39 protein-coding genes and 4 tRNA genes are annotated in these 48,022 nt (G+C 32.4%); 28 read left to right on the top strand and 15 right to left on the bottom strand.

The window, feature by feature from the left end; all coding sequences use genetic code 11:
• The first annotated feature begins 522 nt into the window (after positions 1–522).
• From GBO31_RS17780 to GBO31_RS17760, 5 genes are all read left to right on the top strand, one after another.
• The gene (locus GBO31_RS17780; RefSeq protein ID WP_219009809.1) at positions 523–744 is read left to right on the top strand and encodes a hypothetical protein; all 222 of its coding nucleotides are present in this window, start codon (positions 523–525) and stop codon (positions 742–744) included.
• 333 nt (positions 745–1,077) lie between these two features.
• Positions 1,078–3,066: a tetratricopeptide repeat-containing sensor histidine kinase gene (locus GBO31_RS17775; RefSeq protein WP_219009808.1), complete on the top strand. Its 1,989-nt coding sequence runs from the start codon at positions 1,078–1,080 to the stop codon at positions 3,064–3,066.
• A gap of 146 nt (positions 3,067–3,212) precedes the next feature.
• The gene (locus tag GBO31_RS17770; RefSeq protein ID WP_219009807.1) at positions 3,213–5,201 is read left to right on the top strand and encodes a tetratricopeptide repeat-containing sensor histidine kinase; all 1,989 of its coding nucleotides are present in this window, start codon (positions 3,213–3,215) and stop codon (positions 5,199–5,201) included.
• 10 nt (positions 5,202–5,211) lie between these two features.
• The gene (locus tag GBO31_RS17765; protein ID WP_219009806.1) at positions 5,212–5,874 is read left to right on the top strand and encodes a hypothetical protein; all 663 of its coding nucleotides are present in this window, start codon (positions 5,212–5,214) and stop codon (positions 5,872–5,874) included.
• A gap of 67 nt (positions 5,875–5,941) precedes the next feature.
• Positions 5,942–6,823, top strand: coding sequence for an aldose 1-epimerase family protein (locus GBO31_RS17760; RefSeq protein WP_246615912.1), 882 nt, complete (start codon positions 5,942–5,944; stop codon positions 6,821–6,823).
• Between the two features lie 19 nt (positions 6,824–6,842).
• Here GBO31_RS17760 and GBO31_RS17755 read toward each other — a convergent pair whose 3' ends face one another.
• From GBO31_RS17755 to GBO31_RS17745, 3 genes are all read right to left on the bottom strand, one after another.
• Entirely contained in the window at positions 6,843–7,271 is a 429-nt protein-coding gene (locus GBO31_RS17755) for a hypothetical protein (protein WP_219009805.1), read from the bottom strand.
• A 163-nt stretch (positions 7,272–7,434) separates the two neighbouring features.
• Positions 7,435–8,079, bottom strand: a complete 645-nt coding sequence (locus GBO31_RS17750) for an ARPP-1 family domain-containing protein (protein WP_219009804.1) — start codon at positions 8,077–8,079, stop codon at positions 7,435–7,437.
• Positions 8,058–8,564 (bottom strand): ARPP-1 family domain-containing protein, encoded by a 507-nt coding sequence (locus tag GBO31_RS17745; protein WP_219009802.1) that lies wholly within the window; start codon positions 8,562–8,564, stop codon positions 8,058–8,060. The genes GBO31_RS17750 and GBO31_RS17745 overlap by 22 nt, the downstream gene beginning before the upstream one ends.
• Before the next feature lie 198 nt (positions 8,565–8,762).
• Between GBO31_RS17745 and GBO31_RS17740 the strand changes: the two genes are divergently transcribed.
• The 13 genes from GBO31_RS17740 (at position 8,763) to GBO31_RS17680 (ending at position 25,084) form a co-directional block, all read left to right on the top strand.
• On the top strand, positions 8,763–9,452 hold the full coding sequence (locus tag GBO31_RS17740) for a DUF2064 domain-containing protein (protein WP_219009801.1): 690 nt from the start codon (positions 8,763–8,765) through the stop codon (positions 9,450–9,452).
• 202 nt (positions 9,453–9,654) lie between these two features.
• Entirely contained in the window at positions 9,655–12,789 is a 3,135-nt protein-coding gene (locus GBO31_RS17735) for a carboxypeptidase regulatory-like domain-containing protein (RefSeq protein ID WP_219009800.1), read from the top strand.
• A gap of 1,016 nt (positions 12,790–13,805) precedes the next feature.
• A complete protein-coding gene (locus GBO31_RS17730) occupies positions 13,806–14,495 on the top strand; it encodes a hypothetical protein (protein WP_219009798.1) in 690 nt (229 codons plus the stop codon).
• Positions 14,480–15,871, top strand: a complete 1,392-nt coding sequence (locus GBO31_RS17725) for an RtcB family protein (RefSeq protein WP_219009796.1) — start codon at positions 14,480–14,482, stop codon at positions 15,869–15,871. Before GBO31_RS17730 ends, GBO31_RS17725 begins: the two co-directional genes overlap by 16 nt.
• Positions 15,872–16,012: 141 nt before the next feature.
• Positions 16,013–16,708, top strand: coding sequence for a peptide chain release factor H (gene prfH, locus GBO31_RS17720; RefSeq protein ID WP_219009794.1), 696 nt, complete (start codon positions 16,013–16,015; stop codon positions 16,706–16,708).
• 4 nt (positions 16,709–16,712) lie between these two features.
• Positions 16,713–17,273: a tetratricopeptide repeat protein gene (locus tag GBO31_RS17715; protein WP_219009792.1), complete on the top strand. Its 561-nt coding sequence runs from the start codon at positions 16,713–16,715 to the stop codon at positions 17,271–17,273.
• A gap of 45 nt (positions 17,274–17,318) precedes the next feature.
• Entirely contained in the window at positions 17,319–17,954 is a 636-nt protein-coding gene (locus GBO31_RS17710; RefSeq protein ID WP_246615911.1) for a hypothetical protein, read from the top strand.
• 53 nt (positions 17,955–18,007) lie between these two features.
• Positions 18,008–18,964 carry a C45 family autoproteolytic acyltransferase/hydolase gene (locus tag GBO31_RS17705; protein WP_219009810.1) on the top strand — a complete coding sequence of 319 codons (957 nt, stop codon included), beginning with the start codon at positions 18,008–18,010 and terminating at the stop codon, positions 18,962–18,964.
• 76 nt (positions 18,965–19,040) lie between these two features.
• Positions 19,041–19,592 carry a 3'-5' exonuclease gene (locus GBO31_RS17700; RefSeq protein WP_219009790.1) on the top strand — a complete coding sequence of 184 codons (552 nt, stop codon included), beginning with the start codon at positions 19,041–19,043 and terminating at the stop codon, positions 19,590–19,592.
• A 681-nt stretch (positions 19,593–20,273) separates the two neighbouring features.
• The gene (locus tag GBO31_RS17695; RefSeq protein WP_219009788.1) at positions 20,274–21,020 is read left to right on the top strand and encodes a DUF547 domain-containing protein; all 747 of its coding nucleotides are present in this window, start codon (positions 20,274–20,276) and stop codon (positions 21,018–21,020) included.
• A gap of 200 nt (positions 21,021–21,220) precedes the next feature.
• Positions 21,221–22,126, top strand: coding sequence for a hypothetical protein (locus tag GBO31_RS17690; RefSeq protein ID WP_219009787.1), 906 nt, complete (start codon positions 21,221–21,223; stop codon positions 22,124–22,126).
• A gap of 42 nt (positions 22,127–22,168) precedes the next feature.
• The gene (locus GBO31_RS17685) at positions 22,169–23,554 is read left to right on the top strand and encodes a cytochrome-c peroxidase (protein ID WP_219009785.1); all 1,386 of its coding nucleotides are present in this window, start codon (positions 22,169–22,171) and stop codon (positions 23,552–23,554) included.
• Between the two features lie 138 nt (positions 23,555–23,692).
• Entirely contained in the window at positions 23,693–25,084 is a 1,392-nt protein-coding gene (locus tag GBO31_RS17680; protein ID WP_219009784.1) for a cytochrome-c peroxidase, read from the top strand.
• A gap of 163 nt (positions 25,085–25,247) precedes the next feature.
• On the opposite strand, the gene GBO31_RS17675 is transcribed toward GBO31_RS17680, so the two are convergent.
• Complete coding sequence (locus tag GBO31_RS17675; protein ID WP_219009781.1) at positions 25,248–26,537, bottom strand: T9SS type A sorting domain-containing protein; 1,290 nt, start codon at positions 26,535–26,537, stop codon at positions 25,248–25,250.
• 167 nt (positions 26,538–26,704) lie between these two features.
• Here GBO31_RS17675 and GBO31_RS17670 point away from each other — a divergent pair, with 167 nt between their 5' ends.
• The 3 genes from GBO31_RS17670 to GBO31_RS17660 are packed head-to-tail and all read left to right on the top strand — an operon-like array spanning position 26,705 to position 30,332.
• Positions 26,705–27,589, top strand: coding sequence for a methyltransferase domain-containing protein (locus GBO31_RS17670; protein WP_219009779.1), 885 nt, complete (start codon positions 26,705–26,707; stop codon positions 27,587–27,589).
• A 30-nt stretch (positions 27,590–27,619) separates the two neighbouring features.
• Positions 27,620–29,002 (top strand): hypothetical protein, encoded by a 1,383-nt coding sequence (locus GBO31_RS17665; protein WP_219009778.1) that lies wholly within the window; start codon positions 27,620–27,622, stop codon positions 29,000–29,002.
• Between the two features lie 25 nt (positions 29,003–29,027).
• Positions 29,028–30,332 carry a hypothetical protein gene (locus GBO31_RS17660; protein WP_219009777.1) on the top strand — a complete coding sequence of 435 codons (1,305 nt, stop codon included), beginning with the start codon at positions 29,028–29,030 and terminating at the stop codon, positions 30,330–30,332.
• On the opposite strand, the gene GBO31_RS17655 is transcribed toward GBO31_RS17660, so the two are convergent.
• Genes GBO31_RS17655 through GBO31_RS17635 form a run of 5 tightly spaced genes read right to left on the bottom strand, consistent with a single transcriptional unit; the run spans position 30,324 to position 36,866 of the window.
• Positions 30,324–31,232, bottom strand: a complete 909-nt coding sequence (locus tag GBO31_RS17655) for a 2OG-Fe dioxygenase family protein (protein ID WP_219009776.1) — start codon at positions 31,230–31,232, stop codon at positions 30,324–30,326. The genes GBO31_RS17660 and GBO31_RS17655 overlap by 9 nt on opposite strands.
• Positions 31,229–33,946 (bottom strand): DEAD/DEAH box helicase, encoded by a 2,718-nt coding sequence (locus tag GBO31_RS17650; protein ID WP_219009775.1) that lies wholly within the window; start codon positions 33,944–33,946, stop codon positions 31,229–31,231. The genes GBO31_RS17655 and GBO31_RS17650 overlap by 4 nt, the downstream gene beginning before the upstream one ends.
• A gap of 16 nt (positions 33,947–33,962) precedes the next feature.
• Positions 33,963–34,424 (bottom strand): hypothetical protein, encoded by a 462-nt coding sequence (locus GBO31_RS17645; RefSeq protein ID WP_219009774.1) that lies wholly within the window; start codon positions 34,422–34,424, stop codon positions 33,963–33,965.
• Complete coding sequence (locus tag GBO31_RS17640) at positions 34,411–36,312, bottom strand: AAA family ATPase (RefSeq protein WP_219009768.1); 1,902 nt, start codon at positions 36,310–36,312, stop codon at positions 34,411–34,413. The genes GBO31_RS17645 and GBO31_RS17640 overlap by 14 nt, the downstream gene beginning before the upstream one ends.
• Before the next feature lie 26 nt (positions 36,313–36,338).
• On the bottom strand, positions 36,339–36,866 hold the full coding sequence (locus tag GBO31_RS17635) for a hypothetical protein (protein WP_219009766.1): 528 nt from the start codon (positions 36,864–36,866) through the stop codon (positions 36,339–36,341).
• A gap of 177 nt (positions 36,867–37,043) precedes the next feature.
• Here GBO31_RS17635 and GBO31_RS17630 point away from each other — a divergent pair, with 177 nt between their 5' ends.
• Complete coding sequence (locus tag GBO31_RS17630; RefSeq protein ID WP_219009764.1) at positions 37,044–37,220, top strand: hypothetical protein; 177 nt, start codon at positions 37,044–37,046, stop codon at positions 37,218–37,220.
• Positions 37,221–37,339: 119 nt separating this feature from the next.
• Here the strand turns inward: GBO31_RS17630 and GBO31_RS17625 are convergent, their stop codons facing one another.
• The 6 genes from GBO31_RS17625 to GBO31_RS17600 all read right to left on the bottom strand — a co-directional run bounded on the left by GBO31_RS17625 (position 37,340) and on the right by GBO31_RS17600 (position 43,014).
• Entirely contained in the window at positions 37,340–38,149 is an 810-nt protein-coding gene (locus tag GBO31_RS17625) for an ABC transporter ATP-binding protein (protein WP_219009763.1), read from the bottom strand.
• Between the two features lies 1 nt (position 38,150).
• Positions 38,151–39,119, bottom strand: coding sequence for an ABC transporter permease (locus tag GBO31_RS17620; RefSeq protein WP_219009761.1), 969 nt, complete (start codon positions 39,117–39,119; stop codon positions 38,151–38,153).
• Positions 39,119–40,669 (bottom strand): phosphate ABC transporter substrate-binding/OmpA family protein, encoded by a 1,551-nt coding sequence (locus tag GBO31_RS17615; protein ID WP_219009759.1) that lies wholly within the window; start codon positions 40,667–40,669, stop codon positions 39,119–39,121. Before GBO31_RS17615 ends, GBO31_RS17620 begins: the two co-directional genes overlap by 1 nt.
• A 21-nt stretch (positions 40,670–40,690) precedes the next feature.
• Complete coding sequence (locus tag GBO31_RS17610) at positions 40,691–41,704, bottom strand: PspA/IM30 family protein (RefSeq protein ID WP_219009758.1); 1,014 nt, start codon at positions 41,702–41,704, stop codon at positions 40,691–40,693.
• Entirely contained in the window at positions 41,705–42,382 is a 678-nt protein-coding gene (locus GBO31_RS17605) for a hypothetical protein (RefSeq protein ID WP_219009757.1), read from the bottom strand.
• Between the two features lie 128 nt (positions 42,383–42,510).
• Complete coding sequence (locus GBO31_RS17600) at positions 42,511–43,014, bottom strand: hypothetical protein (RefSeq protein ID WP_219009754.1); 504 nt, start codon at positions 43,012–43,014, stop codon at positions 42,511–42,513.
• A gap of 314 nt (positions 43,015–43,328) precedes the next feature.
• Here GBO31_RS17600 and GBO31_RS17595 point away from each other — a divergent pair, with 314 nt between their 5' ends.
• The 6 genes from GBO31_RS17595 (at position 43,329) to GBO31_RS17570 (ending at position 47,963) form a co-directional block, all read left to right on the top strand.
• The gene (locus tag GBO31_RS17595; protein WP_219009753.1) at positions 43,329–44,510 is read left to right on the top strand and encodes a helix-turn-helix domain-containing protein; all 1,182 of its coding nucleotides are present in this window, start codon (positions 43,329–43,331) and stop codon (positions 44,508–44,510) included.
• Between the two features lie 75 nt (positions 44,511–44,585).
• Positions 44,586–46,694: a serine hydrolase domain-containing protein gene (locus GBO31_RS17590; protein WP_219009752.1), complete on the top strand. Its 2,109-nt coding sequence runs from the start codon at positions 44,586–44,588 to the stop codon at positions 46,692–46,694.
• An 863-nt stretch (positions 46,695–47,557) separates the two neighbouring features.
• Positions 47,558–47,630, top strand: a tRNA-Lys gene (locus GBO31_RS17585).
• Between the two features lie 6 nt (positions 47,631–47,636).
• Positions 47,637–47,723: transfer RNA gene (locus GBO31_RS17580), tRNA-Ser, on the top strand.
• 87 nt (positions 47,724–47,810) lie between these two features.
• A tRNA-Asn gene (locus tag GBO31_RS17575) sits at positions 47,811–47,882 on the top strand.
• A 5-nt stretch (positions 47,883–47,887) separates the two neighbouring features.
• Positions 47,888–47,963 (top strand) — tRNA-Cys (locus tag GBO31_RS17570).
• Positions 47,964–48,022: the final 59 nt, after the last annotated feature.

Here is a 48,022-nt window from a genome sequence, read left to right as displayed (position 1 = left end):
AGAAACCAGATGGATGAATTCGGATTAGGGCAAGTAATCGATGAGGTAATGCCATATGGATGTATCATGGCTGGAGATTTCCAGATCAATGCTCCATGGAGAAAGAAAAGAAGAAGGAAACAAGGGAAAAATAAGTAACATATTTTGAGCCTTAACATCCTTTGATTAATATAAGGACATTGTAACTAGAATCAATTTATAAAAGATGGGTATGCTTTTGTAAAACACACCCAAGAATTTCTAGCTTGCGTAAAATGCGCAAGCTGAAATACTATCCCTCTCTAGAGGGAAATTTAAAGTATAAATCAAGAAAGAATATTTTTAGTATTCCCCTCTTGAGAGGGGTTAGGGGTGTGTAATAAAGTAGAATCAAAAATAACCCTAAAGATTAATTATAAAAATAAGCTAGTCAAGCACCTGATAAAGCTTTTAATAATTGTCTAAAATTGGCAAAATCCATACAAAAATGGCAAAAAGAAAAGGAACACTGTATTAAGTTTTTAATTTTTAAACTTAATACAAATGAAATCTTATGAAAATAAGAAGTTCTACAATTTCAAAGAGCGTCACAAAAGAAAAAAAAGAAACCGAAACATGACAAGGTGGTGGAAATTAGGAAGTGATTACACCAAAGAAAAAAGACGAGAGTATCGAACCAAATGTAAAGTCATTTTACGCAAAAAATTAAATGATGAATTGGTTGAATTTCCATTATACAAAAAAACAATGTGGTGGGATGCTTAATTAAAAAATAGTTTATAACGGCCTATCAAAAGCTTGTTGTAAAATTTGAAGTGAAAATACCGTAAAATTTTAGACTGTCTGAGCGTAGCGAGTTTCTAAAATTTAGGTGTTAAGCAATAAATTTAAACAAGCTTTTGTAGGCCTAGACTTTTTTGTTTCTTTTTTTGGCATTGAAAAAAAGAAAAAGGACATACTATGAAAACCTACCAATCCATCTCCTACTCTCCCTTCAGAAGTAAAAGAGTAAAAAGTCTCCCTTTGAAGGGAGATTTAGAGGGATGTTTTACACTCCATATATTTTTAGTATTTTAAAATTTACAATCCGAACAATCTATGGTTTTTGACACCAAAAAAATAACAGGTATTCTTATACTCTTCATTTGCCAAGTATTTAGCAGTTGCGATCAGGAAGAAGCCGTTGTATCAGAATCTATAGATCCCATTGAAAAATATATCCAGCAAGCTGAAGACAAAACCAAAACCAAAGAGGAACGAAAAAAATATCTGGATTCTGCTTATGCTTTTTATAGTACTTTGGAAGACAACAAATACAAAAGAGAAAAAATTAATGATCTTTCAAATGCTTTTTATAATTTAAAAGAATTTGAAATTTCTAAAGACTTGGATAAAGAAATGCTAAAGCTATCCAAACAAATAAATGATTCTTTGGGACTAGCAGAATCTTATTCGAGCCTTGGAATGCATTTTAGAAAAAAGTTGAACTTGGATAGTGCTTATTATTATTTCTATCAAGCTAATAAACTATACTTCTCTTTTGATGTAAATAGTAATTTTGAACCAAAAATGTATTTCTATGATCATGGAAAAGTTTTAATAGATCTTTCCAAATTAGCTAGAAAAGTAAAGGATTATAACCAAAGTGAGGAATTGGCTTCTCAGGCGATTGAGAGATTTAAAGTATCAGGTAATTTATCATATATACCTTTATCATATAATAGTCTAGGAATCTCTTCAAAAGATTTAGGACGTTATAAGGAAGCCATATCTTATTATAAAAAAACAATTGAATATGCAAAAAACACTAAAAAAGAGATATTTTATCTTTCTCAATCAAATAACAATATAGGAACAGTTTATAAATCACAAAAGAAATATGATTTAGCTGTAATACATTACCTTAAAGGGTTATCTTTTACTAACTTTTTATCTAAAAACCCTAAACATGAAGCAAGATTACTAGATAATTTAGGATATGTAAAATTTCTCGCTAATAAGGATAATGATAGTTCATTATTCCTATTTAAGAAAGCGTATCGAATAAGAGACAGTGTTAACGACATTTATGGTCTATCCACAAGTTTTCTGCATCTATCAGAATATTATCAATCACAAGGAAATCAAGATCTAGCCAGAATATTTGCTAAAAAATCAAAGGAAAATGCTATAAATGATCGAGATAATGATGATCTCCTTCAAGCCTATAGATTATTAGCTGAAATATCTCATTCAAATGAAGGACAACAATATGCTATGAAGTATATTCATCTTAATGATAGCCTTACCCAAAGAGATAATCAATACAAAAATCAATTTGCTCGTATACGATATGAGAGTGATACATTACAAAAAGAAAATGAACAAAAAAGTAAAGAAATACAACAAGTACAAGATCAAAATACCATCTATCTTTTAGGGATTGTATTATTATGTACGCTCATTGGATTCGTCATCTATTTTGCGATACAACGCAACAAATATCTAAAACAGCAAAGTAAAATGATACAGTTTCAAACGGCTTATGAAACAGAAACCCGTATCGCCAAACGATTACATGATGAGTTGGGTAATGATATTTTTCAGGTTATGACGCAATATCAAAACACACCAAACTATAACCCGCAACTACTAGAGAAACTCAATAAAAGCTATACCAAAGCACGTGATATTTCCAGAGAAAATAGCGATTTCGAAATCGATGAAACTTTTGAAGAAGAACTGAGAAATATGCTTCAAAATTATACCAATAAAAGTATGTTATTGATTCAAAGAGGTGTAGATACCATTTCATGGGAGCATACAGATAGTACTATAAAAATAGCAACCTATAGAGTCTTACAAGAATTAATGACCAATATGCAAAAACATAGCCAAGCAGACCGTGTAGCCGTTGTATTTACTAAGGAGAACAAAAACATACATATTAACTATTCAGACAACGGAATTGGCATGGATACTACTCAATTCATCTCTAAAAATGGGCTTCGCAATACTCAAAAACGTATAGAAGCTATTGGCGGAACTATTACTTTTGATACAGAAAAAAATACAGGTTTTAAAGCAAGGATTGCAATTCCTGTTTGAGAAAGCTACTATGAATACCTACCAATTCATCTCCAACTCTCACTTAACAGAGAGGAGCAAAAAGTCTCCCTTTGAAGGGAGATTTAGAGGAATGTTTTACACTCCATATATTTTTAGTATTTTAAAATTTACAATCCGAACAATCTATGGTTTTTGACACCAAAAAAATAACAGGTATTCTTATACTCTTCATTTGCCAAGTATTTAGCAGTTGCGATCAGGAAGAAGCCGTTGTATCAGAATCCATAGATCCCATTGAAAAATATATCCAGCAAGCTGAAGACAAAACCAAAACCAAAGAGGAACGAAAAAAATATTTAGATTCTGCCTATACCGTTTACAATACTTTAGAAGACAATAGATATAAAAGAAAAAAAATCAGTGAAATATCTGCATMTTATAGTAGTTTACGAGATTATGAGAATGCTGAATTTGCCAATACAAAAATGCTTGAATTGTCTAATAAAATTGGTGATTCTACTGGAATAGCTAAATCTTATAACAATTTAGGATCCTATAGAAGGGTAAGTAGAAAATATGACAGCGCATACTTTTTTTTCAATAAAGCTGAAAAAATTTATAGCTCTTTTAAAAAAGGAAGTCAATTTGGAAATCCTGAATCTGCTTTTAATCACGGCTTGGCTCTAATAGAACTTGCCAAATTATCCAGAAAAGTAAACGACTATAACCAAAGTGAAGCATTGACTATACAAGCCATCGAAAGATTTAAAATATCTGGTAACTTATCTTATATCCCCGTATCCTATAATAGTTTAGGAATAGCTTCAAAAGAACAAGGACGTTATGAAGAAGCGATATCCTATTATAAAATGGCAAGTGAATATGCAAAAGACACAAAAAGAGATACATTATACAAACTCATTTTTTGTATTAATGGAGGTTTTGCTTATCAAAAAATGAAAAATTACTTAAAAGCAGAAGAACTTTACATAGAGGGATTAAAATATGAAGATTTTTTAAAACAAAACCCACTAAGATTACCTAGGCTATTAGATCATTTAGGTCATGTTAAATTTTTGACAAATAAGGAAAATGACAGTGTATTATATTTATTTAATAAAGCTTATCGAATTAGAGATAGTTTAAATGATTTGATTGGTTTAATAGACTCGCACATAAATTTTGCAGAATACTACCAATTCAACGGTAACACTTCATTATCCATTGAACATGCAAAAAAAGCTAAAAAAATGTCTTCTGACATTAATAGTAATTCGGAACTTCTTCAATCCTATAAACTATTAGCTGAAATATCTCATTCAAATGAAGGACAACAATATGCTATGAAGTATATTCATCTTAATGATAGCCTTATCCAAAGAGATAATCAATACAAAAATCAATTTGCTCGTATACGATATGAGAGTGATACATTACAAAAAGAAAATGAACAAAAAAGTAAAGAGATACAACAAGTACAAGATCAAAATACCATCTATCTTTTAGGGATTGTATTATTATGTACGCTCATTGGATTTGTTATCTATTTTGCGATACAACGCAACAAATACCTTAAGCAGCAGAGTAAAATGATACAGTTTCAAACGGCTTATGAAACTGAAACACGTATCGCCAAACGATTACATGATGAGTTGGGTAATGATATTTTTCAGGTAATGACGCAATATCAAAACACACCAAACTATAACCCGCAACTACTAGAAAAACTCAATAAAAGTTATACCAAAGCACGTGATATTTCCAGAGAAAATAGCGATTTTGAAATCGATGAAACTTTTGAAGAAGAACTGAGAAATATGCTTCAAAACTATACGAATAAAAATATGCTACTGGTTCAAAAAGGTGTAGATACCATTTCATGGGAGCATACAGACAGTACTATAAAAATAGCAACTTATAGAGTCTTACAGGAGTTAATGACCAATATGCAAAAGCATAGCCAAGCAGACCGTGTAGCAGTTGTATTTGCTAAGGAGAATAAAAACATACACATTAACTATTCAGACAACGGAATCGGCATGGATACTACTCAATTCATCTCCAAAAATGGGCTTCGCAATACTCAAAAACGTATAGAAGCAATTGGGGGAACTATTACTTTTGATACCGAAAAAAATAAAGGTTTTAAAGCAAGGATTGTAATTCCTGTTTGAGAAAGTTACTATGAACATCAACCAATCCATCCAAAACAGCATACCGTTCCTTTCAGAATCCTGGAAAGAAAAGCATGCTGCTTTTTTAGAAGAAGAACATTTACAGGTTTTCGCAAATACAATTAAGAAGTACTACCAATTTGGAGTTCCTAACACATTACCTCTACCTCATTTTGAAGAAGAAACCACTCCTTCTCTATCTAAAGCATACGAAAACTTTAAAAAAATACTCTCTGAAAAAGACCCAACTCCACAAGATTGGGCTACAACCATAGAAAACACTCCTTTCGAGTATCTTTTATTACTGATTGGTCAACGATGTACTTCAGCTACATTGCAGAATTCAGCAGCAATTCCACCATTAAAAGAGACGCTCCTAAATAGTTGTTTTGCTCCTTTTAATCATCAAATCTGTATGGCTACAAGAGCTTGGGAAAAACATATCGGAAGATCCGAAGATAATTTCTGGGGAACTATGAAAGGAAATCCAGCTCAAAAAGAAGAACAAGTAAAACAACGAATTCTGGAGATCATAGAAAATAAAACCTGGTGGAATATCTTTTATCATTATCAACACGAATATGTATATGAAATCCGTGTTCCTAGTGGTCATGGCATCCGATGGAATGCCAAAGGAACACAACTCATTGGATTCTTAGAACCTTTTTTATAGACTAGCAATTTAAGAAGTTGGTTTACTTACCTTTGCAAAAAACCGTATACCAGCTTAAAACTATTCTATGATTTTTACCATTGAAAATGACCAACTAACCGTAACTATCAATTCAGTAGGAGCAGAACTCTCCAGTATCATTACTAAAAAAGATAATAAGGAATATTTATGGCAAGGAGATCCAACTATTTGGGCGAGCCAAGCTCCTGTATTGTTCCCAATTGTAGGCGGATTAAAAAATGGAACGTATCGATATCAAGATCAACAATATAGGTTGCCGAAACATGGTTTTATTAGATATAATGATGCCATAAAAGGAACTCAAAACTCAGCTTCAAAAGCGTCTTTTACACTATCCTCATCAGAAGATACTTTAGAAAAATATCCTTTTCAATTTCAATTTACAATTAGTTATAAACTTGTAGATCATCAATTGATTGTTTCGCATACCGTAGAAAATCATGATACAAAAACTATGTACTTTTCTATTGGTGGTCATCCAGCATTTAATTGTCCTATAGATCCTTTAGAAAACTATGAGGATTACTATATAGAATTGGAACGATCCAAGAATATGGATTGCTTTGTGCTTACCTCTGATGGATTGATAAGCGATGAAACAATATCCGTAATGAAAGACCGTAAAATCTGGCTTACTGATACACTCTTTGATAATGACGCTCTTATTTTTAAGGATATTCAAGCAAACAAAGCTACACTTATTCATAAAGAAAAAGGCGCTATAATATCCATGGATTTCAAAGACTTTCCAGATCTTGGCATTTGGGCAAAACCCAAAGCTCACTATGTATGTATCGAACCTTGGTTAGGATACGCTGATGTAATCTCCACAACGCAAAATATTACCGAGAAAGAAGGAATACAACAATTAGAAAAAGAACAAATACATTCTAGTCAATATACGATCACTATGATGAATGCTGGATAAACCAAAAATGGTTTACAGACTAATAATCGTAGGGAATACTCTGATTAGAATTGGTAATATTGAGGATCACCTGATTCCCTTCCACTTGTAGATTAGAAATATCAAAATCTAATTCTTGAGTTATAAAAGCCAGACATGCTTCTTCATTTCTTAAGGATAATCTTAGGTTTCTTTGTGGTGGATCAGATTCCATTACAGTACCAGAGTCAATTAAATTAAGTTGCCAGGTATCTCCATCACAACCGGAAGCACCAAAGTTGATTTTCAAACAATTATCTGTTATGGTTAAACTACTAATGGTAACCGCATCTGAAGGTCCGTCTGCAAATTCGGAAGCACTGATCAAGGTTATCAAATCACAGTTAGTAGGAGTTACATTGTTATCATCATCATTTGAACAACTCAAAATTGTAATTACAGTTAGTAATAGAAGTAAGATACGTTGCATGAGTAAAGATTTATGTTTTTCTATAGATGAAATTGTATCCAAATGGTTGCGGAAAATTAAGCAAAAGTTTTAAAGCAACCATCATTATACATTAATTTCAAACCAGTTTTATCAAATAGAACACCACACTCAAATACTCATATACTAACTATTTTTTCAAATCTTAACGATTCCTTTGCTGTATTCTTCTATAAGGAAGATTTTCATTATTGTCAGAAGTTTTTGTTTTTTCGTTTTTCATATAACTTTTGTGAACCCAGCTTTTCTTATCCACATCTTCGGTAGTAAAAACAATATTTCCTTTGTTATTTTCAACCGTTCTGAAATTCGTTGCTTTATTGATATTTTTAACGACTTCTTTATTTTCAGTTGTAACGGCATCCATAAAGGTTTGTACATCTACTATAGTACAAGATTCATGATCAATATCCTTTTGTTCGCTAATAGCTTCAACAATAACCGATTCTAATATTTTATCCCACAAACTTTTAAAAAGCTGTTGATTATTATAAATCTCTACTCCATAAACTTCTCCATTAATTGCATATGCATACCCAATGGCATTTTCTGTTTTGATTAAATCCTTAAGCGTATGGTAATATTCTTTTTTTGCACTTTCTAATTCATCACTCTCTAAAGCTAATTGCAAGCTTGTATTAGATGCATTATCGGTTACATTTATCGTTTTTCCATTTTTTTTGGAAAGATTATCGTTTAAACGATTTTGCTGTTCTGATACTTTTCCCCAAACCTTACTCTGATTTTTTTCGTGTCTTGCTGCCAACTTTAATTCTCTCGATGATAGCATTTTGAGTTAGAAGCAAAAGAAGAAAGCGTTTCGTTACCACGTTGTCTCCATCTCCCTTGTTCCACACAAAAACTTTGTAATGCTACATTTTTAGCTTTTGGAGGAATAATGACATCATAACTAATGGTTCTATCCTGTTTTCCTCCTTTTACAATATCTCCAGAATGAATAAATACATAATCATCACTATTATTATCTAATAGCAATTGATTTACATTTCCTGTTTCTTTTACTGTCACTTCTTTTTTCTCCATTGCTTCAGACAATGTCTTATAGATATCACCAGATATTTTTTCATTGCCTGTGATCATAAATAGTGTAAGATTCTCAATAGCTATTCCTTCGTTAATTTTAATTCCATCTATGATTTGATTATCACTTGGATCATTGATTGCGTTTTGGTTTTTTGAATCTTTTACATTTTTGAAACCAAATAATAGGATGCTAATACTAAAAACAGATAAAATAATTGAGTATGCTTTCATGAGTGTTTTTATTCAAAAGTATTTGCTAAGAGGTTAATCTTCAATACAAATCGAGTGATACTCTCTTTTTATTTAGGGAATCGTTTATATGGTTGAGGGAACTTACGAAAGACATACAAAAAATAATTCACCTTCTTTTGTAAGCTTTATTTCTTTATCTTGACTAAGTATGCCAACTAATATCTTAAAACACTTTTTTTGATTTATAAGAAAAGAAATATTGCCGTTCTGATTTTTGCACTTTCGCAAGAAGAAGAAATGAAGAGAAAGCCTTTTCTGGCAAACAAATCAATTCAAACAGATCTTACCTCACAAACCATTGCTGTAGTTAAGAAAACAGGATTAGATTATTTCCTTTACAACGAAAATCAACAATTCGGAACTAGTTTTGGAGAACGCTTTTCAAATGCAATTGAAGAAATTTATAAAAAAGGATATGATGCGGTAATTACATTGGGAAATGACACTCCTAATCTTAGCAAAACCCATCTTCTAAAAGCGATTGAAATATTAGAGAATGGACAATCTGCAATCGGTCCTTCCTTTGATGGAGGTTTCTACCTTTTAGGAATTCATAAAGAATCCTTTGATAAAACAGAATTTACCAAGCTTTCCTGGAATACCTCTGAAGTAAGAAAGGATTTATACAGTTATTTGGATTCCAAAAACAAATCCTTTTGTCAACTAGATTTTTTATATGATCTTGACCACTTTTCGGATGTTTTTAATGTATACAAAACGCTACCATTCTTATTAAAAGAATTACGAAGCATACTACAAAGTTTACTTCAAAAAGAAGAAAAAGTAATTCGTATAATACAACTTCTCGTATCCTCAATAATTTTAGGAGTACATTATAACAAAGGCTCTCCTTATCTCATCAAATAGTACATAAAGGATACAATCCTATATCAAGTACGCTTCTTCATATTCAGTTAAAAACCAATCATATTTCCCTAAGATCAATATGATGTACAAGTACGTTTAGATTCTTTTTAGATGGCTGATACATATATATTCTTTAGAGACAAATATCAAGCTCAAGTATATTTTCATGTACGGAATGAGCTATAAAACAATACATAAGCGAATGAAATTCTTTTTTAAAGTTCTTTTTATTAGTATCATATCAAATACGGTTGTTTCTCAGGAAACTACAGGAACACTTCAAGGTACACTTACTGATGCTAAAAATAATCCTATACCTTTTGCAACAGTGCAATGTATTGATGTTGCTACCAATTACAAATACGGAACTATTTCTGAAGAAAATGGCTTTTACAATATTACCAACCTATCACCTTCCAATACCTATCGTATACAAATCTCATTTGTAGGGTTTCAAACCATTGTGGAAGAAAATGTTACGATTCAACTGGGAAACACAACCATCAAAAATTTTGTAATGTCAGAAGATAGTGTATCCTTAGAAACCGTCGTCATCACAGGTTCTTCTAAAAATCAAAAAAATGGTAATGAAACCCTATTAGGAAAAAGAGAACTTAGAACAACTCCCACTATCAATAGAAGTATTCAGGATCTTACCAAAAACCTAACGGAAAATAATCTAAATTCCTTTGGTGGTGCCAGTAATCGTTTCAACAATCTTAATATCGATGGTATCGCCAACAATGATGTTATTGGGTTTCAAGAACCGGCAAGTGGCGCTGCAGGATCCTCTGCCAACGGAACTCCAGGAAGTCTCTCCAGAACTCAACCCATCGGATTGGGTGCAGTTAAAGAATTATCGGTAAAACTTGCACCATTTGATGTGAGCATTGGAAATTTTAGTGGTGCCAGTATCAATTTGGTCACTAAAAATGGAACCAACACTACCAAAGCAGAAGTCTATGGATATGCGAACAATCAAATTCTATTAGGTAATTACGCAGATGGAATCAAACAGGAAAGTTCCAATTTTTATGATCTACAGTTTGGTGGTGGAATTGGCGGTCCTATTCTAAAAGATAAATTATTCTATTATGTAAATGTAGAACAAGCGCTTTCTGATAATCCAGTATTAAATGCTCCTGGAAGTGCTACTTCTAATATATCTTCTGAAGATGTAGAATTGATTGCAGATCGCTTAATCTCTACCTATAATTATGATCCTGGTTCTTTTACAGATGCTTCTATTAAAACTGCAAGTACCAAAATATTTGCTCGATTAGATTATAATATATCTGATCAGCATAAACTTACCTTACGTAATAATTATGTAAACAGTTTTGCGGATAATTTAGAATGGAGTACCTCCATATTCAATTTTGGAAACCAAGGCTATCGACATAATAGTATTGCTAATAGCTTAGCCTTAGAATTGAAATCAAATTTCAACAATGGAGTTACAAATCAATTGACATTAGGATATAATACAGTAAAGGAAGACCGAGATTTTGATGGTCGTGTATTTCCTCATATACAAATAGCCTCTAACTCTAGTAATCGCATATTTGCTGGTACATATCGAGAAGCTTCTGTATACAATACTGATTTTTCTACCTTGCAATTAGCTGATAAAATATCCTATACTTCACAAAAACATACCATTACAGCTGGTGGATTGGCTCAATTTCATGATGTGAATTACGGGTTTTTATCGGCATGGAACGGACGTTGGGAATACCGATCTGTACAGGATTTTCTAGATGATCGCCCAAGTCGCGTGCGAGGTGTGTATAATATCAATAATAATGATTTTGATTTTGTTACCAGTAGACCATCTGCAACTGTATCTGTCATAGAAACTGCATTATACATACAAGATCAGTTTAGAATTAACAATCGGTTTTCTGTTACTGCTGGTATTCGACTCGATGCTCAGTTTTTGCCGAGTGATTTACCAATCAGCCAGGAAGTGCTTAATACCCCAGAATTTAGTCAGTTTGATAATAAAATCTCTAATGCGCCGCAATTTAATCCAAGAATAGGATTCAATTATACATTAGATGCTGACAACAACTACAAATTACGTGGAGGTACTGGATTATTTTCTGGTAGGATTCCATATTTATGGTTTGCATATGTAGAATATATTTCAGGAACAGAGTATTTTAATATTGATGTACGCCCAACAGATCCAACTCCTCTTACAGAAAACTTAGCTGATTTACGCAGTGTACAACCAAATCTTACTGAAATTAATCTTATTGATAATGATTTTACACTACCTAGAGAATGGAAAACAAACCTAGCATTTGAAGCAAGATTACCTCATCAATGGACATTGAACTTAGAAGGAACTTATACTGAAACATTAAATGGATTATTTTTTCAATCTATTAATAGAAGAAATGAACTTGGAAATTTTTCAGGTGCTGACAATCGTCCTTATTTTTTACAAACAGGAGAGGATATAAAAATCAATCCGAATTTCACCAATGTATTTTTATTAACCAATACAGATAAAGGCTATCGCTATAATATTACCGCAAACATTACTAAAACTATAGGAAATTATAGAGGAACTGTGGGATATTCTTATGGAAAAAGTAAAGATGTCTCCAGTACCGTAAGAAGTTCTCCTGCAGCTAATTTTGAATGGAATCAAGCCATTTTTGGGAATGATCCTGCTATTTCTTTTTCAAACTTCGATTTAAGACATAAAATTATTTCTACACATTCTTATGAAGTGAATTTTGGAGAAACAAACTCTTTGGGCGTTTCATTTTTGTATAATGGCCGATCCGGAAGCCCATACTCTTTTGTATATCAAGGAGATCCTAATCGAGATGGTTCTTCTAGAAATGATTTGGTATATGTACCTAGAGATCAATCCGAAATACAGTTAGTAGATATTGTAGATAATAATGGTATCGTGACGAGCACAGCAAATGAACAATGGCAACGATTAAACAATTACATCGAAAATAATTCTTACTTAAGAAGCAGAAGAGGTAATTATGTAGAAAGAAATGGTGCCAAAACTCCTTGGAATCATGAATTGGATATGAAATTGCAATATGGTAAAAAGCTAAAAAACGGACATACGATCTCGTTATCACTAGATATGCTGAATGTATTAAATTTTATCAATCGAGATTGGGGTCGCTTAGTATTTGTTCCTAATGTGGTAAATTCGAGTTTTAGCCTGCTCAACTTTGTGGGAATTGAAAATGAACAACCACAATATCAATTTAATGTAGATCCAGATGAGCAACCTTGGAATATAGATTTACAAAATTCTCGATGGAGAGCTCAAATAGGACTTACTTATGGCTTCTAAAACAACATAGCTAAATTAATATAAAATGGCCTAAAAGATTTTGGAGATCAAAAGCAAAGTTCGAGGCAAAAATTTGAAGCATAGCAGTAGCTACGATGATGATTTTTAACGAAGAAATTTGTTTTTTAGTTCAAAAGACTTCTGTTATTGTATGTTGATTTAGCTATACATCTTATTGAGAATTAAAATGAATTAGTGCTCAAATTTGGATTTCTTTCTAAAATAATCCCATATTTGCAGCTGAATCAAGAACCAAAAAAACAAGTTTAAATATCTATGAATCCATTTTCAACACATAAAAAAGGACGCTGTAAAGCCGTTTTCGAATCGAAAGCATAGATAAAAACTAGAATAATCATATTTCTAAAGAGCGTCCAAAACAAATTGGACGCTTTTTTTATGTTTTTTATTCTAAAAAAATTGCAATCAAATACAAAGTTATTTGAACGATAGTAAAAAGATTTTCAGCCGGTTACATATTTGTCGAAAGACAGACAGGATTCCTTTTGCTTAAAAACAAATATAAACAACTGAAAATCAGTAAATTAAATTAAAAAATTATTTGCGTAATTAAAAAATAGATTTCATATTTGCACCGCAATAAAGCAATAACAATTAATAACCGAAGTACTATGACCTTTAGATACATATATACAGATGCACTAGGAGAACAAGGTTCTTTTACGCATACGCTTCGGGACTTCTATAACTCATAAACTGCTTACAACAGTTTCTTATAAAGTCCGAAGCCAATAAAAGTTTCGGACCTTTTATTTTCAAAGAATCACCAATCCCTTAGATTTTCTAATCTGGTACTGTATTTAGTTTTTCTAAATACGAACAGGTGTGGAAGTATTATTGAAATACCTATGAAATGTTCCGAACATAAAACATCAGGAATCAATTTTTAAAAATAATTCACATGAAATTTTATAACCAAAACAGTTAGGATTTCAGGTATCAGAAGATAAGCTGGAATCATTCGTAAAACTATTACAAACGAAACAATATGTTTAATGAGACCGGCACATATCAAAGGCCAAAGACAAAAAGAAGTTCGCAACATCCAAAGAAGACAACGTAAAATTTGGGTAGCAAAACGAAATCTTGGATATATAGCACTAGAGAAACCTATTCGGCATGGGTGGTTCAAAGAATCAGTCATTACCAAACAGGTAGAAAAGTATAAAAACCAAGAATATATTATTGAGCTACACAAAAAGCTAACAAAATCATTTTGGGGAAGAACAAAAGAAGAAGCAGAAAGCAAGTGGCATCAGGAAATCTCTAGATACTTAATTCATAAAGATTTACCTACCATTAGCCGAAGATCCTTTAATAAACTTAGTGATGGCGCACAAAGAATGTGCGTGCCGTTTCGATACTATACAAAGGAAAAGAAAATAAGGCTTCGTTTTTATGTAAATCTTCCCAAAGGCACTTATAAGATCAAGTTTACAAGAGCTTATGTAACTCATAGTAGAAGAATTGATCCAAAATTAGAAAGTGAAGATGCTTTGTTAGAACAAAAGTTGTTAAAACATGGGTACTTCGAACAAGTACAAAAACAATATAGCTGGAAAGATCATTGGGGAACACCAAAACTTAGACAGGAAAAGCTAAAAACAAACAGCAAACTAAGAGATCTAAAAAAATATAATATCCAGGACATTATTAAAGAAGAAATATCATGGGAAAGAAATTAAGCGGAAAAGACTTAATCAAATTAGGCTTTCCAAAAAACAATAGTATTAATGTGACTTTGGGTCAGATTAATCGATATCAAAAAAGAGTAAAGAAGGAAAAGATATTACAAGAAGCAAAAAAAGTATTACTCAATCCAGAAGCATATCAAGGTGACGGAATTTGGGGTAAGATTGCAGAAAGTTTGCTAAAACCTGTTGAGGTAAAAAAGCATGCGTTGAAAACCACTAGAGCTCCATTCCAGATCTATGGTGAGAATGAAATCGACGATCAGGCAAAATATCAATTGTTTGATGCGCTAAAGTTACCAGTTTCGGTTGCAGGAGCTTTGATGCCAGATGCCCATAGTGGATATGGTTTACCGATTGGTGGTGTATTGGCTACTAAAAATGCAGTGATTCCTTATGGTGTTGGATTGGATATTGGATGTAGAATGTGTTTAACCATTTATCCAATAGCTACTTCTTATCTAAAAGGAAAAAAGCATCAGTTGGAGAACATCCTTTCAGAACATACAAAATTCGGAATGTATGAAACCCATAAAGTAAAGCATGATCACGAGATCTTTGACCGATCAGAATTTAAAGATATTCCACTGGTAAAAAGATTGAAAGACAAAGCGTATAAACAATTGGGTACTTCTGGTGGAGGAAATCACTTTGTAGAATTTGGAGCAGTAGATATCTCAGATCCTAATAACGAATGGGGATTGCCAATTGGTTCTTATATAGGTGTGTTATCACATAGTGGTTCTAGAGGATTAGGAGCTAACATCGCTAAACACTACACCTATTTAGCTACCAAGCAATGTCCATTACCGAAACATGTACAACAATTAGCATGGTTAGATTTGGATACACATGATGGACAAGAATATTGGTTAGCGATGAACCTTGCTGGAGATTATGCGCAAGCTTGTCATGATAATATTCATGCCAGAATTGGAAAACTATTAGGAGCAAGACCGGTAGCAAAAATTGAGAATCATCACAATTTTGCATGGAAACAAGAAGTACATGGTGAAGAGTGTATTGTACATCGAAAAGGAGCTACTCCAGCAGCCAAAGGTGAGTTAGGAATTATTCCTGGATCTATGGTGGCACCAGGATTTATAGTTCGAGGACTTGGAAATCCAGAGAGTTTGCTGTCTGCTTCTCATGGAGCTGGAAGGTTGCATTCTAGAAGAAAATGTAAAGAGAAATTCACCAAAAGTGATATCAAAAAAGAGTTAAAAGCAAACGATGTTACTTTAATTGGTGGAGGAATCGATGAAGCTCCGATGGCGTATAAAGATATTACTAAGGTAATGGCAAACCAGCAAGAGCTTGTGGAAGTAGTAGGAACCTTTACTCCAAAAATTGTACGAATGGATAAATAAAGTGATTTGGGCGTTACCCCGATGCATACTTTTCGTGGTCAGGCTTTCGCTCATACTCCTCGATTGTGTGCCCTTCGAGGACCTCAGGGCACACAACCTGTGGGGTAACCGCTTTATCCTTAACGCAAAAAGAAAATAAAAATGAAAACTAAAATAATTCAAATAACCGTTGGAAGAGGACCTGCAGAATGCTCTTGGGTCGTAGCACAAGTACTAAAACTTTTTCTGGAAGAAATAAAAGCTGCTGGATACGATTATCTAGTACTACATAGAGAAAAAGGAATTCAAAACGGTACTGTACAATCTGCTACCATTCAGCTGATAGGAAAAGAAATCAATACTTTTCTTTCTACATGGTTAGGCACTATCCAATGGGTAGGAACATCAACATTTCGAAAATACCATAAGCGTAAAAACTGGTATATAGGAATGTACGAGATCAAACAAGTGGAACAGTTACGTATGAAAGAACAAGAAATTTCTTTTCAAACGATGCGAAGCACAGGTCCTGGCGGTCAGAATGTAAATAAAGTAAATTCTGCAGTACGAGCTACTTATCGACCTACAGGAGATCAGGTAGTGGTTATGGATAGCAGATCACAACATCAAAATAAAAAAATAGCAATCGAAAGATTAAAAGAAAAAGTATATAAAAGTCAACTCCAAAAAATACAAAAGTCGCTATGCGATCAATGGGAAAATCATCTCAATGTAGAACGTGGTAATCCCATTAGAAAATTTAAAGGAACTGATTTTAAGAAAATAAAGAAAAAACAATCGTTTGCATCGAATCGACAACAATTAAAAAATGACTTACGCAACGAGTTAAAATACTAACGTCATGAGCAATTTACTAGACAAATATTTATTTCAGGCATTGGATGCATATCCATATAATCTAGAAGAAGCAGTAGAATCTTTGAACTATGCCTTATCATATGATGACAAAAATCCAATAGCATTATGCTTAATGGGTCAGATTTATGCAGAGAATCTAAGAAACTATGAAACTGCTAAAGAATATTACCAACAAGCGTTGGCAGCAGATATGTATGCATTAGATGTGTATCCAAAATATATCAATGTGTTACTTTGGAATGAAGACTATAATGAAGCAGAAAAATTAATTGACTTTGCTTTAACTATTAAAGGAACAGATAAAGCAGTGCTATATCTAAAAAAAGGAATTCTTTTAGAACAAAAACAAGCATACAAAGCAGCACTTAAAGTGCTAAAAACTGCTAAGACCTATGCATACAATAACTACTTTATCAGCGATGTAGAAGGCGATGAAAAAAGGATTAAAGATAAAATGCCTAAAAAGAAGAAGAAAAGTAAAAGCAAGAAAAAAGGCAAAAAAACAAAGAGTTCTTCTAAAAAGTCGAAGAAGAAAAGCAACTAATTATACAAACATGTCATTCCAGCCAGTCGCATTGAGATTGTCGAAATGCAAGCTGGAATCCGTATAGTGCATTGTTTTATAGTACGACAATGGATTCCAGTCTGCACTGGGATGACAAAAAAACAAAAAACCATGGGAGCACCACATAATAAAAAAAGATATGGAGAAGTATGGCCATCCTATAGAATCAAATATGGATTGGAAGCATTAGCGTCTTTAAAAGATTTAGTAATTCTATCAGGTGGTTGGGCTTGGCATTTTCTATCACCCGAAGGTCATACAGAATATAAGCACGCGCACGATCATAAAGATATTGACCTCTTTATTGAACCAAAAAATGTAGCAAGTGTGATGTGTATATTACTTGAAAACGGATTTCAAAAAGTATGGACTAGATATGATCACTTGCCAAGCGATGAAAATTTTAGGCGCTATGAAAAAACGGTAATTACTGAAAATGAAAAAATGATACGGATTACCATTGATTTTTTCGTAAAATCTGAGATTCCTCATCGTACAGCAAAAGGATGGAGAATTGTAGAACCTACATACTTATTAGGATTGTATTCTAATATACACTCTAGTGATAAATGTTGGGCAGTTCAATCTGCAATCAAACTACTTGATAAAGGAATTGATCCTTTGGATAGAAAAGAATTGGTAACAATTCCAAAAAATTAAATAACTAAAACCAGACAGATCAAAAATATCTGTCTGGTCAAAAAATATATAAAATGAATCAATGCGTTGTAAATTTAGATTTGCCACCAGAGAAGCGATGGCAGTTATTAAAAGCTTATAAAAAAGAAGTTAATGAATTGCTTGAGTATTATATCAATGACTTCGCGGAAGCTGATCTCATATTTGATGCTATACATGAATATAAAGAGTTATTGATTCCTAATGAATACTTAAGAGAGATTAATGGTGTTGCAGCTGTATCTGATTTTTCAACAAATGAAATTTTAATAGCAAATCTATACTATGACCTATTAAAATTCTATTTAGGATGTACCGCTTTTGCAATTCATAATGGGATAGAAATGTTACATTCCAGAAACCTTGACTGGCATACAGAAAACGATCTATTAAGTAAAAATTCTTTAATATTTGATTTTCAAAAAAAAGGTAAAACAATTTATAAATCCATAGGTTGGCCAGGATTCATTGGTGTTCTATCTGGAACAAAGCCCGAAAAGTTCTCACTTACATTAAATGCAGTTTCCAGTGGTGATTCAGCAGAAATAGCAATGCCAATATCATTTCTATTAAGAGATGTATTGTGTAATTCTAATTCCTTTGAAGAAGCAAAATTGGAAATTGAGAAAACCACAATTATGAGTGATTGTTTGATTCTTCTTTCTGGTATTAAAAATGAGGAGAAAGTTGTCATCGAAAGAACTCCTAAGAGATTTAAAACTAGAACTAGTAATGAAGATTACATAATCGTAACTAATGATTATAAATTACTTCAAAATCAAACAATGGAGGGTAACATATTACAAGAAAGTTCTTGTGGGAGATATGACAATGCTCAAGAATTATTATCAAATCAACTTCCTAAAAATGATCAGGAGTGTATGGAAATTTTACAGAATGAAAATATCATGATGGGAATTACAGTCCAACAAATGGTATTTCATAACAACTCGGGAAAAATTAAACTAATAAAAACTTACGAAACTAGATAAACTGCAATCTTATGTAGTTTTTAAACTCTAACATGACAGATCAAAAAATATCTGTCTGGTAAAAAAATATATAATTATGAAAACAACAAACAGTATAATCATTATCGATTTAGAAGCAACCTGCTGGAACGGTAAGGTACCACCAGGACAGGTGAGCGAAATCATAGAGATCGGTATTTGCATACTAGATACCAACACCGGTGAGATTACTAAAAACCAAGGGATTCTTATTAAACCTGAAAGATCTCAAGTAAGTCCGTTTTGTACGGAACTAACAACTATTACACAGGATTTATTGGATGACAAAGGGATTTCATTTACAGATGCCTGCGAAATAGTAAGAACTGAATATCAAGGACATCAACATACTTGGGCAAGTTACGGTCAATATGATTTGAATATGATGAAAAAGCAATGTACATATCGAAATATCGAGTACCCATTATCACAGAATCATATCAATGTAAAAGAACTGTTTCAAGAAACGAAAGGCTTGCGAAAAAAAGTAGGTATGAAAGGTGCATTAGGTATTTTGGACATCTCGCTAGAAGGAACGCATCATAGAGGAGTTGATGACGCTAAAAACATTGCCAAGATTTTAGATTGGTGTTTCACCTTCAAAGAATAAAGAAATAAGTAAAACACACCGGAAAACACTCCTACAAAAAACAAAGAATACATCATAATATTTTCATAATGTAAATAATAGCTTTTTATGTAAAACCCAATACTAATTGTTGTTTTACCCCATTTTTACAGCTGTTAAAGCATTTCATTTTAGTGATTTACATGATTCTAAATTACTTTAAAACCGTATTAAAATGTTAATTTAATGTTAAACTAATGTTTTTTTGTAAGGTTTCATTTTTTCCGGTGTCTTATCACATATTTTCATATTGAAAATTGATTTTTACTTGTATTTTGAAATAAAAATACTCATAATTTTTAGGCTAAAAAAACTAAAAACAGCCTAATGAGTTCTTACAGTTAAGAGTTTTTTATTTAATTTTTCACACTACTATTCATAGGGGTTTTGAGTATTAAAACCTTATGAAAACTCATTACTATTTCCAAAATCTATCTTCTGATTTTAATAGAACAAAAGTTATACATCCACTCAGAAATACGACCGTAATTTGTTAAAAGGTTTAACAGTAAACAAGTTACAAGTTAATTTCAAAATTATGTAAGAATTATATTTCGTTACATAATCGTCATTTATTACTAGTGTGTATTACATCCTTTTTTTAACTAATTTAGTCTTTCAAACGCGGAAAAAACAACTTCTTAACCCCAAAAAACTAACAAAATGAAGACGCTGAAAACCCATTCTTTTATTGTATTTTTTTTAATAACATTTACCATCAATTCTCAAGACATAGTAGATCATTCTCCATGGGATCAGATTCTTGTACTCAATGTAACTGATGAAGGATTAGTAGATTACGAAGGTGTAACAAACGATGTTATCGTTTTTTATAAATACTTTAGATATTTACAAAATGTATCTCCTGAAAGTCACTGGAGCAAAGAAGAAAAGTTAGCCTATTGGTTAAATGTATATAATGCCACGGTGATGAAAATGATCATTGATGAATACCCTATCACATCCATCAATCAATTAGAAGACCCATGGAAGAGAAAAGCTTTTAAATCTAACAATATACGCTACAGTTTAGATGATATAGAACATAAAATTCTAAGAAAATTTGGAGATCCTAGAATTCACTTTTTATTAAACTGCGGTTCCATGTCCTCCCCAAGATTATGGAACAGAGCATATACCAGTAGCAATATAGAGTATGCTTTAGAAGATCGTACAAGAGAGTTCATTAACGATCCACAAAGAAATCAGATCAATTCCCAAACGGTAAGGATCTCTCAACTATTTGAATGGTATGAGGATGATTTTCTTAGTAACAATATGGATGTGATTGATTTTATCAACGAATATTCTACGATTACAATCGATAAAAACATGAAGAAAAAATATGTTACTTATGATTGGAATCTTAACAAGAACAACAAAAAAACACCTATAACCAGTAACAATTAGCCAAAATTGCCCCAAATATATATTTGTAAACCAGATTTCCTTAAACCCAAATGTACCATCTACTTTCGTTAAAGTAACTACTTATGAGGACTATCATGAACTAACCTTACTAACTGAAGAAAGACCCCTAAAAGCTTTCTTTGAAAGCTTTCAAAAATTACGCCCCTATCAATACTTTTAAAACTAAATTACCAACAAATATGAATAACATTACTACTCTTAGAAACACACTCTTCATCGTATTTTTAACCACTTTTTCATTCTCAAATGCGCAAACTATTATTAATGGTTTTTTTCCTCAAAAAAATGAGTTTACAGTAGCCTCTTCCTACTCTTACAAGAGCTATGACAATTTTTTCATGGGAAATACACAAACCGAAACCACTCCTATGAATATGGGAGAAATCAGTTCTTCGGTCGTAAGCGTTTATGGCGAATATGGAATCCTTAATTGGCTCTCCACCACAGTAACACTACCTTACATTTCAATGCAAAATGAAACAGGTGTTCTAGATCCTATTTCACAAACCGATCAGGTTAGTGGTGTCCAAGATTTAAGTATGTTCCTAAAAGCCCGTGTATTGGACACCAAAATAAATAGTGTCTCAAAAATTGCAGTTGGCGGAGCCGCAGGCGTTTCTGTTCCAGTTGGAGGTTATGAAGAAGCTGGAATTCTTTCGTTAGGAAATGGTGCAACTGCCATTGATGGATGTGGATTCGTACAAATTAACGCTTCCAGAAACCTCTTCGTAGAATTACAAGCCGCCTATAGTATGCGCAACAACTCTGATTTTGATATACCAAACGCTACTCTTTTCAGTGCAAAACTTGGATATTATAACAAGTGGTTTTATGCACATGCCAAAATAGGAACTCAAAACTCTTTGGACGGCTTAGATATCGGTACTCCAGAATTTGTAGAGGCAGGAGCTGCTGGAGCATTACCAGAAACAGAAGTAGACTACACCAACTTCTACCTTGATTTGTACGTCCCTGTATACAAACAAAGCATCGGAGTTTCGACGGGATACACTGCTAATATGAGCGGTAAAAACTATGATAGAGCTTCCGGATTCTCTGTTGGACTTGTATACAAAGTTCAGTAACTATTCTTTATTATTTTCTAACCAAACCAAAGTGACTATTTCATGAAAAAGCTATTATTCCTTTTAATCATATTTGCATTTTTTTCATGTGAAAAAGATGAATATATTTTACTTGACGAGGAAGCACAACAAATTTCTTCTTCTAAAGCTTCTTCGAATCCGACTGGATTAGACAAGCAAATACTAGACGAATTAGAAGCAATTTCAGGTGGTATTGGAACTTCCTATTTTATACTTCCTAACAGTGACCAATATGCCAGCATTCCGCAAGATCCTTTAAATCCAATTACAGATGAAAAGGTTGCTTTAGGAAAATTGCTATTTCATGAAACTGCCACAGGAGGAAATCCTACAACGGCTTCTAATTTATTCACATATTCATGTGCTTCATGTCATCATTCAGCTGCTGGATTCGGTGCCGGAATCAGGCAAGGAATCGGTGAAGCTGGAGTAGGTTTTGGAACGAATGGTGAAGCAAGAGTTTTTAATGCTAGCATTGCAGTAAGTGATGCCGATATTCAACCAATCCGCTCTCCAACAGTACTAAATGCAGCATATCAAGATATTATGTTATGGAATGGACAATTTGGAGGTTCTGGAACTAATCTTGGAACAGAAGCTAATTGGACTAACATTCCAGAAAATTTTATTGGATTTGAAGGAGTTGAGGTACAAGCCATCAAAGGGCAAGGCGTACACCGATTATTGGTTGATGGTAATTTTGTATCAAGTTTTGGATACCAACAAATGTTTGATGATGCATTTCCTAGCCTTCCCGTTTCCGAAAGATATACTACTCAGACCGCTGCATTGGCTATTGCTGCTTATGAAAGAACCGTATTATCCAATCAATCTCCTTGGCAAGAATGGCTAAAAGGAAATTACAGTGTACTTTCTAATAATGAAAAGAAAGGTGCTAAAGCCTTTTTTGGTAAAGGAAAATGCTATGAATGTCATACAGGACCAGCATTAAACGACAAAAATTTCTATGCCTTTGGAATGGGAGATTTTGATAATTCAAGCAATGCCGTTGTATTGGATCCTACCGGTTTTGAAAATGTAAAAAAAGGAAGAGGTGGATTTACCAAAGTAGCAGCGGACAATTATAAATTTAAAACTCCAACGCTCTATAATTTGGTGGATAATGGTGGTTTCTACGGTCATGGAGGAACTTTTACTTCCGTAAGAGATGTTATAGAATATAAAATTGATGGAGTTCCGCAAAGCTCAGAAGTACCAGTAGCAAATTTAGCTCCTCAATTTGGTGATATAAAACTTAATAAAACTGAAATTGATAATTTGGTATTATTCATTGAAAATAGTTTAAGAGATCCAAACTTATCAAGGTATGATCCTGATCAGGTAAATTCCGGGAATTGTTTCCCTAATAGTGATCCAGCATCAAAAACTGATCTCGGATGTAGTTAAAACAATTAAATAATATGATATCGAATACGTCCATTTTAAAGAATACTAACCATTCATTTCTTCAAAATGGACCTATTTCTATTTTATGATAAAAACTTTATTTAATCCTTAAAACCAAACCAACTAAAAACCATTTTAATGAAAAAGTTTCTATTTTTTCTTTCAATTTTCACTTTATTTTCATGCGAAAAAGATGAGTATATCCCATTGGACAGCGAAGTGCAACTAACCAATGAAAATCTTAATAAATCAACTTCAAGTCCCTCAGATCTAGATATTAAACTTTTAAATAAGCTAGATAGTGTTACCGATGGTATAGGTCCGTCTTTTTTCATCTTGCCAAATAGTGATGATTATGCAAATATTCCGCAGGATCCTTTGAATCCAATCACACACAAAAAAGTGGAATTAGGTAAATTATTGTTTCATGAAACTGCCACAGGAGGAAATCCAAAAACAGCTTCTAACCTAGCTACGTATTCCTGTGCTTCGTGTCATCATGCTGCAGCGGGTTTTAGTGCCGGTACCAGACAAGGAATTGGAGAAGGAGGAATCGGGTTTGGCGTTAAAGGAGAAGGAAGGGTCTTTAACAACATCATTCCCGTTGCAGATATTGATATACAACCTATCCGCTCTCCTACAATTTTAAATGTAGCATATCAGGATGTGATGCTATGGAATGGGCAATTTGGCGGAACAGGTACCAATGCAGGAACAGAAGCCAACTGGACCAACATCCCAGAAAATTTCATTGGATTTCAAGGGGTAGAAGTACAAGCTCTAAAGGGACAAGATGTTCATAGGTTATTGGTAAATAAGCAGTTTGCTAAAGATTTTGATTACAAAAAAATGTTTAACAAAGCTTTTCCTGATGTTCCTAAAGAAGAAAGATACACCAGAGAAACAGCAGGTTTAGCCATTGCTGCTTATGAACGAACTGTTCTACCTAATCAATCTCCTTGGCAACGATGGTTAAAAGGAGATTACAACGCACTTACGAATAAAGAAAAAAAAGGAGCAAGAATGTTTTTTGGAAAAGCAAAATGCTTTAGATGTCATACTGGTCCTGCCTTAAATGATAAAAATTTCTACGCCTTAGGAATGGGTGATTTTGATGATTCTACCGAAGCTGTTGTTCCTGATGATAACGGCTTCCCAAATGTAAAAAGAGGAAGAGGAGGTTTTACGAAGAAACCAAGAGATTATTACAAATTCAAAACACCAACTATTTATAATCTTGTAGATAATGGTGTGTTTGGTCATGGTGGAACATTTACGTCCGTTAGAGATATTGTAGAATATAAATTAAATGGAATTCCTGAAAACAACGAAGTTCCTCAAGAACAATTACATAGACTATTCACAAACGTTCAAGAATTAACGGAGAATCAGATAAACAATTTAGTATTATTTATAGAAAATGGTTTGAGAGATCCTAATCTAATGAGATACGTACCAGATCAAATAAATTCTGGGAATTGTTTCCCTAATAGTGACCCAACATCTCAGGTAGATCTTGGATGTAGTTAATACTACTACAAAACTTATTATAGCCCCAAAATGAAAACTACGAGCTAAAATATCTTCATTTTCATATCGTGCTATAGCTCATTGAATAGACTATTTCCCAAATAAAATAGTGTAACACAAACTTACTTCAATGAGCTTAGCATGATTTTTTATCTATCACCATTTATCTGGCAATTAATTTGATAATATCCGAATACTGATCACCAATAATTTTTAGAAAAAACGTCCCTTTTTTATCTAAATTAAAATTTGTTGATTGATGATCAGTTATGGAAACTTCTTYGACCAATTGACCGATTGTGTTTACAATTTTCACTTCTACAGGGAAAATCGTACTCTGCGGAAGTTGTAAATTAAAAACACCATTTCCTGGATTCGGATATAATATAGGTTTCGGAGTATATATCGATATGTCATCAACTGACAATACTTGACTTTCTAAAAACACCCTACTCTGTCCATTATCAAATGTGTAGTTCTGAAGACTATTCCATATAAAGTCAACAATAGCTGGGTAATTATCTTTTACAATAGCTGGAATTTGTATCGGTGCGGCCAAAGCTTCATCTGGAAACTGAAAATTAGCTGGAGGTTGCTCACCATAGATCACAGAATAATGTACAAGTGCTGCTAAAAAATATAATACTGGATATCCGTGAGGCGCTGCATCTTCATATAAAGTTGTTACCGGAACTTCCGATAACATTCCCTGATCTGAAAACAAATCTGCTAAAATCGGTCCTGTAGGAATTAATTTTACTTCAGCACCTGGTTGTGCTTCCAATACCTCATCTTGTAATGTTATCCACCAATCATGAAACTCTCCGCGAGTATACTCATAAAAAGCGCCAAACTCTTGATCTTCTTGAGCTTGGGAAGTCGGCGGAAATGTTCCATTAAATTCTGGCCAGTTTTCATATATGTAGAAACGAATACCTTCTTCTTCGGTTCTTACATAATCCAAAATTCTCAAAACAGCTTCTACAGAACTTAAGGCATTAGGGTCTTCATTACAATCCTCTACATATTGCGGATCACAAAAAGCATTCTCTGAAGGTGTAGAAGTTTGCTGAATAAAATTGGCTAAGGTTACAATTACATTATCATAATCCCAGCTACCAAAGTCATCATTAGTTTCATTAGTTCTCGTATTAGGCGCATCTATAAATCCCCATTGAAAAATAGGAGGCAGTTGTTGGAGCGGTAAAAAATTAAACTGACCATCTACCGTATATTCATTTCCTGCTTGTTGTGCTAACAAATACATCCAATCAGGAATATTACTTCGATTCTGAGTAGTTTGATCCGCACTATGATTCACTAAACTATGACCAAAAATATAAGAATCATTGGATTGCTGAGAAAAGCTTACAGTGTTCAAAAGGAAAATAGCTATTGGAAGAATAAATTTTGATACTCTCGCAATACCAGATTCTATACTAGTTTTAGTCATAATGTGGTGTTAGTTTTGGTTCATTCACACAGATGTTTCATAAAATAAAACGCACTAAAAAGAAAAGACCCTACCCCTTACTTCTATTTTTTTAAAACTTCTTCTGAATTTTAGCATTCTGACCATTTGTTTAATCATTATATTTACTCAAAACAATCGATACAAGAATGAAAAAAAAGTTATTTGAGGAAGTAATTGATAACTACGATGCACTGAAATATAGTTTACTAGAAGCACAAACATTTGATGAGTCTCATTTTGGGTTCCCTGAAATCTATTACAAGATAATGGAAACAGACAAACAACGTGTCGATGCTTTTCATAAAGCGTTTCAACTCAATAATAATTTTAAAGATGCCACGGTTTGTGAAATCGGTGTAGGTACGTTACCATTGACAAAATTATACATGCCGTATGTAAAAAAGGCATATTTAATTGAAAACAATCCGGATCTTATTCCTTTTATCAATGAACAAATTGCTAAATATCCTTGGTCAGATAAAGTAGAAGTCATCTATGCAGATGCACTTACGGTAACGCTTCCTGAAAAAGTGGATTTCGTAGTTGGAGAATTGATGAGCATTTACTGCGCTAATGAATTTCAGGTTCAGATTTTTCAGCATATGCGTGAGTTTTTAAAGCCTGGAGGAAAATTATTTCCTAATAGAATTGTAAACTTTGCCAGGCTTTGTGAGGCAGAAATTGATGAAAACGTTCACCACTATCCAGTCAACTTTACAAGGCATCAACCGATGTTTCTAACCCAACAATTTTTAGTGAATGAAATTGAACTACTGAAAGAAAAAAAACAAGGAGTTAAACTAAGCTTTTCTGTTCCTGTATTGTTTTCTGGGACTGTCAATGCGCTTTATTTAGAATCTTACGTAGAGGTTACAGAAGGTTCTAATTTTACTGGAACCGATAGTTTGATGCCACCAACAGTACTAAAAACTACCAATACTCAAGAAGTAAAAGCTGGCGATTTAGTACATATCGATTTCAGCTTTGATTATGGATCTTCTTTGGATGACATTAGTTGTGTGTTGTCCTAATTTTGAAAATATATTTTTTATAGTTTAGAAATGAATCTTGATAAGTTACTTTCTAAAATATTCAAGGTAAAAAAGTCAAAACTTGAACTTACAGAAAAGGAAAAAGAACTTCTTTCTCAAGATAAACTTATTTCTTACGAAACATCCGTTATACATGTTGATGGTTACTCCATAAGAGAAACATACAATCAATATGAAGAATTATTATTCGATTTATTTAGGGAAGCGAAAAACTTCTCTCTTTTGGATGATCATAGTGTCTGTACAGTAAATATAAAAGAGTTAACTTCTTATGAGATATTTTCTAACCTTTCTAAAGAGGAAAAAAAAGAATTTTTACATTATTTAATTTCAAAAGAAAAACGAGAAAAAAATAAAGTAAAGGTACCAGAGAATTATAGGGCAATGCTCGCTGATCATTTATTAAAAACAAAGTTACCTTTCAAGAAAGAAGAATTATATACTCTAATTAAACATTGGTCTGAAGACAAGTTTTTTTATATATCATCTAGTAATATATTTAATCAAGTCCATACAGAAATCGAATTAATGATTTTTCTTGACTTTTGGGGTAAAAAAAAGTTACCATATATATCAGAAAAAAGCATTATAAATAGAATAAATAAATGTGTTAAAAATAATCTTGCTTCTTCGGATTTCTATATTTTCTTAAAAAAATTACTTTATAGTAAAAAAATCCGTTATGAAGAATATCGATATAGTTCCTACCTATCTAACGCTATAGAACGAGTACTTATAGACAACTATGGCAAATCAATAAATGATAGCTCACCACTTTTTTTGCTGCTTCCAGATCACTTTGGAAAAAAGGTAAATGCTGAAATTATTGCGTTAGAAAATTCCTATCGTACCGATTTCTCCAAATTGTTATATAATTTAGGCCAGTCTTCTAAAACTTTGACACCCAAAAATGTTTACGACAATGTTCATTCATTTATGACCGCCCTTGGGACAGAAAAAATAAAAGTATTAATTTCTACTATTATAAAAAGTGCTACTCATTGTAAATCAAAGGTAAAATCCATTCCTGTTACTTATTTATATTATGGCAAACGATTTATAGTAGATCACAAACCAATGCCCGCAGAGAGTATATCAATTATTTCAGGGGTACTACTATTAGCTTCATATTTAAAATTGAATTCCTGTATACCATTAATTCCTATTATAATAGAACGTTCCTACGCTCGTATGGGAAAAAACAGAGGGTATGGAACAGGATCAAGAACTTTAGGAGTTTTAGGGATTAGATTATTAGCTCAATTTTTTGAAAAAAAAGGGCAAACTATCTTAGTAGAATTATATAATACTACGAAATCCAAAAACATTAAAAAACAAATAGAAAAAGAGTCTAAAATACTTAAAGAACAACTGGGTATCAGTTTGATTTAAAATGTATAGAGCGTAAAGAGTAGCTGTGTCTAAAACCATCAAAAAAATAGTATCATTCTTTAGAGGTAAAAAACCTTTTAAAATAACTGAGAAAGAATTAGAACAGCTTACTTCGGAAACTTTAGCAAACGATAAGGAGCATCACCATATTATCGATCTCGGTTTTTCTGATGAGGATTCTCCTATGGCCGAAGAGATGTTAATCAATATCTATGAAGATGCGATATCCTTGTTTGATTATGATCACCACAATCTAGAAAAAGTGATTTTTAATTCTTTAGAACATCATAAAATATTACTAGGATCACATCCAGAAACTAAAAAAGAAGTATTGTACTATCTCTTTAAAGAAAGCACCAATCCTAGAAGAACCACTACATCTGATAAAAAGTTGATTCATAAGATTCCGCAGGAATTTAAACGTGCCATTGGCTATCATCTTCTAAATTCGAAAATGCGACTTACAAGCAATGATTTTACTTATTTCTTTCATAAATGGAGAAACACCTATGCATATGATTACCCACTTCGTCCTTTATTACGGCAGCTAAAAAAATATGTCACGGACCATAAGATAAGCCCTGAACTTAATGTAAGCTTGCATTCCTTTCTACGTTCAAAATCTATCCAATACTTATCAATAAAACAACATATGGATGCCAAAAGTATCCTTCATAGAATTATACTTGAAAATAGTAAAATCAGCTTAATCCCTTCATCATATGTATTCCAGTTGTTACCAGATCCTTTCGGAGTTCATGTGAACAAGCTCATTTCTAATATGCGTGAAAAATACCAGCACAATATCTCCAAAATCCTTAAAATCTTATGTTATAATATTCATCAAAAGGCACTCGCACAAATTGATGACTGCTTAAAACAAATTGATCAAAAAAAATTCGATGACTTTACGTATGCTATTCTTCGGAAAGCTGCCTATTTACGATTGCGTAACCTAACATTAAGACAAAAGGAAGATCAAACTACAAAAGACATGATTTATGGTGTTTACGAACATGTCTATCCCGAAAACATTAATATGATGAAAGGATTAATACAATTACAAGGTCACAGAAAAAACCAAAGGAGCATTGAACTCATATCTATAATTCTAGAACGATGTTACGCTGTTTCCTTGGGGTCTAACTATGGTGCTACTTCACAATCGTTAGGAAAAGTGTGTATTCAAACACTTGCTTACCAATTTGGCAATGCTGGAAAAACCGAATTGAAAACGATATATCATAAAACTAATTTTAGGCTTATCAAAAAACATATCGAAAAAGTAGCTACCAAACTTGAAGAAGAGACAGGAACTTCTTTACTCTAAAATATCTATATCAAATCCAATGATATCTCGAATTCCTGGTTTAGAAATATCTTCTGGTTCGATTGGTGTTACATAATGCCATAGATCATTACCAAAAGTAAATTCTTCTCCAGTATCTGCTTGAAAAATAAACTCTCCTGGTTCCAATACTTTTTTAAAGATTAACTCATTCGTATCGGTCATTGTCTTTTCATAAATCTGACTTTCGGCACCAGTGATGTTTTGTCTATTTACGACTAAAGCGGACATAATATACTGCGCCCCATCTTCATGAACTCCTTCTGGAGCATTTTCACCTTTTATTTTTTCATGAGAAATGGTTCTCATAAAATGACTCGTAATCTGAATTTTCCGAACTTCAGGATGAATTTGCTTTACCAAACGGGACATTCGCTTCAATAACTCAAAAAACAACTTGTTTTCCACAGCTGCTCTCGATGCTTGTTTAAATACTCGTTTCCATACTCGAAAATCATCCACATCCTGTTCAAAACCTTGTTGAACAATTCGCTCTACAAAATATTGATCATCCCATATTTCAACCAAAAAAGTAGCAATACTTCGCTGTCTTGTGATGGTAGATAATTGCTCAAATTCTTGTTGTTGATCTTCGGTCAGTTGTTGGACCCAATAAGATAAAGCTTCTAAGGTTTTTGTTCCTTCGAAATACTCCTTATGTTGTTTCTCTATAGAACTCGCATCATTTGGAAAAACAGTTTTCAGAAAAGCAATTTGTTTTCCTCTCACTACATAGGCATCATCTTGCAACTCGAAAAAAAAAGGCTTGAAAAAATGTAAAAAGGAACCCACATCAATCTTCAAATCGGCAACACTTCCAACTCTAATTGGAGATTTAATCGTTCTCCCTATTTGTTTTGATATCTGCTTCTCAGTAATCATTTCTTTATCCTAACTTTCTTAGCTATATGATGTAAACATTCTTTTTTATTATGCAACCAATATACATAAGGTATCGTAATAATTGGTATTTGTGTTCTAAATAATGTTTTGTATTGTTCTATAGAAAATGTCTTTTCTAATGCTCCTGGATACCCTACCAAATCCAAACAAATAGTTCTTTGATTATACGTTATCAAAATATCCATTATATAGCCAGCGATTGGATAATTAATAATAATATCATCTTCTTTAATTCCTAACTGGATCAATTCTTCGAATACCTCTTCTGCAAAATTATCGATATATTCATCAACTGGGTCTTTAGCATAGTGTATACTGGTTTCTGATAAATAATCGATCACTAAATGTTTATTTTTAAAATTCTTTGGATCAAAAGAATAGTATAAAAATTGTTGTTGTTTTGCTCTTGTAATACTTACATTAAAAACATCTTCTCGATCTAAATATTGGAAAACCGAAGTACTTGTTTGATTATCTATAGTGAAAGTGATATACATTTGATCACGCTCTTCTCCCTGAAATTCAAATGGTGTTCCTACTGCTATTTTATGTTTCTTGATAGCCGCAAGATCCAACTCTTCAATTTTATCCTTCAGAAAGTTTACCTGATCTCTAAACGGTGAAAGAATTCCAATGGTAGTTGCTGCTCCAATAGCTACATTATGTTCTTCCTCTATAACTTTTTGTATATCTTCTAACAATTGGTGCGCTTCTCTTTGATTGGTTCCGTTCTTTAGTTTTTTGCCCTCGCAAAATACCCAATGTACAGCAGATGTTTTATAATGAATCTTTAGGTCAGACATAACCTTTAGCTTGTCAAAATAAAATTTTTGATTACTATATCGAATAATACTCGGAACACTTCTATAATGCTCATCTAAAAAATGCACATTGCTTTGAGAAGGTAATCGATCCAAGGCATAATCCAAAAAACTTGTTTCTCGATAGTTCATGACTTCATCTCCTTTTAAAAGTCCATACAAGTTGGCCGTATTTTCCATAACTTGTTTAGACAAAAATGAGACATGCCTCAATTGTTTTGGGTCTCCCACCACAACAACCTTTTTTGCTCGTGCTAATACAGGAATCATCGTGGCAATATCGCATTGCGAAGCTTCATCGATGATAGCAACATCAAAAATATCATTCTTCAAAGGAAAAACATCGCTTACATCAGTTGATTTTGTGATCCAAATAGGCAAACATTGTAATACCGACTGGAAATCGACTTCTTGAAACAAACGCTCTCGTTCCTCAACGTCTTTTGATTTAACAAGTTTTAAAAACTTAGAAAGTGTTTGATCTTTTGCTAACAGATTAGAGATCTTATCTTGATATTTCAAAGAAATGATTTCTTTAATCAGCTTATTTTTTTGATGTATATAATGTTCTAATAGCTCGATTAATTGCCAGAAAGGATATTCTTTTAGCACCTGTTTAGAAACATATTTACGCTTCAATCTTTTGAAAAAAGACGGATTATAATCTAGAAATAACTCGGCGTTTTTTATCTCTCGCTCTTCTCTATCCTGGATTTCATCACTGATTTCTTTAATCTTACGCACAGCGTAGTCAATTTCTTTTTGCTTTTTGGGAATAAAGTAATCACTTCCTCCTTTCTTGAAGACATTAATTGATTCTAGCTTCTTCCTTAATTTAGCTCTGTGACTTCTACCTGATCCTGCTCTGATAGAAAGACCTTTTACTCCTAAATCTTGTACTATTTTTTCTTGAAGCACATCAACCGCTTGATCAGATTTAGAACATATAAGTACGCTTTTATTATGATATACCTGATCTAAGGCGAGTGAAGCTATTGTATATGATTTCCCTGTTCCTGGAGGTCCTATTACCACGGTAATATCATTCGTTTTTACTGCCTGAATAATCCCAAGTTGCGAGGCACTTAAATTAGAAGGAACATATACTGCTTCTTTTGATATTGAATCCGAATTAATTTCAACTTTTCTTCTGGAGAAAAATCCTCGAAGTGTATCATTAAACAAATGTCCCTCTTTGATTTCATCAATCTCATGCAAAACATTACGACTTGATTTGGATTTCTCTACAATCCCTAAAGCAACAACTGGAAGCAACTGTAATGTAAGTGATTTTGAATGACTCCTTACTTTGTCTCCAGAAAGAAGTTCAGGAAGTATATTCAATTCAGTAGTATCAATCGGAAGATATTCTTTGAGTTTTTTTGATATCTCCTGAATATTTAGTTTTGAAGGTTCTTGATCATTGATCAACGATCTTATCTCTAAGCCAAAAGAATCATCTAGATTAAAGTTTGCTTTTAATACATTGAGCAAAGCGTCATTAACTCTATTCTCTTCAAAATTATAGTTGATATGATACAATGCATCGGTATTAATTTCCAAGGTAGCAGGAGTGACCATTAGCGGGGCACAAATGGTTCTTTTTCTTCCTAAAAACGTCAGCTTTCCTGTAATGAAAAAGCTACATGCTATAAAGGTCTTTTCCTTTCGATAAATTTCGAGATACTTATATAAATCTTCTCCGAAATCGATTTTCATAAAGGTAGTATCTTCTTCTCTATATAAGCTGGTGATACTTTTTAAGAAAAAACGTTTATCAACCTTAGTACCCAAAAAATTAAGGACATCATTATCTCTAAATTCTTGTTTATAACAATCCTGATAGTAGGATAAGACTTTTTCTATGTGCATTTCCTTAATCTCCTATTTAGTTCTTTATATATTTTTTCAACCAATTTTCAGTTTGAGAATGCATTTCAGAAGAAAACATTGTTTTTAATTGGACAACCTCAAGGTAAGTACATCCAGCACATATAGAAAGTAATTCAGATGATTTTTTAATTTCCTCGATTTCGGTTTTAACAGTTTCAGAAAAAATATACTTCTTTGATTCTGCTAATTTCATCAATGCTGATGCTGCCATATATCGTTCTGCATTATTCTTAGATCTTAGCATTTTGGCAATAGAATCATATTCTTCTTCAAATAACCTTTTTGTTATATCCAATACTGGTTTTGTGGGAGCTCCTCCAAAAAAACATGCAAACCCAATCATCTCTTCTGGATTGATATTATTTTTTAATTGGGCATTTCCTTTTGTAATTAATCCAATAAAAAAAATAACTAAGAAAATAAAACTTTGATTGGATATAAACTTATTCTTCTTCATCTTTTTGAAATCTAAGATAATCATCAACCGTTTGATTGATAGGAGGAATATCATCTTCGATAATTGTTTTTAATAATTCTTCGGTGAGTGGCGTTATCGAAACAATACGATTGGCTTGGTATTCTATGATTTTTTCAAATAAGTTTCTGGCTACTCTGGCATTTCCGAAACTTTTATGTCTTTTCTCATAAAGTTTATCAAAAATAAATTCCAGCTTTTCTTTAGCTTCTTCGGCAAGTACAAAATCATTTTTTAAACAAAACAACTCAAAAATACCGATCAGTTCTTTAGGTTTATAATGATCAAATGTAAAGTATCGATTAAATCGAGATTGTAATCCTGGATTAGACTCTATAAACTCTTCCATTTCATCTGGATATCCTGCTACGATTACTACTAGTTGATCTCTATGATCTTCCATTTTCTTAAGTAGTACTTCCACAGCTTCATTACCAAAATCCTTTTTATTATCCTTTGCTAAAGAATAAGCTTCGTCAATAAACAAAACTCCATCCAGCGAAGTCTTGATAACTTCTTCTACTTTTAAGGCAGTTTGACCTACATAACCAGCTACCATTCCTGTTCTATCGGTTTCTACAAGATGCCCTTTTTCTAAATACCCCAGATGTCTGTAAATCTTTGATACCAAACGAGCTACTGTAGTTTTACCGGTTCCTGGAGGTCCCATAAACACAGAATGTAAGGAGTTATTTACATTTTTAAGGCCTTTCTCTTCTCTTAATTTTTGCACTTTCAAGAAATTAGATAATTCTTTAACCGCAGTTTTGATATTATCTAATCCTATCAGTTCATTTAGCTCATCCATTACATCATCCAAGGTCTCATTTTCATCAATCTCTGTTTGCTTTACGCCTTCTAATTTTTCTTTTGGGTGCTGTAGCTTATCGTTAATTTTCTTTAGCAGTGCTTTTTCTTCTTCAGAAATAGTATCATCTACTTTGGCAATTAAAGAAGCTATTCTATATAAAAAAGAAGCAGAATTGGCAAAATGCTGACTATCTAATCGTTTTAATAGTGATGGTAGTAAAAATTCGTTTTTATAATCTTCTCCTAAATCAAAAAGACTAGCTGTTTTTATAATTTCTATATTCTCTTCAAATTTCTCTGACTGTACAAATTTGTTGATGCGCTCTATAGAAAGTGATGCTATGATATCATTGCCTTGTAACTTTTCGAACATAAAAGCTAGCAAGAATTTTATTTTTGCATCAGCAACAGCATTTTCTTTATCGCTAAGTGGATAAATCATATTAAACACCTTGATAATATCCTGCAAAATCACATGTTCAGCTTTAAACTCGATTGCATCATCAGTTTTATGAACAATAGCATTAATTGTATTAGAAAAGCGCTTATTATTATTGAGATCTTCTGCTAGGTTTTGAATCTTTTCACCTTCGTTTTTTAAGATCTGTAGAAACTCATAGTCCACATCATAATCTTTTGCCACATCTTCTTTTTGATTGACAAAATCTTTGAATTTATTTGTAAAGTCTGCTAGTGTCTTTTTCTCATCTTTTTTGGTAAGCAATAGATCTTCCATTAATCCATCTAATATGGATATATGTTCTTTTGGAAAAGCACTAAATTTTACATCCTTAAAAATATCCTTCTCTAGAGAAAGTGTAGCCCCAGCAACATGAATATTTTGAGTAGTAATAATAAAATCTAGCTCATCTATGGATTCCTTTAAAGAATATAAAAGCAATAGATCTTCATTTTTGATTTTCAAAGAAGGGAAAGCTTCAGAAATAGCTAATATTTTTAGAGGATTTATAGATTTTCCTTTAAAGAAAGAAGCCTTGTATTTTTGATCTAATTTAGCAAAAAACTGGTCTGTAGCTTTATGATATTTTCTATTGGTCATAAGATGTTTTTACGCAAAAAAGTGAATTATGATTTTAATTGTTCTTCGGCTTTCTTTTTAGCCTTTTTATCAGCTTCTATGGCAATCAGTACGAAGCCGATCAATAATGAAAATAGTGCTGTTGTTATTAAAAATCCCCATAACTTATTATTAGGGTAAACTGCCAACCCTCTTGGAATGGTTACCTTTGTTCTCTTCCCTGTATCCAACAAAGTTTCTCTAAGTTTTATAAGTACATTGGTTCTTTCTAAAGCACTTTCTGATTTTAAATTCTGAAGTTCATTTTGGCTTGCTTTTAAGTTTTTATACCAAAAGCCTATATCTTCATTAGGTGTTTCCCATATCATTGAGGTATATCCGCTTGTCAAATTATTAGCTTCTAAATACGTAATCACCTTAGTCAGTTCTTCATTTGCAATCTCAATTGTACTTGCATCTGCTGCTCTTTTTAGATATCCAGATACATTTTGTTTAAACTGTATTTTTTTAGAAATTCTAACTCCAAAGATCACCAATGATACTGCAATCAACAATGTCCCAATTATACTTTTCATTTTAGCTGTTTTAATTTTTTATCATTCCTTTTCCCTCAACTTTAACAGAAAATTAAACCTCTTTAACAATAACAAACACCCATAAAACTAAAGGTATCAATGGAATCCAATATTAGATTCCGACACAAACCTGAGTGTCTAATGTTCGGGAATCATTTTAATTTTAATTTTTTTATTATGTTAAAACACATTTTAAGTTTATCAAAGGTTTCTATTCTTTCAAAGAGAAATCAAAGTAGAATTCAAGGTGGATTCCTTGGCTCTGATTGCCTTGAATTACCACCTGAATGTGGACCAAATGAATTTTTGTTTGAATGTACTTGTGTTGATGAAAATACTGGTTTTCCTGGTTAATATGATTTTTAAAAATCATATTGATTAGCTAAACAAAAATCATCCGAAGAAAGTTGTTATAAAACAGCTTTCTTCCTTTGAACTTTTCGGCTCTCAACCAAATACTTTATATTCAAAAATCAACTCCCAGAATCAATTTGCATCATCGCATCCTCTACTTCATGAACTAGCTCATCAAAATGTGCTAATCTTTTTGTCTCACGTGTTCTATTAAATGGTAAATCAATGTCGATATGTTTTACAAAATGTGACGGTGCATGTTTCATGATATAAATATCATCTGCTAAATACACTGCTTCTTGTATATCATGTGTTACAAACAAAATAGTAGGACTAAACTTTTCCCAAATACCGATCAATAAATCTTGCATTTGCAAACGAGTTTTAATATCTAACGCTCCAAAAGGTTCATCCATTAAAAGAATCTCTGGATTAGACATCAAACTTCTAGCTATCGCAACACGCTGTAATTGACCTCCAGAAAGTGTAGGATATTGAGCATACTTTTTTTGATGTCCATCCAAACCGACGAGTTGAATCATTTCCATTGCTTTCTCGTCACGCTCTTTTTTAGAAATTCCTTTAAAACGTAATCCCAAACCTACATTATCCAGCACAGTCATCCAAGGCAAAGAGGAATACTGCTGAAACACCATACTCACTCTATTCTCTTTACTAACTGGTTTCCCTTTGACCAATACTGTTCCTGATGTTGGCTCTTGTAATCCTGCAATATATCTTAATAAAGTAGACTTACCACATCCTGACATACCTAATATAACAGTGAACTGACCTTGCATAGGTTTGTCTTCTACCAGCAAATCCAAATTTTCTATGATCTTGGTTTTCCCTCCATCATAGGATTGGGATATCCCTCTAAGTTCAATCACATTAGGAGCCTGAGGAGTATCTGTAAATTGTAATGCCATATTAGTGTTTGTTTCCTTTATTAATGTGTTTGAAAGGGAATAATATCTTATCAATCATTACAAAAAGTCGATCTTGTAAAATTCCAATAACAACGATGATAATCAATATTGCAAAAGCTTTATCAATTCTACTTTGTCGTTTGGCGGTCCAAATTAACTCACCAATTCCTCCTCCTTTGTTTAGCATTTCTACAATGGTAATATAAGTCCAAGAAATTGCCGTCAAAACTCTTATATCATCAATAATTTTTGAGAATACATATGGCATGTATACGGTTCTAATGGTTTGCCAAGAGGTTGCTCCTAATGTAAAAACAGTATTTAGATATACATTTTGTACCTCATCAATCCGTTGAATGACGACAGGTATTAGATAAACAATGATACCAAAAGCTAGAAAGGATACTTTCATATCACTTCCCAATCCTAACCACATGATAAAAATACCTGTTACCGCAGTTAATGGAATAAAACGATACGAATTGATAATCTGACTAAACAGTCCTCTAAACAAAGGAATTAATCCCAATAAAAATCCAATAGGAATAGATACTAAAATAGCTACCAGATATCCTAGAAAATTTAGCTTTATAGAATAGAATGTATTTCCGATTACATCGTCATTTTTATTTAAATCAGGAAATGCTTTAATTACTTTAACTGGCGACGGAAGCAAAGGATACACTTTGTTTTTCTTAAGCCCGAAAGAAGTCAATTCTTCTATACTCATCTCCTCGAGTGCATCGTAATTAGCAATCAAAAGAGAATCACTCTCATAGTATTTTCGCTCACTTTGAGCAATCTTAGAAATATCTATTGTTTCATCTTGAGTAATTACTGAAGTTGATAAAAACTCAGCCAATAGAAACCATAAACCTATAAGGATTATGGCTCCAATTGCTGTAAGTATTGCTTTATCTTTGGACTCTAAATTTCCTCTAAGCTCAAAAAGTTTTTTGATCCCTGCCATTAGTCTACCACCAATTCAAAGTCTGTTCTTCTGTTCTTAGATTTACAATCTGCATTCTGGTTACGCTCACATCCTGGAACTGGTTTATCTGGTCCATTTCCTAAAATGATAAATCGGTTATGTGGCATTTGATGTTCTTTTTCAAGATAATCAGCCACAGATTGTGCTCTTTTCTTAGACAGCGCAACATTTGATGAACGGTTTCCTACATTATCTGTATTTCCTTCAATTCTAATTCTTGCATTTGCAAATGCTTTTGCAATAGGTGTAAACTGTAGATCTATCAATTGTTTTGAGTTTTCATCTAATTGATATTCTCCTGTTCTAAAACTAATACTTACTTTCTTAGAAGATAAGGATTCTTTTTTCTCTAATGTTTCATCTACCGCAGTAAACTGTTTTTGTTGTTCTGCGTTATGAGAATTACCAGAAAGTGTAGTTTTGTTTACTAAATCTTTTGTAGATAATAGCCTCCAACTTTTTGCGCCAACTGTACTATATCCAAGATTATTATACTTCACTTTCATTTTATTATATAGATCTTCTCCTGTAACTCCGCTATAACTAGGGTTTAATCCGAAGAAATCTTTATTATCTCCATGTGTAGCTAATCTCACATTATTAATTGCATCATAGCAGAAATCTTCCGGTTGAGATAATCCTTCTGCTAAAATTTTTGCAGCTTTCCTTTTATTGCTATCCGAACTATTCAATTCTGAAGCTCCGATCATCCATCCTTCATACAGATCCTGTAGTTGTTCTTTATGAGTTTCAATAAATTCTTTCTTAGAAACGAAAACATCAGCAATAATATGAGTAGCATTTTTGGTACTTTCTAATACTTTCGCTCCAGCTACTTTAGCCACACAGTCTGCATCATCTGGACTCCAAACTACTGCAGCGTCTACTGTATTACTTTTAAAAGAATCTGCAGCATCAATTGCACTAGGAACTTCTACTAGCTGAACATCTTTAGTAGTCATATCACTAGCTTCTAATAACCAAATTAAGAAAGAATGTGAAGGCGTCATAGGTGCCACTGCTATTTTCTTTCCTCTAAGATCACTTACTTTATTAATTCCTCTTGCTGCTACTATTGCGTCTCCTCCTCTACTCCAGTCTGCCTGAAATACAACTTGTGGTTGGTATTGAGATAATCCTTCTACTTCTGTTGGGAATGCGTCAATTGTAGCCCACATTAAATCGATAGAACCATTTTTAAAAGCATCTCTAGAAGCATCGAAATCATCAATTACTTCAAAATTCACTTTAAATCCATAGTCTTTATAAAATCTTGAGTTTGTATTTGCCTTAAAACCTTCATTAAAATATTGTCCTCCAGCATATCCTCCCCAAGTCACTACTCCGATATTGATTACATCTTTGTATCCATCTTTTGTTTTTCCTCCTTTATCTTTAGAGGTTAGTTCTTCAATCTTTTCCTGAGCATCGGGATTATCACGTAGTTGCATAAAAAGATAGTACAAACCACCTAAGATAAGTGCTACAATTAAGAGTTTCGAAAATGGAGTTAATTTAGCTCTTGCCATAATATTTGATTGGTATTTATATTAATCTTCGAAATTGAATAAATCCGAATATTGATTATTTTGTGTTTTAGTTTTTACAATAGGTGCATCCAAATCGACGCTATGTTGATCGTGCACTAATAAATCTTTTTGATTTCCTAAGATCAGAGAGACACCTTCTTTTTCCCATTTCTCTAATAATTCTAATCCTTCTTCTTCAAAAATTCCATTTTGTAAATCGATAGAATCCATGAAATTGGTAGACATATCCATGAAACGTTCCATCTCACCAATTTTCATACTTACATCTTCTGCTATTACTTCTAAAGCACGATCGAACATTTCCTTCTTATCATTATTCCCAGAAATGATATTCATTGCAGATTTCATGGCAGAATGGCTGGCTCTTATCGCCTTTCTTTCCTGCTCTTTTACCATTACTTGATCTTCGATATCCTCTAGAAGAATTTCAGAATTCTCATACATTTTAATAAGAACTCTATACAAAACTTCCATTTTTTTGTAGAGTCCATCCAACTTAAGATTAGATTCTTGCAAGCGTCCTGCTTTCCTAGATTTAAGGATCATGATTCCTTTTTTATCCTTTTCTTTTGCAGCACTTGCTAGTTTAAGATTGCTATTGATACTTTTCTTATTATCGTAGATGATCTGCTGTAATCGCTTCATTTGTCCTTTAAGCACTGCGATTTGCTTAYTCATCTTTTTAAGATTACTCTTTAGATCATCTATATAACTTTTAAGAATACCAATTGGATCTATTTGAATAAAAATACCTGTTATCCAACGCATAAAAGATTTATACATATAGAAAATCAGGTTTCGCATCTTAGGATCTAATACCATATAGATTAAAGCTCCCAAAACAGCTAAAAGCACTCCTAAATACAACGTATTCTCCGCAATCTGTATTAAAAAGGGCAGCACTTTATATAAACCATATAATCCTCCGGCTCCTAAAAGCCCCATAAATAACATCCCGGTTCTACCTTCGGGTTTTTTCCAAAATGATTTTGGTTTTAATGAGTTGTCGTCCATTTATTTTAAATATTTCTGCATTTTAACAATATCTTCCTCAAACTGTTTTTTCAGATGACTGTAAGACACTTTAAAATCGTTCTGCGTTTTATTGATTTTATTATTACTCTCCTCTACTTTAGCCTTTAAATCACTAATCTGTTGCTGATGCTTCGTAATTTCTTCAGTCAACTTTTTAATTTGCTCTGATTTTTCTTTGATGATCGATTGAAACTGTGCTATTTCTCTTTCTCTACCGGATACCTTACTATCAAATTGATTTTTAAATGCTCCTAAAAACTGTTCATTTTCTTTATCCAAAACACCAATATAAAAATTGGTCGTCTGCAAAAGCTTATCCAGAGTTACTCCCATGGTAGAGGCCGTAGCAAAAGCAGAGCGATACTTTGTAGCCTCATCCATTGGCATTTTTTCTAATGCTTTTAGCGATTTTTTGTATTCTAAATAGTCAAATCCATCCAGATTATTTTTCTCAATCGCTTGTAATAATTTTTCAACTATTTTATTATCCAGTGCTCCTTCAGAAGAAACGGTAACTGGATTATTTGGAAGAGGTGGCGGTGTCGAAGCTGCCGGTTTTTTTTCAGTAGTATCTGCCTTATTCTCTTTAGGCTCTGAAGTTTCCTTATTATCTGCTTCGTCTTCTACTATAAATAAAGACTTTAAGTTTTTTAGCATGGTTAGTGAATTTAAACAAATTTATAAAAATAAGTGTTTTGTAAGGATTTAAAATACGTATTTCCTTCTTTCCCTGTAATATATTGGTATCATTTACTAGGAAAATGTTACAGTCAGTATGCCACATACTACTTTACAATCCGATCCCAAGCGATTTTAATTCCTATTAGCAATAACAAGAAGAATCCTATCAAATATTGGAATCTTCCTACGAAAAACACTCCAAAAAACATTCTTTGTAAAACATAAGTAATTATAAAAGTGATCATTATTAGCATAAAAAGTCCTGACAACTTTCCAAAACCTGGTATTTGAGACATGGAAACAGTCTTATTAATAATGATTAAACTTACAATCATTGCTATCAAAGGAACAAAATATGTAACCAAATCTAATTGGAGTAAATTCGTTTTTAAAAAAAAGAAACTATAAAGAAGTAATACCAAGGCCAGCAGTCCTGGTATGGTAACCGCATAAATCAAAGCTCCATAAAAATAGGTAATAGGTGGTTTGAAGTTTGAACGTTTTACAAAAAGTAAACCTATAAGTGAAATTACTATCACTACAGCAAAATACCCTAATACTAAGTTGGGGTGATTGCCAAACCAATTGATAAAATCTTGAACCGTCATTAATCACTAAAGAATAAATATACTACCGTAATATATAGAATAAAATCATAACAAAATAAAATGATCAGTCATTGTTTTTAATTTACAATATACCTTGTATTACCATCTCAAAACTAAAAAAGGTATCGTGATTAGCAAAGTAGCCATTTTATGTTTTAATGTAGTACAGAATCTGTTCTATTAATATACCTTCAAAAATAAATTTAATACCCTATCTTAGAATCAGATTTAAATCGTTATCACTAATAGTCAATCAAAAACTTAAGTTCTGAATATAATTTTCTTAGAATTCATAAATCAAATCACTCTATTTAATGGACTTCCCATTCAATTTCAATCAAAAAAGTTCTTTATTACTTATATTTTTCTTTCATGGTATTGTATTTTCCATTCTAGCCTTGCGAAGAGGTTTCACTAGTAATAATACATCAAGCAAGTGGCTTGGTTTCCTGCTTTTTCTTTATAGCATGTATATAATACCTTATATGTTAGGATATGCAAATTGGTATGCTGAAAAAATTACTAGAGAAATATTATTCTTTATCCCGTTTATGCAGGTATTACTTATCGGCCCTGTTGTATTCTTTTACACCAAAAGTTTATTAAATATTGATTTTAAGCTTTCTCGAAAAGAATATCTCCATTTTTTACCAGCACTATTATATGTTTTTTATAGTTTGATAATTTTTATTACTGATAAATTTATTTTAGACGAATATTATTTTTATGCTAATGATAGAGACAAAGATTTAGAGAATTGGTATCAAGTCACTGGTCTTATTTCTATGGTGTTCTATTTAGTGATAAGTCTTCAACATTATTTCAGATACAAAAAATTAGTCTTTGAAAAGGTTAGTTATGCAGAAACCTTATTGTTTCAGTGGATTCGTAATTTTATGATTGCCTTTCTAATCATTCTGATTTTAAGAGTATTATTTTTTATCACGAATCCTAACTGGGGTAACTTTGGAAGTCAATTTTGGCATTATATTGCTTTTTCTTTTATTTTCTACTACATCGCAATTACTGGTTACAGTAATATTATAAAACAAACCACTTTATTAGGCGAAAAGGTTCAGCTAATAAATGTTTTTGAAGATCAAGCAATAGTATCGAGCGAGACCCCTTCAGCAACCAATTTAGATTTGGATGTACCAATATGGAAAGATAAGCTTGCATCTCTAATGACAGAAAAACGGTTTTTTGAAAATCCGCGATTAACTCTTGCTGATGTAGCTGATGAATTAAGTAGTACAACCAAAACTATTTCTATAGCAGTAAACAATTGTTTTCATATGAATTTTAATGATTTTGTAAATCACTATCGAATTGAAGCAGTTAAAGAAAAATTAAAACAAGGTAAACAAAAGCAAACTACATTACTAGGTATTGCCTTTGATTGTGGTTTTAATAGTAAGTCTACGTTTAATAGAGCCTTCAAGAAAAACACCTCATTATCTCCTAAAGATTATATTCAAAAAATAACTATTAAATAGGTGTCAAATCAAGATTTGAAGCGATTTGATTAGTGGTTAAGTGCGATTTTTGTTTGAAATAATCAATCAATGATCATGAAACTTAATTTCTCTTTAGTATTCTTTTTTGTCTTTTACATTAGTAATGCTCAGGATATAGCATTAAAAAAAATTGACTCTATTATCGAGTCAAAAATTAAAGAAACGGATCCTGGACTAATGGTAGGAATTGTAAAAGATGGAAAAACCATTTATGAGAAATATTATGGGCTTGCAAATCTTCAACATCAAGTAAAGGTTGACGAAAAAACAAGATCTAATATTGCTTCAACAGCAAAACAGTTTACAGCCTTAATGATCTTAGATTTGGCGCTGAGGAATAAGTTAAGTTTAGAAGATGATCTACGAAAATATCTTCCAGATCTTTATAAAAACATAGCACATAAAATTAAGATAAGACAAATCATTAACCATACCAGTGGTATACGTGATTATGTAGAATTATTAGATTTAGAGGGGATGATCTGGTGGAAACGGTTTGGGTTAGACAACAATGATATCATAGAATTACTACAAAAACAAGAAGATTTAGGATTTACACCAGGATCCAAATATTCTTACAGCAATTCAAATTACATTATTCTCGCAAAAATCATTGAAAGTGTCTCTGGACAAAATTTCAACAGTTATTCTAAAACCTTTTTCAAAAAATTAGAGATGAATACCACTTCATTTGTAGAAAAGTATATGAAGGTCATTCCAAATAGAGCAAATCCATATTCTACATGGGGAAATACCGAGTGGTTAGAGGTTCCGACGGTAACAAAAACAAATGGTGAGGGATTTTTATTTACTACTTTAAAGGATCAGTTAATTTATGAACAATTGATACAAAATGCATATGTAGACGATAATAAGCTCTTGATTCAAAGTCAACTTCCTATACCTAATAGCGAAATTAAAACCTATGGTTTTGGATTAGAATTACAAGATATACTTGGACATAAATGTGTTTATCACGCTGGTGGCACATTTGGATTTCACTCACAAACTTATCGATTTCCAAAAGAAAAGCTTACTATTTTTATAATGAGTAACAATGGTGATATAAGTAGTAATCTTATAGGGCAAGAAATTGCCAAAATTCTTTTGCCAACTTCAAATAACAAAGCTTCATATGATAAAATGTACTATCAAAAAAATGATAATGAAAGCATCAATGTCCTGGGTAATTATATCTACCCCAATGAAGATTCGATGGTTCAAATAATTAAAAAAGGAAATAAAATCTACTGGCAAGAAAAAAAATTTACTGTTGAGATATTCTCAGAAGGAAAAAATAAGTATGCCTCCACAAATAATTCAAAAATAAAAATTGTTTTTTATCCAAACGAAATGATGGTTTTCTACACTTCAGGAAAAACAAAGACGTTCAAAAAGCAAATAGGGACACCTGTAACAGTATCAGATTTTAATAATCTTGTTGGCACATATCATAATAGTGAATTAGATGCAAGCTTTGAGATGAAGTTTGAGGGAGAAAAAACATTAAAGTTAAAGTTTTCAGACGATCAAAATTTTGAGAATGTGCTCGTATACAATAGCGTTTTAATGTCGTCGGACAATTATTTTTTAAAAGTTCAAAAAGATGCTTTTGATCGAGTAACCGAGATACTATTATCATATGGAAGAGCACTTAACATGAGGTTTAAAAAGAAGACTCATTTTCAATATCAACCTAAAGTAAAAGCAGGAGATGGATCTATACAAGTAACCACTATTCCATCTAAAAATGGAAATACTTCAGATATTTTATTAACCAAAAATTATAAAAACGGCAATGAGATTTGGTTTAAGCGATTTGGCGGTAGTAGTTATGACAAAGCAAATTCAATTTTAAATGTAGAGGATGGATATATAATCGTGGGTTCAACAAGCTCTTATGGAAACGGGAACTACGATATGTTTGTTATTAAAACAGATAAAAAAGGAAACAAACTTTGGCAAAAAACATATGGTGGTTTTTATAATGAATATGGCTATTCAGCAGAAAAAACAAACGTAGGTTATATTATCAAAAGAACTAAGCAATCCTGCGAAAACAACACAGACATCCATAGAAAATGTAAAAAAAATGTGTGGTTTGTAACAATTGACAAAAACGGTAATGAAATTAATAATCAAATACTGGAGCCTGTAAACTAATAGTAGGAGAAAAATATCAAAATGGTATACTATTAGAAGTTAATTCTAAAGTTGATCAATAAGTGTTCTTTGAAACCTCCAAATCAGAATTAATCTATTTTATTCTATTAGTTTCATATAAACTACGAAATAAATTATTCAATTAAATTTGGATAATAGTATTAGATTATATAATATTTGTGGTACAAATGATGAAAAATAAAGCACATATTACGCCGAGATCGCTGTTTAGTCAGTGTGATTACCGATGGATAGGAGAATTATCCCATCGAAAACGGACGTTGTGTAGCTAATTTTAATCCTTATATATGAAGTGATTTAGATAAAAACTATATAAAACTACAAGCGTTCAAGAAATTGGACGCTTTTTTTATTGAAATTTTTTAGAAAAAATGTATAGAGCTTAATTAGCACATAAAGAATAGCATTTGGAAAGTAAGCATCAGGGAGACAGACAGTTGCCAAAAAATCCAAAATTCGTTGAAAAACGAACAGGAATCCCTATGTCTTAAATCAAATGTAACTATCTGAAAATCAGTAAAATAAATTCAAAAAATATTTGGAGATTAAAAAAAAGTTTAGATCTTTGCACCGTAATCACAACAGAACGAAAATGTGATTGCAATAGTTAGAATATTATAAAAAATAAGAAATGATACCGAGTAATTTAAAACATAGTTTAATCCAACTCTTTGGCGAACGAAGAGCATATTGTTCCGATTGGAATAATAATGGTGTCTATTATATAGAAAAGAAGTGTATGCGAACATAAATCGACATACCATCATAAGATATATAAGAGGCGCCTGATTCAGGCGCCTTTTTTTATTTAAATAGTTCATTGACATACTGAAAACCAAACTTGACGTGTAGCTTAATTGGAAAAGCACTCGGCTTTTAACCGAGGTTATGTGGGTTCGATCCCCGCTGCGTCAACTTTAAGGAAGAGCAAGCCAATTGGCGGTGGCCGCAGTCTTGAAAACTGTTAGGAGCTAATGACTCGTGTGGGTTCGACTCCCACTTCTTCCGCTATGGAGGATAGGCAAATATTGGTTTGTTGCGCTTGTCTGCTAAACGAGTCTGTTTAAGTTCAATTCCTTTGTCCTCCGCAATATTGATACTGTAGCTTAATGGTAAAGCTGGGAGCTGTTAACTCTCGAGATGTAAGTTCGAGTCTTACTGGTATCGCAAAAGACAAGGTGGCTGAAAGGTTAAGGCTACGGACTGCAACGCCGTTTTTTACAGGTTCGAATCCTGTTCTTGTCTCCAAGATTTGGAAGTATTGAGCAATTGGTTGGCTCTCCAGACTGTAAATCTGGCCTCTCCGG

The sequence above is a fragment of the Aquimarina litoralis genome (assembly GCF_019295435.1).
Classification (GTDB): domain Bacteria; phylum Bacteroidota; class Bacteroidia; order Flavobacteriales; family Flavobacteriaceae; genus Aquimarina; species Aquimarina litoralis_A.
This window is presented reverse-complemented; position numbering and strand designations above follow the sequence as displayed.

What these genes read in the sequence shown, in the direction of transcription:
- GBO31_RS17690 (WP_219009787.1), top strand. Translation starts at nt 21,221, where the DNA reads ATGAATAACATTACTACTCTTAGAAACACACTCTTCATCGTATTTTTA.
- GBO31_RS17630 (WP_219009764.1), top strand. Translation starts at nt 37,044, where the DNA reads ATGTTAAAACACATTTTAAGTTTATCAAAGGTTTCTATTCTTTCAAAG.
- GBO31_RS17665 (WP_219009778.1), top strand. Translation starts at nt 27,620, where the DNA reads ATGAATCTTGATAAGTTACTTTCTAAAATATTCAAGGTAAAAAAGTCA.
- GBO31_RS17605 (WP_219009757.1), bottom strand. Translation starts at nt 42,382, where the DNA reads ATGCTAAAAAACTTAAAGTCTTTATTTATAGTAGAAGACGAAGCAGAT.
- GBO31_RS17595 (WP_219009753.1), top strand. Translation starts at nt 43,329, where the DNA reads ATGGACTTCCCATTCAATTTCAATCAAAAAAGTTCTTTATTACTTATA.
- GBO31_RS17590 (WP_219009752.1), top strand. Translation starts at nt 44,586, where the DNA reads ATGAAACTTAATTTCTCTTTAGTATTCTTTTTTGTCTTTTACATTAGT.
- GBO31_RS17635 (WP_219009766.1), bottom strand. Translation starts at nt 36,866, where the DNA reads ATGAAAAGTATAATTGGGACATTGTTGATTGCAGTATCATTGGTGATC.
- GBO31_RS17645 (WP_219009774.1), bottom strand. Translation starts at nt 34,424, where the DNA reads ATGAAGAAGAATAAGTTTATATCCAATCAAAGTTTTATTTTCTTAGTT.
- GBO31_RS17765 (WP_219009806.1), top strand. Translation starts at nt 5,212, where the DNA reads ATGAACATCAACCAATCCATCCAAAACAGCATACCGTTCCTTTCAGAA.
- GBO31_RS17760 (WP_246615912.1), top strand. Translation starts at nt 5,942, where the DNA reads ATGATTTTTACCATTGAAAATGACCAACTAACCGTAACTATCAATTCA.
- GBO31_RS17750 (WP_219009804.1), bottom strand. Translation starts at nt 8,079, where the DNA reads ATGCTATCATCGAGAGAATTAAAGTTGGCAGCAAGACACGAAAAAAAT.
- GBO31_RS17680 (WP_219009784.1), top strand. Translation starts at nt 23,693, where the DNA reads ATGAAAAAGTTTCTATTTTTTCTTTCAATTTTCACTTTATTTTCATGC.
- GBO31_RS17695 (WP_219009788.1), top strand. Translation starts at nt 20,274, where the DNA reads ATGAAGACGCTGAAAACCCATTCTTTTATTGTATTTTTTTTAATAACA.
- GBO31_RS17625 (WP_219009763.1), bottom strand. Translation starts at nt 38,149, where the DNA reads ATGGCATTACAATTTACAGATACTCCTCAGGCTCCTAATGTGATTGAA.
- GBO31_RS17730 (WP_219009798.1), top strand. Translation starts at nt 13,806, where the DNA reads ATGAGACCGGCACATATCAAAGGCCAAAGACAAAAAGAAGTTCGCAAC.
- GBO31_RS17705 (WP_219009810.1), top strand. Translation starts at nt 18,008, where the DNA reads ATGAATCAATGCGTTGTAAATTTAGATTTGCCACCAGAGAAGCGATGG.
- GBO31_RS17735 (WP_219009800.1), top strand. Translation starts at nt 9,655, where the DNA reads ATGAAATTCTTTTTTAAAGTTCTTTTTATTAGTATCATATCAAATACG.
- GBO31_RS17620 (WP_219009761.1), bottom strand. Translation starts at nt 39,119, where the DNA reads ATGGCAGGGATCAAAAAACTTTTTGAGCTTAGAGGAAATTTAGAGTCC.
- GBO31_RS17725 (WP_219009796.1), top strand. Translation starts at nt 14,480, where the DNA reads ATGGGAAAGAAATTAAGCGGAAAAGACTTAATCAAATTAGGCTTTCCA.
- GBO31_RS17775 (WP_219009808.1), top strand. Translation starts at nt 1,078, where the DNA reads ATGGTTTTTGACACCAAAAAAATAACAGGTATTCTTATACTCTTCATT.
- prfH (WP_219009794.1), top strand. Translation starts at nt 16,013, where the DNA reads ATGAAAACTAAAATAATTCAAATAACCGTTGGAAGAGGACCTGCAGAA.
- GBO31_RS17715 (WP_219009792.1), top strand. Translation starts at nt 16,713, where the DNA reads ATGAGCAATTTACTAGACAAATATTTATTTCAGGCATTGGATGCATAT.
- GBO31_RS17655 (WP_219009776.1), bottom strand. Translation starts at nt 31,232, where the DNA reads ATGATTACTGAGAAGCAGATATCAAAACAAATAGGGAGAACGATTAAA.
- GBO31_RS17685 (WP_219009785.1), top strand. Translation starts at nt 22,169, where the DNA reads ATGAAAAAGCTATTATTCCTTTTAATCATATTTGCATTTTTTTCATGT.
- GBO31_RS17780 (WP_219009809.1), top strand. Translation starts at nt 523, where the DNA reads ATGAAATCTTATGAAAATAAGAAGTTCTACAATTTCAAAGAGCGTCAC.
- GBO31_RS17700 (WP_219009790.1), top strand. Translation starts at nt 19,041, where the DNA reads ATGAAAACAACAAACAGTATAATCATTATCGATTTAGAAGCAACCTGC.
- GBO31_RS17650 (WP_219009775.1), bottom strand. Translation starts at nt 33,946, where the DNA reads ATGCACATAGAAAAAGTCTTATCCTACTATCAGGATTGTTATAAACAA.
- GBO31_RS17710 (WP_246615911.1), top strand. Translation starts at nt 17,319, where the DNA reads ATGCAAGCTGGAATCCGTATAGTGCATTGTTTTATAGTACGACAATGG.
- GBO31_RS17640 (WP_219009768.1), bottom strand. Translation starts at nt 36,312, where the DNA reads ATGACCAATAGAAAATATCATAAAGCTACAGACCAGTTTTTTGCTAAA.
- GBO31_RS17670 (WP_219009779.1), top strand. Translation starts at nt 26,705, where the DNA reads ATGAAAAAAAAGTTATTTGAGGAAGTAATTGATAACTACGATGCACTG.
- GBO31_RS17755 (WP_219009805.1), bottom strand. Translation starts at nt 7,271, where the DNA reads ATGCAACGTATCTTACTTCTATTACTAACTGTAATTACAATTTTGAGT.
- GBO31_RS17745 (WP_219009802.1), bottom strand. Translation starts at nt 8,564, where the DNA reads ATGAAAGCATACTCAATTATTTTATCTGTTTTTAGTATTAGCATCCTA.
- GBO31_RS17600 (WP_219009754.1), bottom strand. Translation starts at nt 43,014, where the DNA reads ATGACGGTTCAAGATTTTATCAATTGGTTTGGCAATCACCCCAACTTA.
- GBO31_RS17615 (WP_219009759.1), bottom strand. Translation starts at nt 40,669, where the DNA reads ATGGCAAGAGCTAAATTAACTCCATTTTCGAAACTCTTAATTGTAGCA.